Source organism: Blastococcus xanthinilyticus (assembly GCF_008124835.1).
Taxonomy (GTDB): domain Bacteria; phylum Actinomycetota; class Actinomycetes; order Mycobacteriales; family Geodermatophilaceae; genus Blastococcus; species Blastococcus xanthinilyticus.
Genome location: NZ_VNHW01000020.1, coordinates 1 through 51505 on the forward strand (window position 1 = coordinate 1; position 51505 = coordinate 51505).

77 protein-coding genes are annotated in these 51505 nt (G+C 72.4%); 67 read left to right on the forward strand and 10 right to left on the reverse strand.

The annotated features are described in order from the left end of the window. Positions 1-119 precede the first annotated feature (119 nt). Positions 120-584 (reverse strand): hypothetical protein, encoded by a 465-nt coding sequence (locus BD833_RS20705; RefSeq protein WP_166535059.1) that lies wholly within the window; start codon positions 582-584, stop codon positions 120-122. Between the two features lie 46 nt (positions 585-630). After that, on the reverse strand, positions 631-1710 hold the full coding sequence (locus tag BD833_RS20710; RefSeq protein ID WP_166535060.1) for a P63C domain-containing protein: 1080 nt from the start codon (positions 1708-1710) through the stop codon (positions 631-633). 239 nt (positions 1711-1949) lie between these two features. Between BD833_RS20710 and BD833_RS20715 the strand changes: the two genes are divergently transcribed. Both BD833_RS20715 and BD833_RS20720 read left to right on the forward strand, forming a co-directional pair. After that, positions 1950-3506 (forward strand): endo-1,4-beta-xylanase, encoded by a 1557-nt coding sequence (locus BD833_RS20715; RefSeq protein WP_166535061.1) that lies wholly within the window; start codon positions 1950-1952, stop codon positions 3504-3506. A 176-nt stretch (positions 3507-3682) separates the two neighbouring features. Beyond that, the gene (locus BD833_RS20720) at positions 3683-3880 is read left to right on the forward strand and encodes a hypothetical protein (RefSeq protein ID WP_166535062.1); all 198 of its coding nucleotides are present in this window, start codon (positions 3683-3685) and stop codon (positions 3878-3880) included. 102 nt (positions 3881-3982) lie between these two features. On the opposite strand, the gene BD833_RS20725 is transcribed toward BD833_RS20720, so the two are convergent. From BD833_RS20725 to BD833_RS20750, 6 genes are all read right to left on the reverse strand, one after another. Further along, entirely contained in the window at positions 3983-4855 is an 873-nt protein-coding gene (locus BD833_RS20725; protein WP_166535063.1) for a helix-turn-helix domain-containing protein, read from the reverse strand. Positions 4856-4991: 136 nt separating this feature from the next. Further along, on the reverse strand, positions 4992-5147 hold the full coding sequence (locus BD833_RS20730) for a hypothetical protein (RefSeq protein WP_166535064.1): 156 nt from the start codon (positions 5145-5147) through the stop codon (positions 4992-4994). A gap of 195 nt (positions 5148-5342) precedes the next feature. Then, on the reverse strand, positions 5343-5606 hold the full coding sequence (locus BD833_RS20735) for a hypothetical protein (protein WP_166535065.1): 264 nt from the start codon (positions 5604-5606) through the stop codon (positions 5343-5345). A gap of 71 nt (positions 5607-5677) precedes the next feature. Further along, positions 5678-5941 (reverse strand): hypothetical protein, encoded by a 264-nt coding sequence (locus tag BD833_RS20740; protein WP_166535066.1) that lies wholly within the window; start codon positions 5939-5941, stop codon positions 5678-5680. Further along, positions 5938-6837, reverse strand: a complete 900-nt coding sequence (locus BD833_RS20745) for a tyrosine-type recombinase/integrase (RefSeq protein WP_166535067.1) — start codon at positions 6835-6837, stop codon at positions 5938-5940. Before BD833_RS20745 ends, BD833_RS20740 begins: the two co-directional genes overlap by 4 nt. 104 nt (positions 6838-6941) lie before the next feature. Continuing rightward, on the reverse strand, positions 6942-7289 hold the full coding sequence (locus BD833_RS20750; RefSeq protein ID WP_166535068.1) for a helix-turn-helix domain-containing protein: 348 nt from the start codon (positions 7287-7289) through the stop codon (positions 6942-6944). A gap of 104 nt (positions 7290-7393) precedes the next feature. Here BD833_RS20750 and BD833_RS20755 point away from each other — a divergent pair, with 104 nt between their 5' ends. Next, complete coding sequence (locus tag BD833_RS20755; protein WP_166535069.1) at positions 7394-7606, forward strand: helix-turn-helix domain-containing protein; 213 nt, start codon at positions 7394-7396, stop codon at positions 7604-7606. A gap of 126 nt (positions 7607-7732) precedes the next feature. Further along, entirely contained in the window at positions 7733-8056 is a 324-nt protein-coding gene (locus BD833_RS20760) for a hypothetical protein (RefSeq protein ID WP_166535070.1), read from the forward strand. Here the strand turns inward: BD833_RS20760 and BD833_RS22800 are convergent. After that, complete coding sequence (locus tag BD833_RS22800) at positions 8010-8732, reverse strand: hypothetical protein (protein WP_208092799.1); 723 nt, start codon at positions 8730-8732, stop codon at positions 8010-8012. The two genes, BD833_RS20760 and BD833_RS22800, sit on opposite strands and share 47 nt — an antisense overlap. Between BD833_RS22800 and BD833_RS22805 the strand changes: the two genes are divergently transcribed. The 48 genes from BD833_RS22805 (at position 8689) to BD833_RS21000 (ending at position 36232) form a co-directional block, all read left to right on the forward strand. Then, entirely contained in the window at positions 8689-9153 is a 465-nt protein-coding gene (locus BD833_RS22805) for a DUF7666 domain-containing protein (protein ID WP_208092800.1), read from the forward strand. The genes BD833_RS22800 and BD833_RS22805 overlap by 44 nt on opposite strands. Continuing rightward, positions 9150-9299: a hypothetical protein gene (locus tag BD833_RS20770; protein WP_166535071.1), complete on the forward strand. Its 150-nt coding sequence runs from the start codon at positions 9150-9152 to the stop codon at positions 9297-9299. Before BD833_RS22805 ends, BD833_RS20770 begins: the two co-directional genes overlap by 4 nt. Beyond that, positions 9296-9484 (forward strand): hypothetical protein, encoded by a 189-nt coding sequence (locus BD833_RS20775; RefSeq protein WP_166535072.1) that lies wholly within the window; start codon positions 9296-9298, stop codon positions 9482-9484. Before BD833_RS20770 ends, BD833_RS20775 begins: the two co-directional genes overlap by 4 nt. After that, positions 9481-10047, forward strand: coding sequence for a TetR family transcriptional regulator (locus BD833_RS22810; protein ID WP_208092801.1), 567 nt, complete (start codon positions 9481-9483; stop codon positions 10045-10047). Before BD833_RS20775 ends, BD833_RS22810 begins: the two co-directional genes overlap by 4 nt. Next, complete coding sequence (locus BD833_RS20785; protein ID WP_166535073.1) at positions 10044-10322, forward strand: hypothetical protein; 279 nt, start codon at positions 10044-10046, stop codon at positions 10320-10322. The genes BD833_RS22810 and BD833_RS20785 overlap by 4 nt, the downstream gene beginning before the upstream one ends. Before the next feature lie 29 nt (positions 10323-10351). Continuing rightward, on the forward strand, positions 10352-10903 hold the full coding sequence (locus BD833_RS20790; protein ID WP_166535074.1) for a hypothetical protein: 552 nt from the start codon (positions 10352-10354) through the stop codon (positions 10901-10903). After that, the gene (locus BD833_RS20795) at positions 10900-11808 is read left to right on the forward strand and encodes a hypothetical protein (protein ID WP_166535075.1); all 909 of its coding nucleotides are present in this window, start codon (positions 10900-10902) and stop codon (positions 11806-11808) included. Before BD833_RS20790 ends, BD833_RS20795 begins: the two co-directional genes overlap by 4 nt. Beyond that, positions 11805-12308 (forward strand): hypothetical protein, encoded by a 504-nt coding sequence (locus BD833_RS20800; protein WP_166535076.1) that lies wholly within the window; start codon positions 11805-11807, stop codon positions 12306-12308. Before BD833_RS20795 ends, BD833_RS20800 begins: the two co-directional genes overlap by 4 nt. Next, positions 12305-12667, forward strand: a complete 363-nt coding sequence (locus tag BD833_RS20805) for a hypothetical protein (protein WP_166535077.1) — start codon at positions 12305-12307, stop codon at positions 12665-12667. The genes BD833_RS20800 and BD833_RS20805 overlap by 4 nt, the downstream gene beginning before the upstream one ends. Beyond that, complete coding sequence (locus BD833_RS20810) at positions 12664-12825, forward strand: hypothetical protein (RefSeq protein ID WP_166535078.1); 162 nt, start codon at positions 12664-12666, stop codon at positions 12823-12825. The genes BD833_RS20805 and BD833_RS20810 overlap by 4 nt, the downstream gene beginning before the upstream one ends. After that, positions 12822-13445, forward strand: a complete 624-nt coding sequence (locus BD833_RS20815) for a hypothetical protein (RefSeq protein ID WP_166535079.1) — start codon at positions 12822-12824, stop codon at positions 13443-13445. Before BD833_RS20810 ends, BD833_RS20815 begins: the two co-directional genes overlap by 4 nt. Further along, positions 13442-13747 carry a hypothetical protein gene (locus BD833_RS20820; RefSeq protein ID WP_166535080.1) on the forward strand — a complete coding sequence of 102 codons (306 nt, stop codon included), beginning with the start codon at positions 13442-13444 and terminating at the stop codon, positions 13745-13747. The genes BD833_RS20815 and BD833_RS20820 overlap by 4 nt, the downstream gene beginning before the upstream one ends. Continuing rightward, positions 13744-14619, forward strand: a complete 876-nt coding sequence (locus tag BD833_RS20825; protein WP_166535081.1) for a hypothetical protein — start codon at positions 13744-13746, stop codon at positions 14617-14619. The genes BD833_RS20820 and BD833_RS20825 overlap by 4 nt, the downstream gene beginning before the upstream one ends. After that, positions 14616-14975, forward strand: a complete 360-nt coding sequence (locus tag BD833_RS20830) for a hypothetical protein (protein ID WP_166535082.1) — start codon at positions 14616-14618, stop codon at positions 14973-14975. Before BD833_RS20825 ends, BD833_RS20830 begins: the two co-directional genes overlap by 4 nt. Beyond that, the gene (locus BD833_RS22815; protein WP_243737860.1) at positions 14972-15994 is read left to right on the forward strand and encodes a DNA translocase FtsK; all 1023 of its coding nucleotides are present in this window, start codon (positions 14972-14974) and stop codon (positions 15992-15994) included. Before BD833_RS20830 ends, BD833_RS22815 begins: the two co-directional genes overlap by 4 nt. Further along, entirely contained in the window at positions 15991-16515 is a 525-nt protein-coding gene (locus BD833_RS22820) for a DUF3263 domain-containing protein (protein ID WP_208092802.1), read from the forward strand. Before BD833_RS22815 ends, BD833_RS22820 begins: the two co-directional genes overlap by 4 nt. Continuing rightward, the gene (locus BD833_RS23560) at positions 16512-16763 is read left to right on the forward strand and encodes a helix-turn-helix domain-containing protein (RefSeq protein WP_243737861.1); all 252 of its coding nucleotides are present in this window, start codon (positions 16512-16514) and stop codon (positions 16761-16763) included. The genes BD833_RS22820 and BD833_RS23560 overlap by 4 nt, the downstream gene beginning before the upstream one ends. After that, the gene (locus BD833_RS20850) at positions 16760-16957 is read left to right on the forward strand and encodes a hypothetical protein (protein WP_166535083.1); all 198 of its coding nucleotides are present in this window, start codon (positions 16760-16762) and stop codon (positions 16955-16957) included. The genes BD833_RS23560 and BD833_RS20850 overlap by 4 nt, the downstream gene beginning before the upstream one ends. Before the next feature lie 67 nt (positions 16958-17024). Next, on the forward strand, positions 17025-17402 hold the full coding sequence (locus BD833_RS20855) for a DUF7736 domain-containing protein (protein WP_166535084.1): 378 nt from the start codon (positions 17025-17027) through the stop codon (positions 17400-17402). Further along, entirely contained in the window at positions 17399-17734 is a 336-nt protein-coding gene (locus tag BD833_RS20860) for a hypothetical protein (RefSeq protein WP_166535085.1), read from the forward strand. Before BD833_RS20855 ends, BD833_RS20860 begins: the two co-directional genes overlap by 4 nt. 166 nt (positions 17735-17900) lie before the next feature. Continuing rightward, the gene (locus tag BD833_RS20865) at positions 17901-18062 is read left to right on the forward strand and encodes a hypothetical protein (RefSeq protein WP_166535086.1); all 162 of its coding nucleotides are present in this window, start codon (positions 17901-17903) and stop codon (positions 18060-18062) included. Next, entirely contained in the window at positions 18059-18508 is a 450-nt protein-coding gene (locus BD833_RS20870; RefSeq protein ID WP_166535087.1) for a hypothetical protein, read from the forward strand. The genes BD833_RS20865 and BD833_RS20870 overlap by 4 nt, the downstream gene beginning before the upstream one ends. Beyond that, positions 18498-18881, forward strand: coding sequence for a hypothetical protein (locus BD833_RS22825; RefSeq protein WP_208092803.1), 384 nt, complete (start codon positions 18498-18500; stop codon positions 18879-18881). The genes BD833_RS20870 and BD833_RS22825 overlap by 11 nt, the downstream gene beginning before the upstream one ends. After that, on the forward strand, positions 18878-19255 hold the full coding sequence (locus BD833_RS20880; protein ID WP_166535088.1) for a hypothetical protein: 378 nt from the start codon (positions 18878-18880) through the stop codon (positions 19253-19255). The genes BD833_RS22825 and BD833_RS20880 overlap by 4 nt, the downstream gene beginning before the upstream one ends. Next, positions 19248-19781, forward strand: coding sequence for an NUMOD4 motif-containing HNH endonuclease (locus BD833_RS23490; protein WP_166535089.1), 534 nt, complete (start codon positions 19248-19250; stop codon positions 19779-19781). Before BD833_RS20880 ends, BD833_RS23490 begins: the two co-directional genes overlap by 8 nt. Positions 19782-19871: 90 nt before the next feature. Further along, a complete protein-coding gene (locus BD833_RS20890; protein ID WP_166535090.1) occupies positions 19872-21065 on the forward strand; it encodes a hypothetical protein in 1194 nt (397 codons plus the stop codon). Between the two features lie 116 nt (positions 21066-21181). Beyond that, positions 21182-21559, forward strand: coding sequence for an HNH endonuclease (locus BD833_RS20895; protein WP_166535091.1), 378 nt, complete (start codon positions 21182-21184; stop codon positions 21557-21559). Then, a complete protein-coding gene (locus tag BD833_RS20900; RefSeq protein WP_166535092.1) occupies positions 21556-22110 on the forward strand; it encodes an HNH endonuclease in 555 nt (184 codons plus the stop codon). Before BD833_RS20895 ends, BD833_RS20900 begins: the two co-directional genes overlap by 4 nt. Then, positions 22107-23000: a hypothetical protein gene (locus BD833_RS20905; RefSeq protein ID WP_166535093.1), complete on the forward strand. Its 894-nt coding sequence runs from the start codon at positions 22107-22109 to the stop codon at positions 22998-23000. Before BD833_RS20900 ends, BD833_RS20905 begins: the two co-directional genes overlap by 4 nt. Next, a complete protein-coding gene (locus tag BD833_RS20910; RefSeq protein WP_166535094.1) occupies positions 22997-23434 on the forward strand; it encodes a hypothetical protein in 438 nt (145 codons plus the stop codon). Before BD833_RS20905 ends, BD833_RS20910 begins: the two co-directional genes overlap by 4 nt. Then, positions 23404-23676 carry a hypothetical protein gene (locus BD833_RS20915; RefSeq protein ID WP_166535095.1) on the forward strand — a complete coding sequence of 91 codons (273 nt, stop codon included), beginning with the start codon at positions 23404-23406 and terminating at the stop codon, positions 23674-23676. Before BD833_RS20910 ends, BD833_RS20915 begins: the two co-directional genes overlap by 31 nt. Beyond that, positions 23673-24323: a GIY-YIG nuclease family protein gene (locus BD833_RS20920; protein ID WP_166535096.1), complete on the forward strand. Its 651-nt coding sequence runs from the start codon at positions 23673-23675 to the stop codon at positions 24321-24323. Before BD833_RS20915 ends, BD833_RS20920 begins: the two co-directional genes overlap by 4 nt. Before the next feature lie 545 nt (positions 24324-24868). Then, positions 24869-25330: a phage terminase small subunit P27 family gene (locus BD833_RS20925; RefSeq protein ID WP_166535097.1), complete on the forward strand. Its 462-nt coding sequence runs from the start codon at positions 24869-24871 to the stop codon at positions 25328-25330. Further along, the gene (locus BD833_RS20930; protein WP_166535098.1) at positions 25293-27041 is read left to right on the forward strand and encodes a terminase large subunit; all 1749 of its coding nucleotides are present in this window, start codon (positions 25293-25295) and stop codon (positions 27039-27041) included. The genes BD833_RS20925 and BD833_RS20930 overlap by 38 nt, the downstream gene beginning before the upstream one ends. A gap of 10 nt (positions 27042-27051) precedes the next feature. Beyond that, positions 27052-28452: a phage portal protein gene (locus tag BD833_RS20935; protein ID WP_166535099.1), complete on the forward strand. Its 1401-nt coding sequence runs from the start codon at positions 27052-27054 to the stop codon at positions 28450-28452. Then, positions 28439-29515 carry a hypothetical protein gene (locus BD833_RS20940; RefSeq protein WP_166535100.1) on the forward strand — a complete coding sequence of 359 codons (1077 nt, stop codon included), beginning with the start codon at positions 28439-28441 and terminating at the stop codon, positions 29513-29515. The genes BD833_RS20935 and BD833_RS20940 overlap by 14 nt, the downstream gene beginning before the upstream one ends. A gap of 111 nt (positions 29516-29626) precedes the next feature. Further along, a complete protein-coding gene (locus BD833_RS20945; RefSeq protein ID WP_166535101.1) occupies positions 29627-30337 on the forward strand; it encodes a hypothetical protein in 711 nt (236 codons plus the stop codon). Between the two features lie 75 nt (positions 30338-30412). After that, on the forward strand, positions 30413-30817 hold the full coding sequence (locus BD833_RS20950; protein WP_166535102.1) for a potassium transporter: 405 nt from the start codon (positions 30413-30415) through the stop codon (positions 30815-30817). A gap of 16 nt (positions 30818-30833) precedes the next feature. Next, complete coding sequence (locus BD833_RS20955; protein WP_166535103.1) at positions 30834-31892, forward strand: major capsid protein; 1059 nt, start codon at positions 30834-30836, stop codon at positions 31890-31892. A 3-nt stretch (positions 31893-31895) separates the two neighbouring features. After that, positions 31896-32240: a hypothetical protein gene (locus tag BD833_RS20960; protein ID WP_166535104.1), complete on the forward strand. Its 345-nt coding sequence runs from the start codon at positions 31896-31898 to the stop codon at positions 32238-32240. Between the two features lie 94 nt (positions 32241-32334). Beyond that, a complete protein-coding gene (locus BD833_RS20965) occupies positions 32335-32709 on the forward strand; it encodes a hypothetical protein (RefSeq protein ID WP_166535105.1) in 375 nt (124 codons plus the stop codon). Then, positions 32709-33116 carry a DUF6093 family protein gene (locus BD833_RS20970; RefSeq protein ID WP_166535106.1) on the forward strand — a complete coding sequence of 136 codons (408 nt, stop codon included), beginning with the start codon at positions 32709-32711 and terminating at the stop codon, positions 33114-33116. The genes BD833_RS20965 and BD833_RS20970 overlap by 1 nt, the downstream gene beginning before the upstream one ends. A 1-nt stretch (position 33117) precedes the next feature. Next, positions 33118-33516, forward strand: coding sequence for a hypothetical protein (locus BD833_RS20975; protein ID WP_166535107.1), 399 nt, complete (start codon positions 33118-33120; stop codon positions 33514-33516). Continuing rightward, a complete protein-coding gene (locus tag BD833_RS20980; RefSeq protein WP_166535108.1) occupies positions 33513-33911 on the forward strand; it encodes a hypothetical protein in 399 nt (132 codons plus the stop codon). Before BD833_RS20975 ends, BD833_RS20980 begins: the two co-directional genes overlap by 4 nt. 10 nt (positions 33912-33921) lie before the next feature. Then, complete coding sequence (locus tag BD833_RS20985; RefSeq protein WP_166535109.1) at positions 33922-34233, forward strand: hypothetical protein; 312 nt, start codon at positions 33922-33924, stop codon at positions 34231-34233. Between the two features lie 95 nt (positions 34234-34328). Next, positions 34329-34835 (forward strand): phage tail tube protein, encoded by a 507-nt coding sequence (locus BD833_RS20990; RefSeq protein ID WP_166535110.1) that lies wholly within the window; start codon positions 34329-34331, stop codon positions 34833-34835. Positions 34836-34935: 100 nt separating this feature from the next. Continuing rightward, the gene (locus BD833_RS20995) at positions 34936-35577 is read left to right on the forward strand and encodes an HNH endonuclease (protein ID WP_166535111.1); all 642 of its coding nucleotides are present in this window, start codon (positions 34936-34938) and stop codon (positions 35575-35577) included. A gap of 88 nt (positions 35578-35665) precedes the next feature. Then, the gene (locus tag BD833_RS21000; protein WP_166535112.1) at positions 35666-36232 is read left to right on the forward strand and encodes a hypothetical protein; all 567 of its coding nucleotides are present in this window, start codon (positions 35666-35668) and stop codon (positions 36230-36232) included. Between the two features lie 331 nt (positions 36233-36563). Here BD833_RS21000 and BD833_RS21005 read toward each other — a convergent pair whose 3' ends face one another. Next, on the reverse strand, positions 36564-36716 hold the full coding sequence (locus BD833_RS21005) for a hypothetical protein (protein WP_166535113.1): 153 nt from the start codon (positions 36714-36716) through the stop codon (positions 36564-36566). A gap of 185 nt (positions 36717-36901) precedes the next feature. Here BD833_RS21005 and BD833_RS21010 point away from each other — a divergent pair, with 185 nt between their 5' ends. The 15 genes from BD833_RS21010 (at position 36902) to BD833_RS21080 (ending at position 51334) form a co-directional block, all read left to right on the forward strand. After that, positions 36902-40555: a phage tail tape measure protein gene (locus BD833_RS21010; protein ID WP_166535114.1), complete on the forward strand. Its 3654-nt coding sequence runs from the start codon at positions 36902-36904 to the stop codon at positions 40553-40555. A gap of 10 nt (positions 40556-40565) precedes the next feature. After that, positions 40566-41600: a hypothetical protein gene (locus BD833_RS21015; RefSeq protein WP_166535115.1), complete on the forward strand. Its 1035-nt coding sequence runs from the start codon at positions 40566-40568 to the stop codon at positions 41598-41600. After that, entirely contained in the window at positions 41597-42793 is a 1197-nt protein-coding gene (locus tag BD833_RS21020; RefSeq protein WP_166535116.1) for a Gp37-like protein, read from the forward strand. The genes BD833_RS21015 and BD833_RS21020 overlap by 4 nt, the downstream gene beginning before the upstream one ends. 1 nt (position 42794) lies before the next feature. Further along, positions 42795-43823, forward strand: a complete 1029-nt coding sequence (locus BD833_RS21025) for a hypothetical protein (protein WP_166535117.1) — start codon at positions 42795-42797, stop codon at positions 43821-43823. Positions 43824-43893: 70 nt separating this feature from the next. Next, the gene (locus BD833_RS21030; protein WP_166535118.1) at positions 43894-44934 is read left to right on the forward strand and encodes a hypothetical protein; all 1041 of its coding nucleotides are present in this window, start codon (positions 43894-43896) and stop codon (positions 44932-44934) included. Between the two features lie 19 nt (positions 44935-44953). Beyond that, a complete protein-coding gene (locus BD833_RS21035) occupies positions 44954-45388 on the forward strand; it encodes a hypothetical protein (RefSeq protein WP_166535119.1) in 435 nt (144 codons plus the stop codon). After that, positions 45385-45723: a hypothetical protein gene (locus BD833_RS21040; RefSeq protein WP_166535120.1), complete on the forward strand. Its 339-nt coding sequence runs from the start codon at positions 45385-45387 to the stop codon at positions 45721-45723. The genes BD833_RS21035 and BD833_RS21040 overlap by 4 nt, the downstream gene beginning before the upstream one ends. A 14-nt stretch (positions 45724-45737) precedes the next feature. Then, positions 45738-46007 carry a hypothetical protein gene (locus tag BD833_RS21045; RefSeq protein WP_166535121.1) on the forward strand — a complete coding sequence of 90 codons (270 nt, stop codon included), beginning with the start codon at positions 45738-45740 and terminating at the stop codon, positions 46005-46007. Beyond that, the gene (locus BD833_RS21050; RefSeq protein WP_166535122.1) at positions 46007-46510 is read left to right on the forward strand and encodes a DUF1353 domain-containing protein; all 504 of its coding nucleotides are present in this window, start codon (positions 46007-46009) and stop codon (positions 46508-46510) included. Before BD833_RS21045 ends, BD833_RS21050 begins: the two co-directional genes overlap by 1 nt. Next, positions 46503-47567 (forward strand): hypothetical protein, encoded by a 1065-nt coding sequence (locus BD833_RS21055; protein ID WP_166535123.1) that lies wholly within the window; start codon positions 46503-46505, stop codon positions 47565-47567. Before BD833_RS21050 ends, BD833_RS21055 begins: the two co-directional genes overlap by 8 nt. Beyond that, the gene (locus tag BD833_RS21060; RefSeq protein ID WP_166535124.1) at positions 47567-48400 is read left to right on the forward strand and encodes a heparin lyase I family protein; all 834 of its coding nucleotides are present in this window, start codon (positions 47567-47569) and stop codon (positions 48398-48400) included. The genes BD833_RS21055 and BD833_RS21060 overlap by 1 nt, the downstream gene beginning before the upstream one ends. 186 nt (positions 48401-48586) lie before the next feature. Then, positions 48587-48997 (forward strand): hypothetical protein, encoded by a 411-nt coding sequence (locus BD833_RS21065; protein WP_166535125.1) that lies wholly within the window; start codon positions 48587-48589, stop codon positions 48995-48997. A 4-nt stretch (positions 48998-49001) separates the two neighbouring features. Continuing rightward, positions 49002-50699, forward strand: coding sequence for an SGNH/GDSL hydrolase family protein (locus BD833_RS21070; RefSeq protein ID WP_166535126.1), 1698 nt, complete (start codon positions 49002-49004; stop codon positions 50697-50699). A gap of 12 nt (positions 50700-50711) precedes the next feature. Next, on the forward strand, positions 50712-51044 hold the full coding sequence (locus tag BD833_RS21075) for a BppU family phage baseplate upper protein (RefSeq protein WP_166535127.1): 333 nt from the start codon (positions 50712-50714) through the stop codon (positions 51042-51044). Beyond that, positions 51044-51334: a hypothetical protein gene (locus tag BD833_RS21080; RefSeq protein WP_166535128.1), complete on the forward strand. Its 291-nt coding sequence runs from the start codon at positions 51044-51046 to the stop codon at positions 51332-51334. The genes BD833_RS21075 and BD833_RS21080 overlap by 1 nt, the downstream gene beginning before the upstream one ends. The last annotated feature ends 171 nt before the right edge of the window (positions 51335-51505 follow it).

Consider the following 51505-nt stretch of genomic DNA (forward strand, 5'->3'; position numbering starts at 1 on the left):
GACCCCGACAACATGAGGTTCGTCAGCCCAGAGGAGAACGCCCGGCTGCCCCGTGACGAGCCAGAGGCGTGACTACAACCTCATGACACAACACACCTAGCAGCTTTGCGGGCAAGGTGCTAGAGCGGGTGGGTCCACGTCCGCTGCGGGCCTTGCGGCTCCAGCCGGTAGAGCACCGTCAGCTGGTCCTCTTCCCCTCCGCCGGTGAACTGCGTGACCCACACCCTGATGCTGGTGTAGCCCCGCACGGTCTCGCCGTCGGGTAGTGGCCTGCCATGGACCTGTGCGGCTGTCGGCGCCAAGACCCGCACGTCGTATGCGCTCTCGGGACCATCGTTGTTGAGCTTGATCGCTGCCGTTCCGAGGCGATCGACCCTCCAACGGACGGCATTGGCTTCGGCTTCGGCCCGGGCCTGCTGCTCGGCGCGCTCCGCTACGTCGGCCTGCCGCCCGGCCGCGATCGCGGCATCCTCATTTGCAACGGTCGCTCGACGGGCGTAGTAGAGGGCGACCAACGAGATGATCAAGGCAAGGATGGCGACCAGGAAGGTGGCTGCGTCGATCAGGGCGGGTCCGTCGTCCATGTCTCCTCGTGCAACAGCATCGTGGCGCGGTCTTCGGGTGAGTCAGTCAGCTGGGCTCGTCCACTTCGAAGAGGGTCATGACCTCGTCATCGGGCCCGACCTCGACGCGGAGCACCTTCGGCTGCGGCTTCGGGCCGTACTTCCGGCCGAACAGCTCCTTGAACTCCTCGATCGTGTCGCTCACCTGCATCAGGGTCGTCACGGAAGTGATCTGCCGGTCCAGGTGGACGCTGCCGGTGTCGACGGTGAGGTGCTGGTGGTGCTTCCGTGCTCGCCGGCCCGACGGCAGCGTGGGGTTGACGCGCCGGAGCTCGTCGGCGACGCCCTCGGGCAGGTGGTCGTAGACGTACGTGTTGATGAAGACGCCGACGTACTGCGGGTGCTTCGCCTTGCCCTCGACCCACGTCCAACCGTGGAGCCGGTAGATCTCCTCGAAGAACATGTTCGGGAAGGTCTTCACCCAGGGGCGGAACGCCTCAGCCACGTACTGCTCGAGCAGCCGGCGTAGCTCATCGCGGGCGCGCGCCTCCTGGTACCCGGTCGCCTCGTCGACCAGGGCGATGATGCCCACCTTGGCGAGGCTGCGGATGAGGATTTCCGCGGCGTCCGCGGCGCCTGCCTGGCTGGGAAGGAGGGCGCCGGCCCGTCGAGCGGCCAGGTAGACGTCACACACCTCGGGTAGTGCCTCGGCCCGGTATCCAACGCTCATGAAGCGCTGGCCGGCCATCTTGTATTCGATCGGCGCGAGCTTCTCCAGCAGCTCTGCGCCGATGAACGGCTCGAGGTTGTTGGCGCTGAGGAACGGGGCCCGCTTGTCGTCGTCGGGTCCACCGCGACGACCCATGGACTTCGCTCGCCCGAGCGCCTCCAGCATCGTGCCCTGAGAGAGCACGCGGGTGCCGTCCTCCAGGACGGCGCACTCGATCCGCTTGTCGCCGATCTTGAGCGCTCCCGAATGTGGGGCCCGCCGGGCCTTGCCGACCCAGCGCGCCTCCGCCGCCCGGCGCGCGATCTCGGACCGCTGCTCGGGGGTGAGCCGCCGGGCACGGGCTTTGCCTCCTTCGCTGGCGCCTAGGTGGAAGAGGGCCGCGTTCGTCGCGTCCTCGACATCGGTGCTGTCTGACATCCCGCAGGCCTCTCCATCGCGTGCAGTGCTTACCCGCTAAGCATCATGCCTGCCCGGCAAGCATCACGCAAACGGGTGAACGCGTGCGCGTGGCGCCCGGCGAGCAACTCGACCCGCTCAAAGGCAAAACCCCAGGTCGCGTAGGCGATCAAGCCCCACGTCCGCACGCCCTATCGCCTCATCCGCTGCCGCCCACCAACGGCGTGCGTCCTGTCGTCCCGATCTGAGGAGAACTCTCCATGAGCAAGCGCTACCTGGCCGCCCTGGTGGCCACCTGCCTGATCGGCTTCGCCGGCCTGACCGGCGCCGCAGGCGCAGCCACCCCGCTGCCGCCGCCCGGCGACCTCGCCGGCGCGATCGTCGACGGGCGGGCCTCGCTCTCGTGGTCGCCGGTCGAGAACAGCCGCGACACCGTCATCTACGACGTCAGCAATGGTCAGCCCGGCCGCGTCGTCGGCCGCTCCACCACCGACGAGTGGGTCTCGATCAACCTCCCCGGTCGCCCCTCCTTCTCCTTCCAGGTGGTCGCCCGCGACGTCCGGAAGCAGGAGGGCGTCCGCTCCGACACGATCACGCTCTACCGCGGCGGCCGGCCCACCGAGCCGGAGCCGCCCACCCCGCCGTCGGAGCCGGAGACTCCGCCGCCGCCGGTGGAGCCGACCGAGCCGCCGCCGCCCACGGACCCGGAAGAGCCCCCGACCGAGCCGGAGGAGCCGCCCACGGATCCCGAGGAGCCCCCGACCGACCCGACGACGCCCCCGGCGGCGGTCCGCGACGAGCCGGTCGACCTGGGGGCGGCCGTGTCCCTGGCCCGCCTGCAGGACCCGGTCTACCGCGAGACCGTCGTCCGGTACTTCGACAGCATCACCGCCGAGAACGAGATGAAGGCGCGGGCGCTCCAGCCCCAGCGTGGCGTGTTCAGCTTCTCCAGCGCCGACCAGCTGGTGGCCTTCGCCCGGGAGAACGGCAAGGAGGTCCGCGGCCACACCCTGTTCTGGCACGGCGCCAACCCGTCGTGGATCAGCAACGGCAGCTTCTCGCAGGCCGAGTGGGCGCAGCTCATCCGCGACCACGCCAGCAACGTCGTCGGCCACTTCGCCGGTGACATCACCTCGTGGGACGTCCTCAACGAGATCGTCGCGGAGGACGGCTCGGGCCTGCGCACCGACAACCCGTGGGTGAACGGCTTCGGCGGCGACCCGCTGGACGCCATCGCGCTCATGTTCCAGGCGGCCCACGAGGCAGACCCGGCCGCGCGCCTGTGCATCAACGACTTCTCGGTGGAGTTCAACCGGCCGAAGACGGAGGCCTACTACCGCCTGGTGCGCGACCTGCTCGCTCGCGGAGTGCCCATCGACTGCGTGGGCTTCCAGTCGCACCTCATCACCGAGTCCGAGGGCCCCGGCGTCAGCGACCCCGGCGGCTGGTCCCCGACCCTCGGCGAGCTCACCGGCGTCCTGCAGCGCTTCGCCGACCTCGGCGTCACGGTGCAGCTCACCGAGGCCGACCTGAAGACCAGCCCCACGCCGGGCACCACGGAGCAGAAGCTGGCCGCGCACGCCGACATGGCGCGCGTGCTCGCCGGTGCCTGCCAGGCGGTGCAGGCGTGCACCGAGCTGACCTGGTGGGGCGTCAACGACAGCCAGTCATGGCTGGGCTCGGGCGAGATGACGTTGCTGTTCTCGGACACCGTCACCGACGACGCCTTCACGCCCAAGCCCGCCTACTGGGCCACGCGGGACATCCTCGGTGGCGGCCCGGGCGGCTCGCCGCCCGTGGAGGCCCCGGCCAGCTGACACCGCCCCGGCACCCACCTGTGGAGAACCCCTCCAGCGTCAGGGCCGGGGTGGGGCGCTTCCGTGCGTTCGGCCCCAGCGGCGCGCGCCCGCGTCACAGTTCGCGTAGCTCACGCTCGGAGCCCGGCGCCGGAGCTGGCTGGCCGTCGGGGTGGGTCGGGCCTACCGTCGCAGCCATGGGCTACCAGGTGCGGAAGAACGCGGATGATTCGATCACGATGAGCCACGAGACGCAGACGTTCAACGAGGCCAAGGGCCACATGGACATCGACGTTCACGGTGAGATCACGATGTCCGCACCTGAGTGGGCGCAAGCCGCCGAGGCCATCCTCGACATCGCGCGAGGCTCTGGAGTGGCTGCGTCCTCCGCCTGAACCGATACGCCGGCCGCAACGCCAGCGAGAAGAGCCCCACCCCGCGATCAGCGGGGTGGGGCTCTTCTTCGTCGTCGGCGGGTCAGCTTGCCGGCCCGGGGATCACGGGTACGTGAACACCTCGGCCGGGTCGGAGCCGACGAGCTGCCGCAGGTCCAGGTAGCTGCGGCCGGGGAGGACCTCGATCTGCGCCTGCGGGAACGCCGGCTGCCGGGTGGTGAGCACGTTGAAGCCGGTCAGCCGGAGGTCCTCGATGCGGGTCACGTCCCCGTCCTCTCGGCGGGCGAGCTGGTCGACGCGGGCGGCGACGGCGTAGGTCCCCGGCGGGAGGCCGCGCAGCGCGCCGGTGACGGTCCAGCCTTCGTCGTCGCGGCTGACGCTGCGCGCGAGACCGATGACGTTGTCCTGCTCGTCGAACACGGGCAGAGGATGGCGGGCGACGTCGACCGCCTGGTCTTCGATCAGCTGGCCGGTGTCGGAGACGACGCCGATCGGGAGGAGGAGCCCGGTGAACCGGTGTCCCTGCTGGTCATCGCGTGCGGCGACGGCGGACCGGGGGATCACCCAGGTGTCGCCTACCTTGACGGCCTGCAGCTTGCCGCCGGTGACGAGCTGGAGCGCACGCTGCCGGGAGACGCCGAGCGCCTCGCCGGCCTGCGTGACCGACAGCAGCTCCGGGAGCGGCGTCGTGTCGAGGCGGCGGTAGAACTCGTCGGTGGGCAGCACCTCGATGCCGAACGGCTGGTGACCGGTGGCGATCGCGATGGCCAGGGCGGTGGGCGCGGCGGTGCGCAGGTCGGCTGCCTGCAGGGTGACCACGACCCGTACACGCCCGCTGGGCGAGCGGGTGATCATGCCGCCGTGCACCTCGAGGTCGCGGTCGAGGGCGGTCACGAGGGCGTCGGCTTCGTCCTCGCGCGCCGGGTAGTGCGTGTCGAGCTCGATGCTCGCGGTGAAGTTCTGTGTGCTGCTCATCAGGGCCTTCCTCATGCTCGGAGTGGGGAGGTCGGCCGCGGCTCCCCTGTGGAGCCGCGGCCGACCTTGGTGCCGGCGTGAGAGAGTTGGGAGGCGGAGCCGGGGGCAATAAGCCTGCCCCCGGCTCCCTCTCTGGTTACTCCAGGTCGAGTTCGACCGGGAACCGGAGCTGGCCGATCCGGAGTCCGTCCCGGTAGACCGTCAAGGTCCCCGTGCTGACGTCGATCCGAACCCACAGGCCCAGCTTGCTCAGGGCCTCGGCTGCCTCCCACATCTCGCGCATCTCGTTCACCTCCCTCCATCTTCGTCGGCATCTCTTGCCGACAAGATGAAGAGTAGCAGCCTACTTGTCATACGACAAGTAGGCGGGTGGGGATAGCGCCCGAAGCGTGCAGCGAGAGGCGAGCACCTCCCGCAGCACCACCGACACGAAGGCGCCCCACCCCCCCGGAAGCTGGGGGGTGGGGCGCCTTCGGCGTTGCTGGCGTCAGTAGCCGAAGCCGCTGGCCGCTTCGTCGGCGGTCGCTGCCACGATGCCGAAGATCAGTCCGGCGATCAGCCCGACGATCGCGAGCGCGGTCAGGATCAGCACCGCGGAGCGCGTGGACCGGACGTACCACTCGGTGCGCTGGGCGGCGAGGGTCTGCGCGGCGAGGTGCTCGGCGACGAAGCGGCGGAAGCTGACTTCGTCGGCGACGTCGGTGTCGCTGGTGGTCAGGCGGGGCTGGTTGGGGAGGGCAGGCATCGACATGCCCCGGACCGTACCGGCTCGAAACGCTTCGCCCTTCGGGTCGCGGGATGCGGCGCACGGGTCCCGATCGATCAGTGGCCGAGACTGTCGGCCTGAGCGTGCTGGCAGGCCGCCTCAAGGTCGTCCATGCACAGCTTCACGCCGGACGCCATGTGCGCGGCGAGGCTGGCGTTGTCGCCCCAGGCGGAAGCGTCGGACAGGTACAGGTACCGGTCCCGCATCGTGGTCAGCAGCTGGCCAACGTCCCACCCGTTCAGCGGGGTGGCGTGCGCCCGGTAGGGCGCCAAGGGGGCCGGCCCTTCGTAGCCTGTCCATGTGTGGGTGCGGGAGCTCATGACGCGGTCCTCTCGGTGGCGGCGCGGGTTCGGGCGGGAGCAGGGTTGGGGAGGGGTAGGGCGTCCATGGCGGCGACCATCCGGGCCGCGGCGTCCGCGGACGGGCGGGCGTAGCCGGCAGTGGTCTTGGGCGAGGCGTGGCCGAGCTGCTCCTGGACCATGCGGAGGTCGCGGGAGAGCTGGTAGGCGACGGAGCCGTACCGGTGGCGCAGCTGGTGCATGGTGGCGTCGATGCCGAGGCTGTGGAGGTGGCGGTTGCCGCCGCTGGAGATGGACCGGGCGTCGATGCGCTGCCCTTCGCGGCCGAGGAAGATGGGGCCGCGGCGCTTGGGTCCGGTGGCCTGGAGGGCGTCGATGACGACCTGGCCGATCTCGACGGTGCGCTCCTTGCAGCCCTTGCCCTTGCGGACGTGGAGGAAGGCGCCGGTGGCTGTCTCGCGGCGGATGTCGGTCCAGTCGAGGCCGGCGATCTCGACGCAGCGCAGGCCGGCGTAGGCGGCCAGCGTGTAGATGGCGCGCAGCTTGGGGCGGGCCGCTGCCAGGGCTCGGGCAAGGTCGGCTTCGTTGATGGGCCGGGGTAGGTGCCGCGGGATCATGGGGATGGTGAGCATGAGCGACGGGTCGGTCTCGACGATGCCGGTGCTCATGGCCCACCGGTAGAAGCTGCGGATGTGGCAGGCGTAGGCCCGGCGGGTCTCGGGTGCGCGGCCGGCGATGCACGCGCGCTCGAAGCGGAGGACGTGGCCGGGCTCGAGGTGTCGCAGGGGGACGCCGGTGAAGGCGTGCAGCCGGTTGAGGACGTCGGCTCGGATCCGCAGGGTGTTGGCGGCCAGTCCGCGGAGGGTGTGGCCCCAGCGGATGTGTTCGATGACGTCGAGGTCGAGTCCAGCGTTCATGTTCGGAGACTCAGGGGACCCGCTTCCGACGCGCCAGCGGGACCAGCCGAACGTATGACCGTCGTCACTGTCGGTGACGTGAACGGGCCGTGCGAGCACCTCGGTCACGCGGCAGCCAGCTCTGCGTGCGAATACCGACTGGTATCACCCCGGTGCGCCTGCGAGGTATCACCGGCCTCCGCGGCGGCCCGAGCGACGACGTCGCCGGAAGTAGGGCGGAACTCCTCACCGGCCAGCCACTCCAGGCTGACGTCGGCCACGGAGGCGATGAGCATGAGGTCTCCGTACCGCGGGTGGTTCCTCATGCCCTCCCAGTTGCTGACCGTCTTGCGGTCGACGCCGAGCGCCTCTGCGAAGGCCTGCTGCGAGATGCCCATGTCCTCACGCGACTTCCTGATGCGCTCGCCGAGCGAGAACACCGGCACCCGGTTGCTGCTCACGTTCCGTGACATGTGGGCAAGTTTGCCCAACTGAGGAGCACCGCCGCAAGTGGGCGACACGCGCAACTTTGCGCAACCACTTGACCACGTCACCCGTTCGGGGCAAGGTTGCTCACATGAGCAACTTGGCCGCGAACGAGGAAGACATCCTCACCACCGCTCAGGTGGCCGAACTTACCGGCTGGTCCGTGACGTCGATCAACCGCTGGGCCGCGGCCGGGGTTCTTCCCGCGACCAAGCTGCCCGGCCGCACGGGGCCCTACCTCTTCACGCGTGGCGCCGTCGCGGAGCGCCTGCGCGGGCGCGCCACCACGGCTAGCGCCTCCTGACCCCCCGTCCGGGCCGCACTCCCCCGCGGCCCGGGCGCGGTGCACCACCCCCCTGAAACGCGCCAGAGCCCTCCCGCAACGCCGGCAAGCAGACGCGGAAGGGCCCCAACAAGGAGGCATCCTCGCATGACCCACCTGTACTCCGCGCCAGGCGCGGACCACTTCGCCACGGCCCGGATCCCGGTGATCGAGGGCGAGCTGGATGTGACGCGGGAGATCCCGCTGATCCGCCTGAAGCCCCCGGTGCCCGCCCCGTCCCGTCCGGCCGCCGTCGTCCCGGAGCGCGGTGTGGCCCGGCGGCTGCTCGACTCCCCGTTCGCCCAGGACCTGCGCCGCTACGGCTGGCTGGTCGGTCTGCTGCTCGCCGGGCTGCTGTGCCTGGTGCTGACCCGCGGCGAGTTCGTCACCTGGGGCGGCCTGGAGCAGCTCCACACGGGTGGTGCTCGATGATGGCCGGCCCGACCGTGGTGCACGACCAGGCGGAGTTCGACGCCGCCGTAGCTGCTGGTGCGGGCTGGATCCGCATCGCTGCACCCCGCGGGGTGTGGGTGGAGGTCGCATCGCCTCGCGGAGTCGACGTCGAGGCGTCCGGATCGGCCAGCGTGAGCGCGTTCGACTCGGCCAGCGTGAGCGCGTTCGGATCGGCCAGCGTGAGCGCGTTCGACTCGGCCAGCGTGAGCGCGTTCGACTCGGCCAGCGTGAGCGCGTCCGGATCGGCCAGCGTGAGCGCGTTCGACTCGGCCAGCGTGAGCGCGTTCGACTCGGCCAGCGTGAGCGCGTTCGACTCGGCCAGCGTGAGCGCGTTCGACTCGGCCAGCGTGAGCGCGTCCGGATCGGCCAGCGTGAGCGCGTTCGACTCGGCCAGCGTGAGCGCGTCCGGATCGGCCAGCGTGAGCGCGTCCGGATCGGCCAGCGTGAGCGCGTCCGGATCGGCCAGCGTGAGCGCGTCCGGATCGGCCAGCGTGAGCGCGTCCGGATCGGCCAGCGTGAGCGCGTTCGACTCGGCCAGCGTGAGCGCGTCCGGATCGGCCAGCGTGAGCGCGTCCGGATCGGCCAGCGTGCGCGCGTTCGACTCGGCCAGCGTGCGCGCGTCCAGCCGCGTGGCGGTCCATTTGCACTCCGGCAAGGCGCAGATCGCTGGCGGCGTCGTCATCGATCACACCGATGTCGACCGCTCCGACGTCGGCACGTGGCTCGACTACAACGGCATCACCGTCAGCGACGGGATCGCCACCTTCTACAAGGCGGTGGACCAGCAGCTCAGAGCTGGCCACGGCTACATCCTCACCACCTACCCGATCGGCGAGACGGTCACCGCGCCTGACTGGGACCCCGTCCAGCGGTGCGGGTATGGCCTCCACGCCACAGGTGACCCCGGCCTCTCCGAGTCTTACTACTTGGGCGATGACCCCCGCTGCCGGTACCTCGAGCTGGCGGTCCCGGTCGAAGGCCTGGTCGTCCTCGACGACAAGGTGAAGTTCCAGTCCTGCACCGTGGTCCGCGAGGTCAAGCTCACCGGGGCACCTCTCGCCGGCGGCGCACAGTGACCCGCCGCCTGGAGGCCGCGGTGCTGGCCTGCTCGCTGTCGCTGGTCGGGCTATCGGTGGTCGCGCTGCGCGCTCTGCGCCGCCCGGCGTCGCGGCTGTCCCGGTTCGTCGACGAGCGGATGCTGCCGCACGGGGTGTCCCGGTGACGCAGGCCGCGGCCGCGCTGGTCTCCGTGATCGGCGTGCTGGTGTACATCGGCCTGGGGCTCGTGGTGGCGATCGCGATCGGGCGCAGCGTCCGGGAGCGGGACCGCCGGGAGACGCCGGCCACCCCGGACGACATCGGCGGCGACGGCGAGGCCGAGCGCGCCCGACTGGACGAGTGGGCGTGACCGGCCAGCGCGGGCGCCCCCGCGACCCGGACGTCACCGTGCGGGCGGTGCGAGCGGCGATCACGGTGCTCGCCGAACGGGGGATGCGCGGCTTCACCGCCGACGAGGTCGCCGCGGTCGCGGCGGTCGGGAAGGCCAGCATCTACCGCCGCTGGTCGTCGCTGGACGAACTGCTCGTCGACGTCGTCGTCGACCTCGGTGTGCGCGAGGTGCCGTGGGGCCCGCTGCCGGGCTCCGCCCGCGGGGACATGGTGGCGCTGCTGACCGCGGCGTGCACGGGTCCGCGGGCGATGGCTGAGGTGGAGCTGCTGCCGGTGATCGGCCGGGACGAGCGGCTGCACCGCGCCTACATGGACGGCCCCGTGCTGCGGCTGGTCGCTGCGGTCGCGGAGCTGACGTCGCGGGCGCACCGGCGCGGTGAGTCGGTCGGATTCCGTGGCCCGGCGGTCGCCGCAGCGGTGGCGGTGCTGCACCGGCGGATGGCCACCCGCGGGCAGCAGGCGCACCCGGAGTGGGTGTCCGACGTCGTGGACACGGTCGCGCTGCCGGCGGTGCCGCGGTGACCGCGCCGGCGCGCGGCAAGCTGGTGGTGGTGCGGGTGCAGGTCGCCCGGAACTGCTTCGTGGCCACGGTGCCGATGCTCCGGGCCGCGGCGGAACTCCTGGCGGAGAACCTGCTGGGCGAGATCGCGCAGGCCGGCGACAGCCCGCGCCTGGTGCCGCTGGACACCGGCGACGTCGGGCCGTGCTGGCTGCGGGCCCGATCGATCCTCACCGTCGAGGTGATCGCCCCCGATGACTTCCTGGGCGACTTCATCGGCCGCGGGGACCCGTCGTGATGGGCACCGCGGTCGAGGTGGCCTTGTGCGTGAAGGGTCCTGCGGGCGTGCCGTGTCCGGGGACGCCGGTCGTCCGGTACGCCGTCGGCACGGTGTGCTCGGCGCACCTGCTCCCGGGCGCCGAGGTGTACGAGTGGCTGGTCGACCCGGCCGCCCTCGCCGCCCGCGGCGGCCAGGTGGATGACGCGCTGCGGCTGCTCGCGGTCGACGCCGCAGCCGACCGGCTCCCGGCACCATCCCGGCCGGGCGCTGCGGCGCACGCCGGCGCAGCTGCCGGTGAGGCGGGCGCGGCCCGGCTGGTCGCCTACCGCGCGGGCACCATCCGCGGCCACGTCCTCGCCCACCTGATCGAGGTCGGCCCCCGCGGCACGACCGCGATCGAGGCCTGGGACTGGTACCGGGCCACCCACTCCCCCACCACCGAGCGGTATTCCGTCGCGCCCCGGCTCTCCGAGCTGGTCGCCGACGGCTGGGCCGTGAAGACCGGCGGCACCCGCAACGTGCGGGGCGCCGGCTATCCCCCGGAAGAGGTCTACGTGCTGTCCGCACGCGGCCGCCGGGAGAAGGGACTCACCTGGTGAGCCGAGACATCCGCCGCGTGCCCGTCGACTTCGACTGGCCGCTGAACAAGGTGTGGGACGGCTTCCTCCTGCCCGACGAGCTCAGGCTGCCGCCCTGCCCGGCCTGTGAGGGCATGGGCTGGTCGCCAGAGGCGAAGCTGCTGCAGAACCGCTGGTACGGCAAGGCACCCTTCCGCCCCGAGGACCGGGGCTCGGAGCCGCTGACCGTCGAGACCCCCGGCGTGCGTGCCTTCGCCGAGCGCAACGTCGCCCATGCGACGTGGTTCTACGGCGAGGGCGAGGCCGCGATCGTCCGTGAGGCACACCGCCTGTCGAGCATGTGGAACCAGCAGTGGTGCCACCACCTCAACCAGGCCGACGTGGACGCCCTCGTGGCCGCCGGACGGCTCATGGACTTCACGCACACGTGGAGCCGGGAAGACGGCTGGCAGCCGAAGGACCCGCCTCACGTGCCGACGGCCGCCGAGGTCAACGCATGGTCCCTGTCGGGCCTGGGCCACGACTCGATCAACCAGTCCGTCGTCGTCCACGCCGAGCTGGAACGGCAGGGTCTCTCCGACCTCTGCCCCAACTGCAACGGCGCCGGCGAGGTCGGCACCGACGAGCAGCGCGCCACCTACGAGGCGTGGGAGCCCACTGCCCCGCCGACCGGCGAGGGCTGGCAGCTGTGGGAGTCGGTCTCCGAGGGGTCGCCCATCAGCCCCGTCTTCGGTGACCGTGAGGCGCTCATCGGCTGGCTGACCACCGACTACAGCTGGGGTGCCCAGCGCACGCCGCTCACCCGCGAGCAGGCCGAGGCCTTCGTCGGTCTCGGGCACAGCATCGGCTCCGGCGTCATCGCCTCGGACGGGCGGCACTTCTCCGGCGAGGCCGCCGTCGCCGAGCTGCGCGGCGGCACCCCATGACCCCGGTGGTGACCCGCGACCAGGCGGACCTGCTGCTGCGCTACGGCGTCGGGCCGGTCGCCTGGATGCTCGTCGACCCGGAAGAGGGGATCCCGCACGCGCGCAGCAGCATGGCCTGCGGCGGCGGGGCGTCGGCGGCGTGGCAGTACGAGACGACGGCACGGGGCATCGTCGGCTCTCGCGCGTTCTCGGTGCCGGTGCGGGAGGACGTCGTCGTCTCGTGGCGGCTGATCCGCCAGGCCGCCGACCATCTGCCCGCGCTGCTGCGCGAGGACCTCCGCGCTGCCCGTGCCCGGACGCAGCGGGAGTGGCTGCGGTACTTCCCCGAGTTCGTGCCGTGGATGCCGGGCGGTCGGGCGCCGTGGGTGGAGCCGCCGCCGTCATGGCACCGGGAGGCGCAGGCCGCCGAGCTGGCCGCCCTGGTCGCCTGCCTGGACTCTCTGACCGGCGAGCGTTCCGACGTCCCTGGCCAGCTCGAGCTGTTCGGCGTGGCAGCGTGAGCGCCGCGCAGCTGGACCTGTTCGCCGACGCTGGCGTCGAGCGTCCGGTGTTCGCCGAGGCGGTGTGCCGTGGCTGCGGCACCACCTGCCGCGTGCCGGTGGAGGGCGGCCCGTCCGCTCCCTGGGGTGAGGCGGTGCAGTTCGGCTACATCGCGGTGAAGGCTCACGAGCGGGAGGGCTGCCCCGGGGACACCCCGATGGCGCGGGCGGCCCGCCGACGGCTGCTCTCCCTCTGGCCGACGCACGAGCACGTCGCGCCCGGAACGGTCCGGTACGCCGACCTCGTCACCTCGACGTGGGACGCCCGGGCGGCGCTGATGCTGGCGCTGGGCCGCGAACTGGTCGAGGGGCACGCGTGACCGCCGACCGGCGCCCGGTGGGGCGCTTCGTGCTGGCCCCGGTGGTGGGCGGCGAGGTCGCCTGGGCCGCTGGTGTGCCGCTGCTGGTGGCGCCGATCCGGCTGGCGGCCCCGGTGCGTGTGGTGCTCGGCCAGCGCGCGGCTGGTGGTCGGTCGTGAGCGTGGACGTGTTCCGGCTGCTGCCGGCGGCGACGCTGCTGCGCGCGGTCCCGGACACCGCGCTGGCGGCGACGCCGGCGGGGTCGACGGTGCATGTGCTGAACCGGCCGGGCGGGAAGCCGTTGTGCGGCCGCACCCCCCGGAAGCTCGCGCCGGTGCTCGCCGACAGCGCGGTGCCGCCGCCGATGCGGGTGTGCACGCTGTGCTGCCGCCGCCTGCCCGCGACGGTGCGGGTGGACCTCGCGGGCGCGGGCCGCCCGGCCCGTGAGGAGCTGGCGGCAGTGCACGAGCACGCGGCCCGCCAGGTCGCGCAGGACTGCGTGGACCGTCTCGCGGAGATACGGTCGGCCGCGATCCTGGACGGCACGGCCGGGCACCCGGTGGAGCTGATGGTCGCCGTGCCGGCGGAGCCCGGGCCGCGGCCGGTGCGCCGGTCGGACCGGGCGCAGCGCCGCACCGGGCACATCGCTGGTGGGCAGCGGATGACGCTGGCGCAGCTGATCAACCGGTTCACCCCGTGCGGCTGGGGCCCCGGCGGCCGGGCGTTCATCACCGACTCCCCGGCGCTGGGCGCCCGAGTCGACGTCGACGGCCCGCGCACCGCCGGGGGTGCGCGGTGAGCGCGGTGGAGCACGCGCAGCCGTGCCGCGGCTGCGGCGCCCCGGTGCTGCACGTCGTGGACGTGGACACCGACGAGCCGATCGTGGTGGACGCCGCGACGGTGGACGGCGGCCGGATCGTGCTGTGGTCGATCAAGGGGAACGCGTTCGCCCGCCGGTACGGGCAGCCCGCCCGCTTGCAGCCGGCGTGGGCCGAGCACCGCTGCCCCGCCCCGAACCTGTCGGTGCCGCCGGCGGCGGCCGTGGACCCGTACGAGGACGCGTCGGCGGCCGCGCAGCAGCACGGCGGGTGGCGGTCATGACCGCGGCCGTGGAGCGCCCGGCGGGGCGGATGGCTGGCCCGGCCCGCCCCGCCGGTGCTCGGCGCGCTGGCCGGGGCACGGGCACGCCGACGGTCGACCCGCGCATCATCCGCGCCGCCCTGGCCTACAGCCGCTCGCACACGCTGCTGGCCACCGGTGCTCGCTTCAAGGTGTCCGGCCGCCAGGTGCAGCGGTGGCGCGCCCGCGCCGCCGCCGCAGCTGCTGCGGGCGGGACGTGGCCCAGCGACGCCGACGTGGCCGCGTGGGTGGAGCGGGCGCCGCAGCGCGAGGCGGACCGGGCGCGGCTGCACCGGTGGACGGTCCGCCGCGCGCAGGCCGGTGGGCCGCTCTTCGTGTCCTCTCTGGGCACGACGCGGCGGATGCGCGCGCTGGCCGCCCTCGGCTGGCGGTACTCCGACCTGGCCGTCGAGCTGAGGGTGGTGGAGAGCCGGGTCGGTCACCTGACGGTGCGGCCGAACCGGGTGGTGCACCGCGACACCGCGGCGGCGGTCGCCACCGTGTACGAGCGCCTGTCGATGACGTTCGGCCCGTCGGAGGTGACGCGGACCCGAGCCGCGGCACGCGGCTGGGCGCCGCCCATGTTCTGGGACGACGACACGATCGACGACCCGGCCGGCCGTCCCCGCCGCAGCGGCCCGACCGACAGCGCCGCGCTGGACGACATCGCGATCGCCAGGGCGATGCGCGGCGAACGCGTGCCGCTGCGCCGCGCCGAGCGCGCCGAGGCGTCCCGGCGCCTGACCGCCGCGGGCCGTTCCGCAGCCGAGATCGCCGAGCTGCTCGACACCAGCGAGCGCGCTGTTCAGCGCCACCGCAGCAGCACACCCGACACCTCGAGGAGAACCGCATGACCACCCCTTCTGGCGGGATTCACTCGCCTGGCGACCCGGACGGGCAGGCGCCCGGCCCCGGCTACTCGACCGGCGTCCCGGAGGCGCTTCCCGAGGGCGAGCTCTTCGTCGTCGGTGGGCCGTTGCTGCTCGCCGAGGACGCCGTGGAGGCGGTCCCGGTCGCCACCTACCAGCTGGAGTCGGCCGGTGAGCAGCTGCTGGTGAAGTGCCGCTTCGCCGGCCGCTGGAACCGCAGCGACGAGCGCGCCACGACGGAGGTCGCGCTGCATCCGGAGCAGGCGATGGAGCTGGTCGACCAGCTGCTCAGCGCGATGTCGGTGTGCGCGCTCCGCGCGAAGCGGGGGCGGCGGCAGTGACCTCGCTGACCCTGTCCACGGAGGACTTCCGGGACGCGCTGCGCTCGGTGGTGGTGCACGCCGCCCCGGACAAGGACACGACTCTGCACCGGATCCGCTGCGACGTCGGCCCGGAGAACCTCACGATCACCGCGACGAACCGGTACACGGCCGCGATGGCGATCGCCTCAATCGAGGACAACCACGACGGCCAGCTGTCCTCGTTCGACCTGTCGCCGACGGACGTGAAGGAGATCCTCACCCTCTTCAAGGGCCGCCGGCCCGGTGAGGAGGACGTCGGAGACACAGTGCGCCTCGAGGTCGACGGCGAGCACTTCACGATCACCGACACCGGCGGCCTGTTCGAGGGCAAGCAGCTGGTGCTCCCGCGGCAGCCGCAGACGGTGGTGTTCCCCGACATCTCCCTCGTGGTGTCCCAGACCCTCACCAAGCGCCGGCAGCGGACGACCAGGCTGGCCGCCAACGGCGTGCTGGTGGCGCTGTTCGCCACGGCGGCCCGGGTGTACGCCCGCTCGCTGACCCTGGAGCCCACGGGCGAGTCGAGCGCGCTGATCGTCGGGTGCGGGGACAGCTTCCTCGGACTGCTGATGCCGATGCGGATCGAGCCGGACTACGCCGCGGAGCTCGACGCCTGGCGGGAGGCGTGGCAGCACCGGCTTCCCGTGCCGGACGACGCTCCGGGCACCACCGTGTGGTCCCTCACCGCGGCGTCGCTCGGTGCCCCGCTCCAGCGGGACGACGACGAGCAGAAGCCCGCTCAGGCGGTCGCCGAGCGCGGCCGCCTGGACCCGGTGCTGCTGCGGCAGGCCGCCGACCTGGTGGTGGAGTCGCAGTTCGGGTCGTCGTCGATGCTGCAGCGGAAGCTGAGGGTCGGGTTCGCGAAGGCCGGCCAGCTGATGGACCAGCTGGAGGCCCTCGGCGTGGTCGGCCCGTCGGAGGGGTCGAAGGCCCGGGACGTGCTGCTGCAGCCCGGCGCGGACATGGACGCGGTGCTGGCCGGTGCGGTGAGCGCCCCGTGATCGCCGCCAGGCAGCTGACCGCGGACGACGTGGCCCGGGACCCGGAGGGCGTGCGCACCTGGCTGGAGGCTCACGCGCTGCGCGCGGAGTGCGTGGCCGCCGACCCTGGCCCGATCGTCCGCGGCGGCCGGGTGCTGGCGACCCTGTACGTCCTGGACGAGCACGGCCGCAAGCAGCTGGACGAGGACGGCAACGTCGCGGTGCTCGACGTGAGCGCGCCCCTCAGGGTCGCGCTGCCCGCCCACCTCGGGACACCGCTGCCCGAGGAGACGCCGCCGCTGACCGACGTCGACCTGGCGATGCTGCGGCTGGCCGGGGAGTTCTGGCCGACAGCGGCAGGGCTGAAGGAGCGGCACATCCGGGAGCGGTTCGGGATGGACCCGACCCGCTTCTACCAGCGGGTGAACGCGATGCTGGACGACGAGGCGGCGCTGGCCGCGGAGCCGCTGCTGGTGGGCCGGCTGCGCCGGATCCGTGAGACCCGCCGCCGCCCGCGCACGTCGTCGGCGGTGCTCTCGTGACCGGCCCGAGGCGGCCGCTGCCGGTGTCCTACGACCGGCGGGCGGCCCGGCCGACTGCGCTCGGTGCCGCCCCCGCGCGGCGGGAGCCGGCCAGCTTCCTGACGGCCGCGGAGGTGGCCGCTGAGATGCGCGTGTCGAAGATGACCGTGTACCGGCTCGCCGAGGAGCTGGGCGCGGTCCGGATCGGCAGGTCGCTGCGGTACCCGGCCGCCGGGGTCGACCAGTACCTCGCCGGCGGCGGCTCATGATGGCCGACCGGGAGCAGCTGATCACCGCGATCGACGAGCTCCACGAGCGCGCCTGGCGCAGCGGCGAGGACGGCGACCAGGCGGACCGGCGGGCCGCTGAGGGCCTCGCGTCGGCTCTGGGCTGGCAGGGCTGGCCGGGCAGCACCCCGGACGGCGGCTGGGTGCGCGCCCGTCTGTCGGAGGCGCTCCGGTGACGCCCTGCCCCCTCACGGCCTGCTGCCGCACCGTCCAGCACCAGCCCCGACCCGAAAGGCACCAGCGATGAGCGAGACGAAGACCTACCCGATCGGCGTGGCGCTGTCGGTGGCCAGCGGCAAGCTGCTGTGCGAGTTCTCCCAGCTGCACGAGGCCATCACGGACCTCGCGGGCTGGCCGGTGATGACGCACCACATGGCCAGCCGCGAGCTGATGGACGGTGTCGCCCGCAAGGTGATCTCCCAGGTGCCGTGGATGCCGGGTGCGGTCGAGAACATGCCCGACTGGTCGGGCCTGGCCCGCGATGACGTCCGGTCGGCCATCGAGCTGTGGCTGGACCGCATCGAGGACGCGCACGGGCACGTCGTGGAGATCGTCCTCGGTGAGCCCCTGCCTGCCATGGGCGTGCTCGACGGCCTGGAGCGACTCGGCGGTGCCCGGTGACCGCCTCCGAGCCGCTGGCGATGCTCGACGAGCTGGAGCAGGCGCTGGCCGCCGCGACGCCCGGGCCGTGGCTGACGGATACCAACGGCTGCTGCGTCATGGGCGGCAAGGAGAACGTCGAGTTCGTCACCAACCGGAGCACGACGCCGGCCGACGCCGCCGCGATCGTGGCCGCCGTCAACACGGCCCCGAAGCTGCTCGCCGCCGTGCGCGGCATGTACGCCCTGGCCGATCTGCTCGAAGACAGCGTGCTGCTCGACAAGGAGACCCGGTTCCGCGCCGCAGCCGAGATCCGCGCCGTGCTCGATCAGGCCATCGGGGGCGACCAGTGACCGCGGACGCCCAGAGGGGCCACTTTGAGCGGGGCGCGATGACACCGCTCTGCGACATGAGGAAGCCGGGCGGCACGACGACCTGCACTGAGCCAGCCGGGCACGCAGGCCCTGACGGCAAGGGCGAATCGCACGGCGACGGCTCGGTCATCCGCTGGATTTACCGGTGACCGCCGCTCACGTCGTCCCGCGCGGCGACCTCATCGAGCACGAGACGACCGAGTTCTGCGCGTGCGGCCCTCGGTCGGAACCGGTCAAGCGCGAGGACGGCTCAATGGGCTGGGTCGTGGTGCACCACAGCCTGGATGGACGCGAGGTCAGCGAATGAGCAACGACGCCCAGAGGGGCGACTTCGAGCGGCCGGCTGCCGCCCAGCCCACCGAGCACTCAGAAGCGTGCACACCGGAGCTGAGGGGCGCTGGGCAGTACGCAGGCGAATGCCCGCGATGCGAGAAGGCACAGGACTGGATTAGCCGCTTCGTCCGGAGGGAGATCACCCACCTCGCCCCGTCGGTGACGCCGGACAGCGACCAGGTGCGGGACGGGCGGCCGGTGCTCGTGGCGCGTTGCGAGAACAGCACCTGGACCGACGACGGGGCCGAGGTCTTCTGCCGTGGCCAACTGCGCTTCACCTGGGGCCAGAGCCAGGCCCCGTGCTCGACGTGCGGCGCCTGGTGCGGAGTCGCCGTCGCGGACTGGACCGCCGTCGAATGCGCTCCTGCCGCCGCGCTGGCTGCCCCCGCCGCCGGGCTGGAGGACGACCGTGCTGGGTGACCTGCTCGGGGTGCTCGACGACCACGTGACGTTCGTCGGCGGGGTGCTGTTCGCGACGCCGGCGTGGGCGACGTCGTTCTACGTGCTCTACAAGCTGGAGCTGCTGCGGGATGCGCTGGGCGAGGAGCGGCCGCCGTCGCTGTGGAAGGCGCTGGTGGGGCTGCTCCGCCGCCTCCTTCGGCTGTTCCGCCGGCGCCGGCCGGAGCCCGAGGCGGGGCCGGAGCCGGAACCCGCTGCTGAGGACGAGCCCGCGCCCGACCCGGACGCGGTCACCGCACCCCAGGTTGCCGTCCGCGCCCAGACGTTCCGGCTAGGCGACGAAGAGCTGACCTTCACGTTCCGCCACCACGAGTCTCCGAGGAGCCCGTCATGACCGTCACCGCCCCGGCCGACGTCGATGCCGCGATCGCGGAGCGTCTCCGCCGCGGGCAGTCGGTGGAGCAGCTGTGCGCCGTCGGGGCCCGTACGGGCTGGTGGTCCGAGGACGACGTGGACCGGGTGGCCGGGGCTGCCGACGGCGAGCCGGAGGAGCTGGCCGAGGAGGCCGCGGAGGACGAGCGGCTGGAGGTGCTGACCGGCCAGCTGCGCGCGGATGGGGCGATCGCCCCGGCCCGCCCGCCGGCGGAGGACGTCCTCGCCATGGGCCTGGCGCACCCCACCCGCCGGGTGCGCCAGCTGGCGGCCGCTGCCCGTGACGCGGTGGACGAACTGGTCACCGCGCTGATGGGCGGTGGACCCCGTGGGTGACCCGGCCGCTTCAGCCGAGACGTGGCGCCCAATCCCAGGCTACGAGGGCATCTACGACGTGAGCGATCTCGGGCGAGTCCGTTCCCTGCCACGTCGCGGAACCCGAGGCGGGATATGCGCCGCGAAGATCGACAAGGACGGTTATCGGGCCGTCACATTGCACCGTGACGGGGCGCCAGCTCATCACCGCGTGCACCGCCTGGTCCTCCTCGCTTTCACGGGCCCGGCTTCTCCGGGAGAAGTCGGTCGGCACATGGACGGCGACCCCAGCAACAACCGAGCGTGCAACCTCGCCTGGGGCAGCCCGGCCGAGAACACGGCGGACATGCTCCGGATGGGCCGCCAGCTCAACGCCCGCAAGACGCACTGCAAGCACAACCACGAGTTCACCGAGGCGAACACCTACACCGGGCGTGGGCAGCGCGAGTGCCGCGCGTGCGGCCGAGAGCGATGGGCCCGCCGCCGCCGTCGGATGACCGGTGCAGGCCACGGCGCGCACCAGCCGAATGCCGCGCCCGCCGCGTGACCCCAGCCCCACCCCGGCCGCTACGCGGCCGGCCCCTGCACCACGCCCACGACCAGCCCCGACCCGCGACCTGGAGGAGGTGACCGCCCGATGGCATGGCTGCGCGTCGGCGACACCTTCGCCACCGACCCCCGGATCCTCGCCCTCAACGACCCGGCCGCCCCGCTGATGGGCCCGGCGTGCAGGGGCTTCTTCCTCGAGCTCGCTGCCCTGTCGGCGAACGCCTCCACCGACTACGTGATCACCCGCGGCCAGATCAACCTCGCCGGCGGCCCGAGCGCCTCGCAGCTGCTGCGCCGCTGCGAGCGCGCCGGCCTGATCCGCCCGCTCGACGGCCGCGGCACCACCCGCCGCTGGAAGCTCATCGACGACGCCCCCGAGCTGATCCACATCCGCCTCGCCGCCGAGGTCGCGTGGGAGAAGCAGCAGAAGGCCGACACCCGGAACCCGGAGCTCCAGACCGCCGTCTTCCTCCGCGACGGCGACGCCTGCCGCTGGTGCGGCCGCGTCGTCCAGCCCAACGACAACAGGTCCGCCCGCGGCAAGGCCCTGGACCACCTCCAGGCCGGGCAGGGCGCCACCGGCCCAGAGGACCTGGTCGTCGCCTGCGCCGGCTGCAACGGCCGCCGCGGGAAGGAGTGGCTCGACGCCCGCGACGACGAAGCCGCCCGCGCCGACTACGCCGCCCGCTGGCAGCTCCGCCCGCCGCCGTCCCCGCTGATCTTCATCCGCTCCACCGTCGACCTGCTCGCCGAGCGCGGACACGCTGTCCCCGCCGACGCGGTCATCGGCGAGCGCGCCAGGATGTTCGACACCCCCACGACGTCCGGGCCGGAGGTGTCGCACCCCGCTGCAGCGGGAGTCGCGGCGCCGGCCCGGAGCACCACCGCACCCGGCGACCAGCACCCCACCAGCCAGGTGGGCGTCGCGGCACCGGACGCGGGCACGACCGGCGCAACGCACCCCGCCACGGCGGGAGTAGCGGCGCCGCCCTCGGCCGACCAGCACCCCGAACCGTCGGGAGTCGCGGCCACCGAGGACAGCGCACCGGAATGCCAGCACCCCGCACCCGCGGGAGTCGCGGCACCCGAGTCGCGCACCGACCGATCCGCGACCGATCGGTCTAGGCCGGGACGGGCCGGGGACGGGTCGGCTCTGGTCGGGTCGGGTGGGTCACCACCCACCCGCGCCTCACCTGACCACCCGAAGCAACCTCCTCCCTCCCCTGGTCCTCGGCGCACCCGCCGGGGCCGCAGACGATCCCGCTCTGGAGGATCCGCGTGAAGCGCACCCCTCTGGCCAGGACCATGCCGCTGACCGCGGTCGCTGGCCTCCGCCGCACTCCGATGCACCGACGAGCCCCGGCGGCCCGACCTCCGCGGCGGACGAAGCCGAACCCGATGCCGGCCGACGTGCGCCAGCTGGTGATCGACCGCGACGGGCACGCCTGCCGCCGCTGCGGTGCACCGCTCCCGGGCGGCCGCGGCGGCTCGGTGCACCACCGCATCCCCCGCGGCATGGGCGGCACCAGCTGGGCCGGCATCCACTCCCCCGCCCTCCTGGTGCTGCTGTGCGGGGACGGGACGACCGGCTGTCACGGACATCTGGAAGCCAATCGGTCGGCCGCTCTACGGCTCGGATGGCTGCTCAGCCGCCATCTGTTCGGCATCGACCCATCCGACATCCCCCTGCGGTGGGACGACCGACCCGCCCGGGTCTACCTACACCACGACGGCACGGTCACCCATGACCGCCCGGCCTCTGGATCAGGACAGTGACGCCCGAGGAGCTCCGCGAGCGGCGGGTCGTGCGCTCCGTGGACGGGCGGGTCCGGACATGGCCGAGCGTGGCGGATCGCCTCGCTCGGCGGCTCCCTCGACTCTCGGATGACGAGTGCTGGGAGTTCAGCGGTAGCAGGAACCGCAAGGGCTACGGGCAGATCCAGGGGGTCGATGGGCTGGAGCTGGCTCACCGTGTTGCGTTCGTACTCGCGCATGGCGCCATCCCCGAAGGCCACTTGGTGCTCCACCGCTGCGACAACCCCCCGTGCTGCAACCCGCAGCACCTCTACGCAGGTACACCGGCGCAGAACACCGACGACATGGTGTCGCGCGGTCGCCAAGTAGCTCCCCGCTCGCTGGCCAACGGCCGAGCGAAGCTGTCCGACGCCGACGTCGCAGCCATCCGCGAAGCCCACGCGGCTGGCGAGAGCTGCAAGGCCATCGGCCGACGTCTAGACCTCCACCCCTCCTACGTCGGCCGGCTCGTCCGCCGAGTCCGCCGCACCGACCTGCCGATCATCGCGACCGAGGAGCCCCCGACCCCGTGAGCAACATTCCCTCCGCAGCGTGCGAGCGAGGAGATCACCGACCCAACGCGGCCGACACCAGCTGCGCTGTCCGGCTCCGGTGCAACCGTGGCCGGGCCTGCACCGCGGCGGAGACCGTCGTCGTCGGCGATCAGCGCGTCAAGGTCGGGGCCGCGGCAGCGCGTCCGCTGTGCGACTCCTGCGAGCGGGCCGTCGCAGCCGTGCTCGCCGACGTCCCGCAGCTGTACGCCGACCTCGAGCAGGCCATGCCGCACCGGCCGTCTAGCACCAACCGCAGCGGTGGTGGTGGTCGCTCTGGCCCGCTCGGGTCTCCGCTGCTGCTGAACGGCCCGGCGCTGCACCTGCAGGAGGTCGTGCACCAGCTGCTGACGGTGTGGGAGGACGTCGTCCGGGACACCGCTGGCCTGTCGGCCGTCGTGCGCACCGACGAGGACCCGTGGGAGCGGACGAAGCGCCGCGGCCGGGCCGGCCGCGAGACGCAGATGGCCGCTCGCCTGCTCTCCGCGCACCTGACCGCCTGGGTGGTGCACCCGGCGACCGAGTACGCGGTGACCCGGTCGAATGCTGACCCGAACGACCCCCGTGCAGTTCCTCAGCTCGACGCCCCGATGTACGTCACCGAGGCCGGGTGGAAGGCCGCCGACCGGCTGCTGCACTGGCGCAGCCGCGTCCGGGTGACGCTGGGCCTCACGAAAGCCACGACGCTGCGGGACGAGCCGTGCATGTACTGCAAGGTCCGCGCCGTCGTGGAGACCGCCGGCGACGACCACATCCGCTGTCAGGCGTGCAGCCGGGCATGGACCCGCGAGGAGTACCACGCGAAGGTGCGCGGCTTCGAGCCCTACCTCCGCAAGCTCGCGAAGGCCGAGCGGAGAGGCGCGACCTCGTGAGCAAGCTGAAGTGCACGACCGAGCAGGCCGACGCGGTGCAGGGCTACCTCTGGCAGCTGCGCGACGCCTTGAACCTCAGCCACTGGGACGTGTACCTCAGCAGCAAGGCAGCCGAGCCGGGGTGCCATGCCTCCGTACTCCCGTGCGAGGGGCGGTACGTCGCCGAGGTGCGGATCCAGAAGGACTTCTGGACCGCGCTCGACGACGACCAGAAGCGCTCGGTGCTCACCCACGAGCTGCTCCACCTGGTGCACCGCGCGCTGACCGAGGTCCCGCGCAAGGCACTGCACGAGAGCGGCTACCTGCCGCAGCGCGCGTACCGGATGCTATGGGAGCAGATCCGCCTGGAGTCCGAGTTGATGGTCGACCACCTGCCCACGGTGCTCGCGCCGACGATGCCAGCGTGGGCCGACGCCACCGCTGGGAGTCGGTGACGATGGACCTGCCCTACGACCTGCAGACCGACCTGATCAGCGTGTCCGAGGCGGCGACCCTGGCTGGGGTCAGCGAGTCGGCCATCCGGAAGTGGAAGCAGCGCGGTCACCTCGAGGTCGCCGGCCTGGACAACTTCGGCCGGCCGCTGTTCACGGGGCTCGCGGTCATGCGCGCCGAGGCGGCGACGCGTCAACGTGCTCGCCGGGAACTGTCGCCCCGGCCGAGTAGGGATGCGTCGTGACCCGTCGGACGATCCGCCGCTCGGTCGACCGCAAGAGCGACCGCTTGAACCGGCAGACCCCGAACGTCACCGAGTGCGCGTGGCCGGGTTGCCACGACGACCTGAAGCCCTTCGTCCATCGGGCGACCGGCGCGGTCTTCCGTATCCGGATCGGTCCTCTCTGCCTGTCGCACGCTGATGCCGTGGCGGACGCGGTCCTGGAGGACCGGCTGCTCGAGGCCGACTTCCGCCACCACGAGCTGAATCACCCCGCCCTCGACGCTGCGCAGCGCGAGAGGGAGCAGCGCAGTCGAGTCGCGAGCCGACACGCTGCCGACGAGCGTTTCCGCGGCGACCAGCCGGGCTTCGTCTACTTCATCGAGGTGGGCGAGCGCGTCAAGATCGGGTACAGCGTGGACGTCCGGCGCCGGCTGCGCTCCTACCCGCCGGGCTCCGTCCTCCTCGCGGTAGAGCCGGGATCGCCGGAGCTCGAGCGCCAGCGACACCAGCAGTTCGCGGGCTCTCTCCTCGACGGCCGAGAGTGGTTCCGCCCTGACCGCGTGATCCTCGAGCAGGCCGCCGCGATCCGGGAGCGGCGCGGCGACCCTGCTCGGTTCGCTCACCGCTACCGCTCGAAGCGCGGCACCATGCAGAAGCTCAGGCGTTGACGCGCCGTGCCGCCGCCGCGACTTGACGGAGCGCGCGTGACGCGTCACGATCCTGCCAACGGGACAACTGTCTCCAAGGCGCGACGCTGATGCCGACACGTCCAGCGTCCAGGTGTCCGAGCTGCAAGCAGCTGCACCCCGGCACCGGCCGGTGCGCCAGCTGCCGTCGGGACAGCGACCGTGAGCGTGGCACCGCAGCGCAGCGCGGCTACTCCGGCGAGCACGTGTCTCGGTTTCGTGTCGAGGTGCTCGACCGTGACCGGGTGTGCGTGCTGTGTCGAAGCAGTCATGCGACGGTCGCTGACCACTGGCCGCGCAGTCGCCGGGAGCTCGTCGCGGCGGGTCTGGATCCGAACGATCCGGTGCACGGGCGTGGTCTGTGCGCCTCGTGCCACGGCACGCACACCGCGAGCGCGCAGCCGGGCGGGTGGAACCGGCGTTGACCCGCGGCGGGGTGGGGGGACCCCCTCCGGCCGACCAAGATCCCTGGACCGCCGGGGTGACACGCGCACACCGTCTCAGAACGATGTAGGGGGGTCTCGGCCATGCCCGCTCAGCAGCAGCCGGCCACCCTCCAGCTCTTGAAGGGCCGCGGGAACGGCACCGACTCGGGCGGCCGGAAGGTGAAGACGCCGCCGTCGTTCCGTCGGATCGCGCCGAGGCCGCCGACGTGGCTGGACCGCGAGGCTGCGGCCGAGTGGCGCCGCGTCGTCCCGGGCCTGCAGCGGCTGGACCTCCTGAAGGAGGAGGACCGGGCGATCCTCACGGCCTACTGCACGACCTGGTCGATCTTCGTCGAGGCGACGCGGACGGTGAAGCGGGAGGGCCTGACGATCGAGGCCAAGCAGGGCACGCTGCCGCACCCGGCGGTCGGGATCGCGCGCAACGCCGGCCGCGAGCTGCGGGCCTTCGCCAACCTGTTCGGCTTGTCCCCGGCGGCGGAGATGGCGCTGGGAAAGGTGACGGGCGATGGCGAGGAGGACGAGAACCCCTTCGCCGGCAGCTGACGACGTCGAGCTCCCGGACGCCGAGGAGCTCGAGCGGCTGAAGCTGTCCCCCGAGGTCGCCTGGTATCTGGTCTCGCGGGGCATCCCGCTGCCTGACTGCCCACCCGCGATCAAGACCCCGGAGCCTGGTGAGCTCGGGACGCCGGGCGTCCGGTTCGACCCGGAGCGGGTCGACCGGGTGCTGAAGGCGTTCGGGCTGCTGCGGCACACGAAGGGCAAGTGGGCCGGGCAGCCGCTCAAGCCGGACCCGTGGCAGGTGGCCTACGTCCTGGCCCCGGTGTTCGGCTGGGTCCGGTTCGACGAGGACGCCGGCCGGTGGGTGCGGGTGATCCGGGAGCTGTACGTCGACATCCCGCGGAAGAACGGGAAGTCGACGACGCTCGGCGGGATCGCCGTATACATGACCGCGGCCGACGGCGAGTCGGGCGCGGAGGTCATCGCCGCGGCGACGACGACCGAACAGGCAGGGTTCGTGTTCGCCCCGGTAAAGGCGCTGGTGGAGAACGCGCCGGCGCTGAGCAAGCACCTGCGGGCCTACGCAAAGCGGATCGTGCACCCGGCCACGGCCTCGTACTTCCAGGCCATCTCGTCGGTGGCCGACGCCCAGCACGGCGCGAACATCCACTGCGCGGTCATCGACGAGCTGCACGTCCACAAGTCCGCCGACATGGTGGAGACCCTGGAGACCGGTACTGGTTCCCGGGATCAGCCCCTGGTCGCGACGATCACCACCGCCGACGACGGCCGGCCGAACACGATCTACGCGCGGAAGCGGAAGCGTATCGAGCAGCTGGCCGCGCGGGTCATCACCGACGCGACGGTGTTCGGCGTGGTGTGGGCGGCCTCGAAGGACGACGACCCGTTCGTCGAGGCGACGTGGCGGAAGGCCAACCCGGGGTTCGGGATCTCCCCCACCCGATCCTTCCTGGCGAAGGAGGCCGCGAAGGCGAAGGACTCCCCCGCTGACCTGGCGAAGTTCCTGCGCCTGCACCTCGGGATCCGCACCAAGCAGGAGACGAAGTACCTCGAGCTGGGCGCCTGGGACGACACCGCGGGCATGGTCGACGAGTCGAAGCTGGTCGGCCGGCCGTGTCACGGAGGCCTGGACCTGGCGTCGGTGAACGACATCACCGCGCTGTGCTGGGACTTCGGTGACGGTGACCGGCACGAGGTGCTGTGGCGGTTCTGGATCCCCGAAGCCCGGATGGACGACCTGGACAAGCGCACGGCCGGTGAGGCCACGGTGTGGAAGCGCAACGGCATCCTGATGACAACGCCCGGCAACGTGATCGACAACGACTTCATCGTCGACACGGTGCTGAAGGACGCGGAGCGGTTCGAGGTGCGCACCATCGGGTTCGACCGGTGGGGCGCCACTGACGTCGTCCGCCGCCTCGGCGAGGAAGGCCTCACGTGCGTGCCGGTGGGCCAGGGGTTCGCGTCCACGTCGGCGCCGATGAAGGAGATTCTCCGCCTGGTCCTCTCGCGCCGGTACGTGCACGGCGGGAACCCGGTGATGCGGTGGATGGTCGACAACCTCGCCGTCCGGATGGACCCGGCGGGGAACGTGAAGCCCGACAAGGACCGCTCCGCCGACAAGATCGACGGCGTGTCCGCGGCCGTGGTCGCGATGAAGGAACACATGGACGCCGGCGAGGCCGAAGACCCCGTGGACAGCTCGGTGTTCGTCTTCGGACGAGGAAGCAGGTGAGGAGGAGTCCGTGGCACTGACTGACGACGAGTCGCGGACTCTGCGGCGACTGAACGCCCGCCTGGCGGCCGACCGGAAGGGAACCCAGAAGCGACCCGGCTTCGACGTGCTCGACCGGTACTACGACGGCGAGCAGCAGCTTAAGCAGCTGGGGCTGGCCGTGCCGGCCGAGCTGCAGGAGTTCATCACCATCGTGGCGTGGCCGGGCACCTACGTGGACGCCATCGCCGAACGGTGCGTCGGGCAGGGTTTCCGGCTGCCCGAGGAGCAGAGCGCAGACCCCGAGCTCGAACGGGTGTGGCAGGCCAACGACCTCGACGACGAGGCACCGCTGGCCCACACCGACGCGCTCGTCTTCGGACGCTCCTACATCTGCGTCGGCACGAACCCCGCTGACGAGCAGACGCCGCTCATCACGGTCGAGTCTCCGCTCGAGATGGCACACGAGCAGTCGCCGGCCACCCGAGCGACTACGGCCGCGGCCCGGTTCTACTCCGACGACTCGTTCGGGCGCCGCGAGTCGCGGGCCACCCTGTACCTGGCCAACTCCACGGTGCACGTGGTCCGTTCCCGCCGGGGCTGGGAAGAGGCGACCGACGAAGAGTTCGAGCGGGACGACCATGGCGCGGGCATGGTGATGGTCGAGCCGATGGTCAACCGTGCTCGCCCGCACAAGCGGTACGGGCTGTCGCAGATGTCCCGGGTGATCTCCCTGACGGACGCGGCCGCGCGAGGGCTCACGCTGGCGCAGGTCGCCACGGAGGTCATGGGCATCCCGCAGCGCACCGCCGCGGGGCTGACGCAGGCGGACTTCAAGGATCCGAAGACCGGCGAGATGCTGACCGAGTGGGAGGCGTACTTCGGGGCCGTGTGGGCCACGGCCAACAAGGACGCCAAGTTCCACCAGTTCACCGCGGCCGACCTGCAGAACTTCAAGACCATCGTCACCACGTACGCCGAGCTCGTCGCCGGGGTGACCGGCCTCCCGCTTCGGTACCTGGGGCAGCTCGCCACCAACCCGCCGTCGGCGGACGGGATCCGCGCCGACGAGGCGCGCCTCGTCGGGCAGTGCGAGTCGAAGACCGAGGGCCCGTTCGGTGCGGCCTGGGAGCGGACGATGCGCAAGGTGCGTCGGCTGCAGACCGGCGAGGACGCCCCGGAGCTGGCGCAGCTGGAGATGCTGTGGCGTGATCCGGCGACGCCGACCCGGGCGCAGGCCGCCGACGCGGCGGTGAAGCTGTACCAGGCGGGGATCATCTCCAAGCGGCAGGCCCGACGGGACCTGGGCTACTCGTCGGTCCAGATCAGCAACATGGAGCAGGACGACGCGGACGCGGCGATGGATCCGCAGATGGATCGGATGCTCCGCGAGGTGCTCACCGTGCCGGCGCCGGCCGATGCCGCCGCCTGAAGCGGCCCAGGACTTCTACCGGACCCTGCAGCGCCTCCAGCTGGTCCTGGTGGCCGCGGGCCGGCGGGCGTGGGCACGGATGGGCCCCGAGTTCGACACGTCGTGGGAGCAGATCGCCCCTGCGCTGGTCACGGTGGCGGTCGCGACGCAGCAGCGGGCGGCAGCCGAGGCCGCCAGCTACGTGCCGGCGCTCCTGGCCGAGACCGACCAGCCCGACGAGCCCGCCGGCGCCATCGTGCCGCGGGCTTTTGCCGGGACAGCAGCCGACGGGCGGCCGCTGGGCAGCCTGCTGTACGGCGCCGTGGTGCAGGCCAAACTGGCCCGCCAGGGGGCGATCACCCGCGACGGGGACGTCACCAGCTACACACCGGGCCGCGGCGTCCAGGATGCGCTCGCCATCGGAGGGCGCTGGCTGGACGGCACGCTGGCCACCGTGGCCACGGACGCTGGCCGGCAGGCGGTCGGCACCGAGATCGCGCAGCGCCGCGGCATGGGCTGGGTGCGGATGGTCAACCCGCCGTGCTGCTCCCGCTGCGCGATCCTCGCCGGCCGCTGGTACCGGTGGAGCGACGGCTTCAAGCGGCACAAGCGCTGCGACTGCACCCACATCCCTGCCGCGGAGGACCGGGCTGGCGACTTCCGCACGGACCCGCAGGCGCTGCTGGACAACGGCCTCGTCAACGGGCTGAGCGAGGGCCAGCGCCGGGCGCTGGCCGACGGAGCCGACTTCGCCCGGGTGGTGAACGCCGACCGCGGCATGTACACGACCACGGTCGCCGGCCGGCTGGTGCGGGCGACCACGGAGGCGACGACCACGCGCGGCATCGGGCGCGACCTGGGTGAGCTCACGAAGGCTCCGGGCGAGCGGTACCGGCGGTCGACCGCCATCCGGTTGACCCCGGAGGGGATCTACCAGGTGGCCGCTAGCCAGGACGACGCCATCCGGCTGCTGAGGGCCAACGCCTACATCACCGACCGGGCAGCCGTCGACGCGGCCAACGTCGCGGCCCGGCGGGCGCGGGACGCCTACGGCGCGGCCCGTGCGGATCAGCCCGCCCTCTGAGCTGCGCGCCCTCCAGCGCGCTCACCGAGACCCGCCGCCACGGCGAGGCCTCGATGCACAGCACGGCCATCCGACATGGACGGCCGCCCACCCCGACACGGGAGTCAGCACATGGCACGAAGCACCCTGCCGCGCCACCTCAAGGTGGCGACCGCCGAGCGGATGGCCGCACAGTTCCTCGCGGCCCGCCGCGTGAAGCACGGCAACCTCCGGATGGAGGCGGACCCGCCCGCAGACCCGCCGGCCGACCCGCCCGCGGATCCGCCCGCCGACCCGCCGGCGGACAAGGGCTTCCCCGACGGCACGGCGCTCGAGCAGATGAGCGTCGAGCAGCAGCGGAACTACTGGCGCCACTACGCCCGCCAGCACGAGTCCCGCGCGAACGCCCGCGCCGACTACGACCAGGTGAAGGCGAAGGCCGAACAGTTCGACGAGCTGCAGCGGCAGCAGCAGACCCCGTCCGAGCAGGCCGTCAACGCGGCCAAGGACGAAGGGAAGCGCGAGGGTGCCCGCGACGCCTACTCGAAGGCCGCAGCCACCCTCCTCAAGTCGAGCCTGACCGCCCGCGGGAAGACCGCGGAGCAGGCGCAGGCGCTGGTGGAGACGGCCAACCTGTCGGCCTTCCTCACCGACGACGGGATCGACACCGCCAGGGTGGAGATCTACGTCAACTCGATCGCAGCCCCCGTCAAGGGCGGCGGGCCCCGGCCGGACCCGAGCCAGGGCACCAGGGGCGACAGCAAGGTCACCAGCGTCGGTGCTGGGCGTGACCTGTTCGCCGAGCGCCACAAGCCCCGGCCGACCGCCGGGACCACCGCCTGACACAGGCATCGCAGTACACCGCGCGGGGCCGACACGGGACCGCCTCAACCAACCCCCTGATCCGAGGAGATCCTCATGCCCAAGCTCCGCACGGAGAGCTTCGCCCCCGGCGGTGACTTCCGGTGGCTGCGCTCCGACCACGCCATCTGGAACGGACGCACCGAGTCGCTCGACATCGGTGCCTTCACCGCCGGCACGCACTACCCGAACGGCTACATCCCGTCCGGGACGCCGGTCGCGCTCGTCGGCGGCCAGCTGGTCCCCTACGACTCGACCGAGGCGACCGTCACCGGCGCCGGCGTGCTGGCGGGCCACATCTTCACCGACCAGCCGGTCGTCCCGGGGTCCACCGAGGACCTCAACGTGCCCGTGCTCGACCACGGCCGGGTCAACCCGGCCCGCGTCCCGCAGGGCGTCCAGGCCTTCGTCGCCCCCGTGGCGTACGCGAAGCGCTCCAACGTCACCGTCGTCTACCGCTGAGAGGGGTTGATCCGAGATGGCTCTCTGGACCGACCTGATCGACCCCGCCACCCTCACCGGGTACGCGCGGGAGTCCCTGGCCGCCTACGAGGAGCGGCGGGGCACCCTGGCCCGCTGGCTGCCGAACCGGTTCATCCCGGACATCGTGGCCCGCTTCGTCAAGGGCCGCACCGGCCTGGTCGACGTCGCGAAGTTCCGCGCCTACGACGCGGAGCTCGAGCCGGGCCGCCGCCAGTCGGCGAACCGGGTCACCATCGAGCTGCCCGCGCTCGGCCAGTGGATGCCGAACACCGAGTACGAGCAGCTCCGCGCCCGCGGCGGCTCGGTGTCCGACCAGCAGACCCTGAACACCATCCTGGCGACCACGGACCTGCTGGTGCGGTCGGTGGCGGACTCGATGGAGCGGCTGCGCGGCATCACCATCAACACCGGCATCGCGGCGCTGACGCAGGACAACTACCGGCTCAACGACGACTTCGGTCGTCCGGCCGGCCTGACGTTCACCGCGCCGGCGCTGTGGTCGGTGGCCGGCACGGACCGCATCCAGCAGATGCTGACCTGGCAGGACCTGTACCGGGACGGCGACGGGGCGAACGTGCCCGGCTCCGGGCAGGACGTCGGCTCGTGGGTGATGTCCACGCGGGGGCTGCGGGCGCTGGTGCAGGGCACGCAGTTCGCCACGGTGCTCGCCGGCGGCGGCTCGCGTCCGGCGACGGTCGACGAGGTGCGGGCGATGCTGACCTCGTACGGCATCGCGCCGATCGAGATCTACGACCGGCGTGTGTCGGTCGACGGCACGGTCGCGCGGGTCCTGCCCGACGACCGCATCCAGGCGCTGCCGGCGCCGGTCGACCCCGACGACTTCGCCGGCACCGAGCTCGGCGGCACGTTCTGGGGCCGCACCCTGTCCTCGCTGGAGGCCGGCTGGGGCATCGAGGACGCCGAGCAGCCCGGCATCGTCACCGGCGTCTACCGGAACGAGAAGCCCCCGATGGGCGTGGAGGTGTTCGCCGACGCCATCGGTGAGCCGGTCCTGGCCAACGCGGAGCTGTCCATGTCCGTGAAGGTGCTCTGATCGGTGATGGTGAAGCTCAAGGAGAACACCGTCGTCGTCGACGAGTCCGGTGCGGCCAAGCCGCTGATGGCCGGCGAGGACGTCCCGCGGTGGGCGGCCAAGCAGGTCGGCGAGCACCTGCTCGAGGACGGGAAGGCCGCCCGGTCCTCGCGTGCCTCGCGCTCGTCGAGCGGCAGCTCGGGGACGGCCGGCAGCCCGGACGGCGCCGGCGGGTCCGAGGAGCCGCCGCGCGGCGGGGAGGGTGCGACCGAGGAGGCGTGGCGGGCGTACGCCGAGGGCCTCGACATCGAGGTGCCCGACGGCGCCAGCCGCGACGAGATCATCGCGCTGGTCGACGCCCGCCCGTAGTAGCTGATCCATCCGCGTCCTGCCCCCGCCCGCCCAGGGCTGGCGGGGGCAGGACGCGCTCCACCGCGGCGACTGACAACGGAGGCGTCTGATCGTGCCGAATCCGACTGTCGTCACCGACGTCGAGGACCGGTTCCGAACGCTGAACGACGCGGAGCGTCGTCTGGCCGGGAGCCTGCTCGCCGACGCCTGGGAGGAGCTGCTGGCTCCGCGCAATGTCCCTGACCTGGAGGACCGCCTCGGCAGGGACGTGGTCTCCGTCGGCTTGGTCCGCCGAGTGGTGGCCGCGATGGTGATCCGGGTGCTCCGGAACCCTGAGGCGATTCGGCAGTGGCAGGTCGACGACGCGTCGTTCACGCGTGACTCGATGGTCTCCTCCGGGCTGCTCTACGCGTCCGCCGATGAGATCGCTCTGCTGAGCGGGCCGACCACGGCCGCGTTCACGATTCGGCCGGGCTGGCGGCGCTGATGCTCACCGCTCAGATGCTCGGGATCGCCCGTGCGGCTGCAGAGGCCGAGATGACCTCGACGTGCACCATCACCCGCGCGGGGACCGGCCAGGGCACATGGAACGAGGCGACCGGCACCTACGACGACCCGCCGCGGGTCACGATCTACTCCGGCATCTGCAAGGTGCAGGACAGCGGCCGCAGCACCACCGACGCCGAGGCCGGCGAGGTGCTTGTCGCGGTGTCCTCGCTTGAGCTGCACCTGCCGGTGACCGGCGCCAGCGGGGCCGTGCGCCGCGACGACGTCGCGCACATGGACAGCAACCCCAACGACCCGGCGCTGGTGGGCTGGGAGTTCATCGTCCGGGCGCCGCACGCGGGTACCGCGAAGACGGCGCGCCGGCTGCCGATCGAGGCGGTGCGCTGACGTGGACATCGACACCTCCCAGCTGCGAAGCCTGCAGCGGGACCTGGCGTACGCCCCGGAGCGGGCGTACGGGCAGTTGTGGAAGGTGATGCAGCGGGCCGCGCTGAACATCAAGCGGGACCTGCAGGAAGAGGCCGCCGGCAGCGGCTACTTCTCCCGCATCCCCGTGTCGATCTCCTACGAGACGTGGGAGACCGCCAACGGGATCGAGGCCGAGATCGGCCCGGAGATCGGCCACGAGCGCGGCCATCCCCGAGCGCAGGGCTCGCTGGCATGGATCGCCTACGAGGGCACCGCCACCACGCCCCCGACGTTCCCCGACCCCGCTGGCGCGCTGGACCGGGAGGCCGACGCCTTCCAGACGTACCTGGCGCGCGCCGTGGTCGGTGACCTGCTGTGAGCGTCCACGAGGCGCTCCTGGCCCGGCTGCGGGGCGCGGTGGACCCCGTCTACGACGGCGAGGTGCCCGTCGACGCGAAGGGCCGGCCGCTGGTGCAGCGGTACGCCGTCTTCTACGCCTCCCCCGGCGCCCGTTCCGCCGAGGACCTGGCGCGGCAGGCAGACCACTTCCTGTTCCGCTGGCAGATCACCTCGGTGGGGCAGGACCGGACGCAGGCCGACTGGGTGGCCACCCGCTGCCGGGACGCCGTCCTCGACCAGCGGGTGCTGGTGGAGGGCTGGGAGACCGGTGTCGTCGTGCACCGCTCCTCGGCCGACATCCGTCCCGACCGGGACATCCCCGGCGGCCCGCTGTTCGTCGCCGTCGACACCTACGAACTTCCCGCCACCCGCTGAGGAGATCACCGTGGCCATCCCCCTCGTCCAGGTCCGCCACAAGGCCACCGGCAAGAAGGCGTTCCTGCCGGAGAGCGCGCTGCCGAACTTCCCCGACTACGTGAAGACGCCGTCGCAGAAGGCCCGCGAGCAGGTGCCCGACGGGACCGCGTTTCCCACCGAGCCGTCCGACATGGGCGAGGTCGAGCCGCCGCGCTCCGGCGCGGGATCGGGCACCGAGGTGTGGCGGGCCCACGCCGAGCGGCTCGGCATCGAGGTGGCCGCCGACGCCGGGCGCGACGACATCGTGGCCGCCGTCGACGCGGCCAAGCCGCAGGGCTGACGCCCCGCTGGCCTGGCTCCTGCACACGACCGCGGCGCTGGCCGCGGCGAACCAGACCGCTCGACCCGGGGATCCGGGTGAGCCCTCCGAAGGAGATGATTCCGATCCCCAAGATGCTCTCGGACGCCAAGCGCAAGCTGGCGTTCGTTCCCGCCCTGCTCGTCCCGAGCGCCCCGACCGTCGCCGAGGTGACGGCCACCGGTGCGCTCGACATCTCGTGCCTGGTGAAGGCTAACAACTTCGCCCTGGGCGCGGCCGGTGAGGACACCGTCAACGACCCGGCGCTGTGCGCCCGTGGCAACGACTCCGCCCCGGGCCGGGTGAACTACACGGCCAGCATGGAGTTCTTCCGGTGGACCACCACCGTGGAGGACAAGGCGTGGACGACGTTCACCGAGTCCGGTATCGGTGGCTTCCTGGTGCAGCGCATCGGTCAGGACTTCGAGGAGCCCTTCGCCGTCGGCGACGAGGTGCAGGTGTACGAGGTGCTCACCGGCACGCCGCGGCTCCTCACCCCCGACGGCGGCCGCTACGAGGGCTTCGCCCTGAACTTCTACGTGCAGTCCGGCGGCACCGACGAGCGCGCCGTCATCGCGGCCTGACCTGTCGCAGGCCTCCGGTACCAACCGAGGCGAGAGAACGACCCCGGGGTCGCGGTAACGGCCCCGGGGTCTGTGCAGACACCTTGGCGGAGGTGCCCACGTGGGCGACGGTACGTGCTCGATCGATGGCTGCACAGGTGCGCGGGACCGCCGCGGCTGGTGCAACAAGCACTACTTGCGGTGGCGACGCAACGGCGACCCGCGGGTCTCTCGCCGCCCGAGCCGGCCCATCATCGACGGCCGGAAGCAGTGCTCGGTGTGCTCCGAATGGAAGCCGCTGGCCGAGTTCCGGCGACGCAAGAACGCTCCGGCAGGTGTGGCGTACGAATGTCGCGGCTGTGTCCGTGATGCCAGTCGACAGCTCCGTGAGTCGTCCCCGCACTACTACCGGGACTGGCACGCGGCCCATCCACAGGCGGCTGGCCAGTACGACGACGCGTGGCGCGTCGCCCACCCGGACCGTGTGAGGGCGACCAGGCAGCGCAATGGGGCGATGCGCCGGGCCAGCATCCAGGCCGACGAAGCCGAGCGGATCGATCCCGACGAGATCTATGCCCGCGATCGCTACCTGTGTCAGCTGTGCGGGGCCCCGCTCGACATGGACGCGTCTCATCCCGCACCACGAAGCCCATCGATCGACCACATCATCCCGCTGAGCAGGGGTGGTGCTCACACGCACGCGAACGTTCAGGCCGCACACCTGCGGTGCAACCTCCAGAAGGGCGCGCGCGTAGCAGCCTGAGTTCTCGACCAGAGGGGCGGCATATCCCTGGCCGGATGCCGCCCCTCTGCCATACCTACGGCCAGGCCGCCCGGCCAGGAGGAACACCATGGACGCCCACCCCGCCGAGATCTCCGACGCAACGCCAGAGCTCGATCCCGACACCTTCGACCTGAACGCCTGGATTGGTGGGGTCACGGGCACCGTCCGGGCCGTCACCCTGTACCAGCGCTCGGATCTGCTCGCGGTCATCGACGGGCTCCAGCGGGAGCTGCGGCTGGCCGAACTCGTGGCCGACGAGGACCGCGGCATGAACGACGCGAGCCCGGACGGGATCCGGCAGCGGATCGAGGAGACTGCCCGCGAGTTCGAGGCATCGGGCCTGGTGTTCAAGGTGGAGGGGCGCTCCGACGAGTCGCGGGAGCGGATCGCGAAGCGGCTGAAGAAGCAGAACGTCACCGACGCCGAGACCGTGGTGCTGCACCAGCTGGCCGACGCCGTCGTCGAGCCGAAGGGCATCACCGTCGACTTCCTGCGGCGGCTGCAGGAGACGTCGGAACCCCAGCTGAAGATGCTGCTGACCGCGGCGTCGCTGGCGAACTTCCAGCCCCCCAAGGTCGACGTAAATTTCTCGTCGGGGTCCTCAGCCGGCCGCAGGCAGCGGGAGCGCTCCTAGCGCTACGCACGGCCCGCTCGTGGGGGAAGCCGCCGTCTCTGTGGTGGGGGCGGGACGGGAAGCGGTGGACCGACGAGGACCGGCTACTGACCCTGGCGCTCGCCGCCTACGAGGAGTCGCTGTGCTCGGGCTGCTCGCAGCCCAAGCACGTCACGTACAACCCGGACGCCGACGGGTGGTTCGAAGCGCGCGAGGTGGTGTGCGCCGGTTGCGCGGCCCAGCAGAGTGGGGCCGCCCGCCCGCAGGGGCAGAAACCCGACCCGGGCACCAAGGTCTATGTGGTCGACACCCGGCCGACCGGTCTCGAGCTCCAGCCGTGGCGGCTGGGCGACTAGGAACCGTCCCCGATTCCGCTGGCCTCGCAGGCCGCGGCCAGCGCATCGCTGTCGACGATCCATTGGGTTCCGACCTGCTGGGCTGACTGACGGATCGCGTCGGTGCTGGCGCGGCTGGCTTGCTCGCCTGCTTCGAGCAGCGCGCCCATAGCGGCCAGCGGGTCGTTGCCACCGCGTAGTTCGGCGTAAATCAGGCACGCCTCGTAGCCAGCTGGGTCGTCATCTGCGAGTGAGCTGCCACCGCAGCCAGCCAGTACAGCTAGCAGGCCAACGAGCGGCCCCGCCACTCCTCTTGTCCGCATGAGACTGACCGTAGACCAGGGGGTGACTGTGCGTGGCTGATCGCAGCGTGCTGGTCCGTCTCCAGGCGAACATCGCAGATTTCCGCCAGCAAATGCAGCAGGCCGAGCGGTCTGTGAAGGGCGTCGGGGACGAGTCGGAGCGGACGTCTCGGCAGGCGACGACCTCGCTGGGCCGGATGGCCGAGTCGGCGCAGAAGAACCGTGGCGCCTGGGACGACGCCGGAACGGCGCTGGCCGGGTTCGGCGTGGTCACGGTGGCCGCCCTGGGCGCGACGGTCAAGGCCGCGGTCGACTGGGAGTCGGCGTGGGCCGGCGTCACGAAGACCGTCTCCGGCACCCCGCGGCAGCTCGGCGAGATCGAGCAGGGCCTGCGGGGGCTGGCCCGCACGCTGCCGGCCACCCACGGGGAGATCGCCGCGGTCGCTGAGGCCGCCGGCCAGCTCGGCGTGAAGACCGACAGCATCGTCGCCTTCACCCGCACGATGGTCGACCTCGGCGAGACGACGAACCTGTCGGCCGACGAGGCGGCGACGTCGCTGGCGCAGCTGATGAACGTCATGCAGACCGCGCCCGACGACGTCGGCCGGCTCGGTGCGGCGCTGGTCGCGCTGGGCAACGCCGGCGCGTCGACCGAGGCCGACATCGTCAACATGGCCTCGTACCTGACCGGCTCCGCGAAGCTGATCGGCGCCAGCGAGTCCGACGTCCTGGCGCTCGCGAACGCGATGACCAGCATGGGCATCAACGCCGAGCGCGGCGGCGGCGTGATGACCCGGGTGATGCAGGACGTCTACGCCGCGGTGCAGACCGGCGGGGACAAGCTGGAGGGCTTCGCCGACGTCGCCGGGATGTCGGCCGGGGAGTTCGCCGCGGCGTTCGAGGCGGACCCGATCCGCGCGATCGACGCCTTCGTGCAGGGCCTCAACGGGGTGGAGAAGTCCGGCGGCAACGTCGTCGCCACCCTCAACGACCTCGGCTACAAGGGCACCCAGGACACCGCGGTGCTGCTGCAGATGAAGGGCGCCGGCGACCTGCTGACCGAGTCCCTGGACCTGGGCAGCCGGGCGTGGGAGCAGAACAGCGCGCTGGTCGAGGAAGCCGCCAAGCGGTACGACACCACCGCGGGCCAGCTCGCGATCGCCAAGAACAACGTGCACGACGCCGCGATCGAGATCGGCGAGGTGTTCCTCCCGGTGCTCGCCGACTTGGCGGGCGGGCTGGCCGACATCGCCGGCTGGTTCGCCGACCTCCCCGAGCCGGTCCAGGCCACCCTCGGTGGGTTGGCGGGTATCGCTGGGGTGGCTGCGCTCGCTGGCGGCGCGTTCCTGCTGCTGTTCCCCCGGGCCATCGAGACCTACAAGGCGTTCCAGACGCTGCGCGACGTCAGCCCCGGCACCGCTTCCGCCCTGGGCAAGGTCGGGAAGGCCGCCGGGATCGCGGGTGGGTTCATCGCCGCGGCCTCGGCGGTCGACGCGTTGATGCAGTCGATGGGCCCGGCGCCGGCCACGATGGAAGAGACCACCGCCGCGTTGCTCGGCATGGGCACCTCGCTCGGCTCGATCGACGAACAGTTCCGGGGCCTGTCCGCAGCCGGCTACGAGATCGAGAGCTTCGCCGACGCGGCAGACCGGCTCATCAACCCCGGCTTCATGGACCAGCTGAACAACGTGGCCAGCTCGCCACTGTTCTGGACCGAGACCTGGGACGAGGGCTCGGCCGGTCGAACCCGGCTCATCAAGCAGCTGGGGCAGATCGGCGACTCGCTCGCCCTCATGGTGGAGAACGGGAACGTCGAGCTGGCCGCCGAGACGTTCGGGGCACTCGGCGACGTCTGGGAAGAGCAGGGCGGCGACCTCGAGGACCTGCGCAACCTGATGCCGGCGTACACCGAAGCGCTGACCGGGGTGAAGAACGAGCAGACCGTCGCCGCCCAGTCCGCTCAGCAGCAGGCCGAGTCGACCGCCCTGCTCGCGCAGAACCTCGAGGCGTCCTACGGCAGCTTGGAGGGCTACGCCGCGGCGTTGGGGCTCAGCGAGGACGCGACCGAAGAGCTACGGGCGAAGACCGAGGAGCTCGGAGCGTCGCTGGCCGCGTTCATCAACCCGCTCGGCGTCTACACCGGCCTGCTGGACGAGAAGAAGGCGGCCGAGGAGGCCGCGGCGATCAAGGCCGCGGAGGAGGCCGGGAAGGGCGCCGACGCGTGGCGAGACTTCGTCGTCGACACCGGGTTCTCCTTCGAGGAGTACATGCAGCGCCTGCGGGATCAGGTCACGGCGCAGGAGAACTGGCAGCTCAACATGCTGGTCCTCGCCGGCCGGGTGTCCCAGGGGACGCTGGATGAGCTGGCGCGGATGGGCCCCGAGGGGGCGCCGCTGGTCGCCGATCTGGTGAACCGGTCAGATGCTGAGCTGGACGAGTTCGACGTCATCATGGCGGCGCGGGCGAAGGAAGCGACCGACGCCTGGGGCGCCCAGTTCACGATGGCCGCCCCGGTGCTCGCCGAACTGTCCCGGAAGATGGGGGCCGACGTCGCGGCCGGCGTAGCCGCCGAGCTGCAGGCAGGGACCACCACCATCGCCCAGGTCGTCGACCGCTACGGCCTGACGATCGTCGGCGGCATCAACCCGATCCTCGGCGCGCTCGGCAAGCCGCAGATCAGCCACATGGCCACCGGCCGCGGCTACCAGGCATACGCCGACGGTGGGGTGGAAGACCACACGGCGCAGATCGCTCCCGCCGGCGCCATGCGCCTGTGGGCGGAGCCTGAGACCGGCGGGGAGGCGTACATCCCGCTGTCGCCGGCCAAGCGGACCAGGTCGGTGGACATCTGGCGGCAGGTCGGTGACCGCCTGGGGGTGCAGTTCCAGGAGTTCGCCGACGGCGGGTTCCGGGACGAGACCGACGTGCCCCGGCCGCGGTCGACGGCGCCGTTCCGGATGCCGCTCTCCACCGCGGCGGATGCGGCGATGCAGACCGAGTACGACGCCGCGGTGGCGTGGCTGCGCGAGAACGGCAGCGGGCGCCTGGGCACCGGGGCTGTCGGGGGCTCGTGGCGTGACCTGTGGGCGATGACGCAGGCCGCGTTCCCGCAGGCGAAGCTCAACTCGTCGGTGCGGAACACCAACGACGCGCACGGCCGCGGGAAGGCCATCGACGTCGGTCTGCAGGGCGTGCCTGGCGGCGCCGGGAACGCCTACATGGCCCGGATGAACCGCTGGTGGTACGACAACCACGGCGCGAACCTGTACGAGCTGATCTACGACGGGCTCGGGGACGACCGGCCGGACATCAAGCGGGGCCAGGACCACAAGTACTCGCCGGCGACCGAGGCCGACCACGAAGACCACGTGCACATCGCCTCGTACCTCAGGGGCGCGATCGTCGACTTCCTGAAGCCGGGCAGCCTGTTCAACCCGCACGTGCGGGACTCCGGCGGGCCACTGCTGCCCGGGTTCACGTTCAACGGCACCGGTGGCACGGAGACGGTCGTGCCGAACAGCCGGCTGGTCGACGCCGGCCTGTCGGCGACCGCGACGGCGCCGATCGACTACGACCGGCTGGGCGCGGTCGTCGCTCGCCACGCGCAGTCCCTGACCGTGGTGACCCGGGACAACCCGACGTCGGTCATCCGCGCGGTCCAGGCGCACAACCAGCAGCAGGCGGCCTTGGCCCCGGCATGGACCTGAGGGGGCGGCGGTGAGCGCGTACTTCCTGGCGTCGCCGCGGTCGGTTCCCTCGGTGGTGCGGCCGACCAAGGAGCCGGTGCCGAAGCTGGTCCTGGAGTCCCTCGACGGTCGCCGGCGCATCCCGCTGGACGACTCGACGGGGTGGAAGGCGCTGGCCGGTGCGACGGGGCTGGACATGCCCCCGGTGGACGTGGCGACCAGGCGGGTGCCGGGGGTGGCCGGGTCGGTCCTGGACGATGTGCGCGCGGAGGAGCGGCCGCTGTTCATCCCGATCAAGGTGACCGCCCGGGACCGCCAGAACGCGACGCATCGGGCGCTGATGGACTCCCTCCGCGCTCTGGTGGATCCGCTGCTCGGCGAGTTCCGCGTCATCGGGATCACCGCAACCAGCGAGCGTGAGCTGACCGCCGTCTACACCGATGGGCTGCAGGGCGACTACGGCGTCGACCAGGCCGGCCTGCACTGGCGGAAGTTCGGCCTGCGGGCGACGGCCTGCCAGCCGTTCGCCGCGGCCCGAACCAGTCGCACCGTCGAGTTCCAGATGGCTGGTGCGGGCGGCGCGTTCCTCGGGGTGGCCGGCGGCACCGACGCGCCGTGGCCCCGCGCGCTGTCCTCCTCGGCGGTGATCGGCGAGGGGATGCAGGTACAGGTCAACTCCGAGGTGGAGGTGCACCCCACCCTCGAGCTGGTCGGCCCGATGACCTCGTTCGCCGGGGAGCTGTCGCCCTTGGTGACCGGCGACGACGGCGCGGTGCGTGTCCTCACCGACCAGGCGTGGTCGGTGAGCGTCCCGGACGGGGTGCCGGCCGGGATGGCGCTGAGGCTGGTGGCCGACCCGCGCGCCCGCTCGATCCGGCTGGGCGCCGGGGACCCGCGGACGACGCCCGGCTGGACCGGTGAGCTGGCGGCCGGCCGGGTGGCGCGGGGATCCACGCTCCGGCCCTTCTACCCCGGGCTGAACGTCCTCAACGTGTCCGCCCCGGGCGGGACCACGGCGACCCGGGTACGCCTCTCCTGGCGCGAGCTGCACAGGTCGCTGTGGTGAGCGACTGGCTGATCCACCCCCGGAACGCCGACCTCGGCCGCACCTACGACCCGATCTCGGGCTGGCGTCAGCTGGTGCTGGTGGAGCGATACGGGCCTCCGGACTCCTGGACGGTGACCGGACCGCCGTCGGCGCTGGGCGTCTTCTCCCCCGGCATGGGCTGCATCCTCGACTCCGGCGGGCAGCAGATCACCTCCGGTCAGATCACGAAGATCCGCCGCGGGGTGATCTGGAACGGCGAACGCACGGAGGAGACCGTCGAGGTGGCGTTCGCCTCCGACCTGGCCCCGCTGGGCGGCCGAGTCGTGCGCCCCTCCCCCGCCCACGCCGTGGGCGCATCGATCACCACGTTCCCCGCCGCCTACGACCTGCGCTCCGGCGCGGTCGAGGACCTGATCATCGGCTACATCGCCTCGCACATCGGCGGGTCGGCCCTGGCGGACCGGCAGCTGGCCCGGCTGCGGCTCCCGGTCTCCCTCGGCCGTGGCGGGGGCACGCAGGTGTCCGGGCGGCTGGACAACCTCGGGGTGCTCGTCCAGTCCCTCGCCGAGGCGGGGAACCTGCGGGTCACCGTGCGGCACGCCGAGGACGTCGCCGGCGCGTGGCTGGACCTGGTGGTGGAGCCGGTGCGGGACCTGTCCACCGACGTGCGGTTCGGCACCGCGGGCTCGACCGCCGCCGGGCTGATCTCCGACTGGTCCTACGAGGTGTCGGCGCCGACCACGACCCGGCCCCTGCTGGGGCTGGGCGGCGAGCTCGCGGCCCGGGAGTTCCTCGAGCTGCGCGACACCGCGGCGGAGGCACTGTGGGGCCGGGTGGTGGAGACCTTCGTCGACCAGCGGCACATCGCCCCGGACAGCACCGACAAGCTGGCCGAGGCCACCCGCGCCGGCCAGGAAGCGCTCGCCGACGGCCGCGGCCCGGTGGCGATCTCGTTCACCCCGATGCTCGGCCCCGACCTGGTGTACCGGCGCGACGTGCGGGTCGGCGACATCGTCGGCTACGACCTGCCGGGCCTGGACCCGGCCGAGGACAAGATCCGCGAGGCCACCACGGTGGTCAGCGTGGAGGCCGGGCAGCCGACCGAGCGGGTGTCGGTGGTCGTCGGCACCCCGGACGCGCCGAAGACCCGGGACCAGCAGCAGACCGCCCGCGCGCTGCGGGACATCGCCGTTCTCAAGAGGAGTCCCTGATATGCCGCAGTCGTCGGCGCCGCTCGTCGGCGTGAACCTGTCCGACCTGGACTGGCGGGACAGCTTCGGCGACGAAGCCGGGGTGCTCCGCGACCTGGACGGCACCGCCTACCGGGTGACGCTGCCCACCGACTCCGACGTGCTGCGGGTCGGCTCCACGACGCAGCGGTCGATCGCCCGGGTCGCCGGGTTCGTGCACCGCATCCCGGCCGGGGAGACCGAGCCGCTGACGATCCCGGTGGCGTCGGGGACGGCGCGGACGGACATCATCGCCCTGCGCTACGACCCCGAGTTCAAGGGCGAGCCGGGCCCGGTCCGGCTGGCCCGCATCGCCGGCACCGCCACCGGGCTGCCCAACTACGACGACGCCGCCCCCGGTGTGGAAGACCTGCCGCTGTGGGCGATCACCCGCCAGCCCGGCCAGTCGCTGTCCCAGGCCATGCTGCGCCGCCTGTTCCCCCGCCTGGCGCCCGGCCTGGAGCTGCCCGAGGGCGCGCCGCTGCCCATCTCCTCACCCCTCGGGACGGTGCTGCAGCAGGGCGCGGTGACCTACCGGCGGCAGCTGGACTCCTCCGGGGTCCCTACGTGGGCGCGGACCTCCGGCGGCGCCGTCGCCCATCACGACGGGGCCTGGTACGACCTGCCCAACGCCAACGACGGCACCGCGCGGGACGTGTGGGGGGCGAACCCGCAGATCCTCGGGGAGATCGCGATCCCGGACCCGGGGATCCCGTACCGGGTGGCCGCGCTGGCGGCCTGCGAGGCCGGGTCCACGCAGGCCAGCACCCGCTGGGACCTGCAGCTGCGCCTGGACTCGGCCACCAACGGTGAGGTGCTCGCCCTGCAGAACGGCGGCCGCTGGCTGGAGGGATCCAACGCGCAGCACTTCAACCTGACGTCGCTGCCCTCGCGCGCGGTGCTGACCGGCACCCACCGGATCTACGTGGTCGCCGCGGCCGGCTTCGGTTCGGCGCTCGGCTACATCACCCCCTACCAGCGGAAGCTCTCCGCGGTCGTCTACGCCACCTGATCCCCGTCCCAGTTACTCCACCCCGCGCCCGCCCCGGGCGGCGGGGCCCTACCCCTGCCCGGAGGTGCCCGTGGCTGCCTACCTGACCGAACGACCTCCTGCTGTCCGCCAGTGGTACGCCAAGCGGAACCGCTCGCTGACCGGCTGCACCGTCCTCCACACCGCCGAATCGATCATGGACTCGGTCGGTCCGGACACCGGCGCCGAGAACGTCGCCAACTTCATCCGCACCCGCACCACCGCCGGCTCGTACCACGACCTGGTCGACTCCGACTCCGCGATCCATCTGGTCGAGTACCACCACGGCGCGTACCACGACGGCACCGGATCCAACAACTGGGCGCTGTCCATCTCCTTCGCCTGCGCCACCACCGACTGGGCGCGCATGTCCCCCGCCAAGCGGCGGGCGTTCCTCCGCCAGGGCGCGATCGCGTTCAAGCGGCAGCAGGACTACCGGCGCTCGGTCGGAGCCCCGCTGACCGAGCTGCGGCGCATCACCAAGGCCCAGTCCGACGCGGGCATGTCCGGCTTCATCTACCACGGCGACCGCGACCCCGGCCGCCGCACCGACCCCGGCGTGCGACCGCCCGCCGAGTTCCCGTTCGACGAGTTCATCACCGAGTGCCTGGCCGTCATGGCCGGCGAGGAGGACGACATGGACCTGAACACCGACCGGTTCACCAACACCTACGGCGCCGAGATCACGCTCCCGACGTACCTCAACGCCCTGGAGGCGAAGGTCGACGCGCTCCTCGGGCAGACCAGCGGCGACACGATCCGCACCCAGGTGTGGGACGCGTCGATCTTCGCTTCGCCGATCCCCCGCGACGTCGAGGCGGCGAAGGAGGCCGGGCAGCCGTTCGCCCCGATCAGCGCCCGCAACGCGCTGCTGCACGCCATGTACGTCGGGGACGAGGCCGCGCAGGCCGCGGGCCGCCCGGTCGAGGTGATCGTGGACGAGGAAGAGGTGGGCCGGCAGATCAGCGCCGCGCTGCCCTCGTTCCTGGGCCGGCTCACCGCGGAGGACGTCCAGGCCATCGCCGACGCCGTCGCCGACGAGCAGGACCGGCGGGCCCGCGACGGCGACCCCGCCACCGGCTCCGTCTCCTGACGCGGAGAGGACCGTCGTCGTGCCGACCACCGCACGCAAGCAGCACCGGATCGGCACGGGGGGCCCCTGGGGCACCGGGCTGCTCCTCCTCGGTGTCGCCGCCATCGCCCAAGGCATCGGCTACCTGGTGCCCCGCACCGCAGGACTGCCCGGCGCCCTCGACGCCCTCGGCACCTACGTGCCCATCCAGGTCGGCGGCATCTTCTGGATCGCCGCTGGCGCCTACGCGGTCGCGCAGGCCCTCACCCCACCACAGTCCCACCACGACGTGTGGCCGCTCGTCGTCATGACGTCGCTGTGGTCGCTCGCCTACCTGGTGCACTGGTCGATCCTCGCCGTGGCCGACGGGAACCTCACCCGCCAGTGGACGTCCGGGGTGGCGTGGGGCTCCCTAGCGGCCCTGATCATCTGCTGGGGCAGGTGCGTGAACCCACCGACGAAGCAGCGCCGATGAGCTTCGACACGGCGCAGATCCTCGGCACCACCCTGCCCGCGGCCGGGGCTGGGCTGATCGGCTGGCTGACCTACCGGCTGAACTCGCGGAAGCACCGGACCGACGGCGCGCAGCAGATGATCGACCAGGCGCAGGAGGAGCGGGACAAGGCGTGGGAGCGGGCCGACGCCGACCGGGAGCGCATGGACGCCTTGCTGGCGAACGCCCTGTCCCGCATTGGTGGCCTTGAGGTGCGGGAGCGGGTCCTCCTGGACTACGTAGCCGCGCTCCGCCACCACATCGACCAGCGCAACGAGCCGCCGCCCCCGCCGTGGCCGGACGCGCTCACCCACTGACGGCAGGAGCTGCCATGCCCTACGAAGTGACCCCGCAGCAGCCCGGCGAGGCGGACCACGCCCCGGTCAGGCACCCGATCGAGCCGAAAGTGAAGGCAGCGACCGTCGGTGGCGGAGCAGCGGGCGTCGTCACCGCGTTCGTCGTGTGGATCACCGACCAGCTGTGGTTCAACGGCGACGTCCCACCCGAGGTCCCGTTCCCGATCGTGTCCATGGTCGGGCTGGCCGCCGGCGCGGCACTGCCGTTCGCCGCGGGCTACTACGCCCGGCACGTGAACCGCTGATGCCGTTCCTCTCCGGCCCGGAGCTGCGGTACGCCGGCTGCGGCCAGTACGAGACCGTGGGCGCCACCGACTACCGCGGGGCACACGACCACATCGCGGTGCCGGCCGGGTTCGCCACCGACCTCGCCACCGTGCCCCGCGCGTTCTGGGCGGTCTTACCGCCGCACGGCGCCTACGAGAAGGCCGCCGTCCTGCACGACTGGCTGTGCGTCCAGCTGGCCGCGCACCGCCGCTGCTGGTGCCGGCCGCCGGTGAACGCCCGGGAGACCGACGGCCTGTTCCGGCGGGTCATGCGCGAGGCCGGCGTCGGCCCGGTCACCCGCTGGGTCATGTGGACCGGGGTCCGCTGGGGTGCGTTGGCCAACCCCGCCCGCCGCGCCGGCTGGTGGCGAGACGCCCCCGCCGTAGCCGGCATCACCGCAGCCGGACTGGCCGCCGCCGTCACGGCCGTCCGCGTCGCCGACCGCGCCGCCCGCCTGATCGCGAGGAGCAGCCGTGCCTGACTTCACCTACGGCCCGGCGCCCGTCCTGGTGGAGGCCAGCGGCGACTTCGCCATCGGCGCCACGGGCACCTTCCGGGCCAGCGACGGCACCCCCGCGCCGATCTACGACCTGAACGGCTCGCCGCTGGCCAGCATCACCGTCGGCCCGAAGGGCGCCCACCAGGCGTTCAAGGCCGACATCCCCGACGGCGTGCTGGACTTCGGGTCGGTCGAGCTGCCCGCCGTGTCCATCGAGGCCATCTCGGCGGCCCTGGACGCCCAGCAGGCGGCCCGGGAGGCCTCGGCTTCGGCGGCGGCCGCGGCGCAGTCCCTGGCCAGTCTCCCGGCCGCAACGACCGAGGCTCAGGGCGTGGTGGCGCTCGCCACCACGGCGTCGACCAAGACCGGTACCGAGACCACCACGGCGGTCACCCCGGCCGCCCTCGCCGCGACCCTGGCCGACCTCCCGGACGGCGGCACCGGCGGGACCGGCGGCGGCACACAGGTCACCGTGGACGGCACTTCCGTCGCCACCCTCGACATCGACTCGACCGCGGTCACCCCGGAGGACGTCGGGATCCCCGGGCCGATGGTCATCGTCCCGCCGGCCGCGGTGTTCGCCACCCCGGGGTTCGCCACCTGGCCCGGCGCGGGCTACACCAGCTTCATGCGCTTCTCCTTCGTGGGGAGGCGCGCCTACCGCTGGATCAACCTGGGGATCGGCACGGCCTCGGGGAGCATCCAGGTCGGGGTCGTGCGCCTGTCTGGCCCCGGGGGCACCGACTTCGAGATCGTGAAGAGTTCGGGTGCGATCCCGGCGGTCGCCGGGTCGATGCACATCGATCTGGGCGCGTTCGAGTTGACGACCGGCGACTACGCCCTGTTCGTGTGGGCGAACAACAACATCGTGCAGCTGCGGGTGGCCGGCACGGGCGTCATCACCGACTCACGGCTCACGGCCGACTGGTCCACCGCTTCCCTCGGCGGCGGCCCGGTGCCGACCACGGGGTCGCTGACCAACGGCTCCGGGTGGGGTGGCTACCGGTACGTCGGCGGCCTGACGCTCGAGGCGGCCTGATGGCCTCCCGCCTGGCGCGCATCACCGTCGGCGGCGTCCCCCGGGTCGTCGACCTGCTGTCCGGCGCGCCTGCGGCCGGCCCGGCCCCCGCGCCGGCCCGCGTGTGGCACTACGAGGCCCTCGCCGTCGGCGCGGACCCGGTGCCGAACCCGTGGTCGGAGTTCCACGGCCTGCGCACCGACCAGCGGGAGATCCTCGACGTCAGCAGCCAGGGCCTCGGGTTCGCCCGTGCGCTGCGGTTCAACGTCCAGCCCGGCGACACGGGCTGGGGCGGCACGTCGGGCACGCTGCGATCGGAGGTGCGCGCCTCGATCGCCCAGTCCGGCAGCGTCACCGTCGGATCCGAGCAGTGGTGGGCGTGGCCGACCTTCTTCCCGGCCGACTTCAACTGGGACGAGAACAACCAGTTCCTCATCTTCACGCAGTGGCGGCACGGCGGGGCGGGTAGCGGCAACCCGAACGTCGGCCTGTGGTCCGACGTCAACGAGAACCTGATGCTGTGGGTCCGCGGCGGTAGCGGGGGCGCCGTCTCCGGCGACGCCCAGTACGAGAAGACCTACAACCTCGGCCCCATCGTGAAGGGCGCCTGGTCGCGGTTCATGGTGCACCAGGTCTGGTCGGACGACCCGGCGACCGGGCTGGTGGAGGTGTACCGCAACGGCGTGCTGCTGCACAGCGCCGCGGACGCCAACCTCTACACCGGCGACACGATCTACATCAAGCAGGGCATCTACTCCGCCGCGGGCACCCAGCGGCAGCACTTCATCACCCACGGCCCGCTGCGGTGGGGATCCACCCGCGACGCCGTGGAGAACCTTCCGCCGTTCGTCTGATCCCCCGCGGCCGGCCCGCCCGGCCAGCAGCGCCAGGTCGTCGCCGAGGCGGCCATCTGCGCCGACGAGCTCGGCCGGCTCAACAGGCGGCGCGTTCGACGCCGCGCAGAGGGCGGCCTTCGGGTCACCCACTCCCCCGCCACGCACTACCCCCTTCGCCCTTCGAGACCGTGGAGGTCTGCCCCCATGCCCGTCCTGCGCCACTCCACCGCCGTCCGCAACGCGATCGCCGACACCGTCGTCGGGATGCTGGATGCCGGCACCGGCCCCGGCAAGATCGAGATCCGTTCCGGCGGGATGCCCGCCGGACCCAACTCGGCCGCCACGGGCACGCTGCTGGCCACGGTGGCGCTCCCGGACCCTGCGTCCACCAGCGCGTCCAACGGGGTGGACACCATCATCGACCCGGTCGCGGTCACCGGTGTCGCCGACGGCACCGCAACGTGGGCGCGGTTCCTCGATTCGGCGAACGTCGCGGTCATGGACTGCGATGTTTCGGCCACCGGCGGCACCGGCGCGATCACACTGGTCACCACCACCATCTCAGCGGGCGTCGAGGTGGACCTGAACGCCATCACCTACAGCGTCCCCGCCTGATCCCGTGTCGCTGACCCGCTTCGACGCGGGCCGGGACGCCGCGCGAGCGGGCACCGGGCCGCTGGACATCATCGGGGGTCCGGGCGACTCGGTCGCCGAAGCCCGCGACGTCGGCACGGAGAACGGGTGGCTGGCCAAGCTGACCGCGCGTCTTCGGGCCCGCTGGCAGCCCGCCGGGGTGCCCGGCGGCGAGGGCTACGTGCCCTCCTACTACGTGTCCAGCGGTGTCGTGGACCGGTGGACGTTCACCGGCGGCACCCCGAACTTGGCCCCCCAGTACGGGCTCGGGCACCGGCACCACCATTTCGTGTCCGGCGGCATCGTCCAGTCGCTGACCTTCACCGGCACCCGCATCCAGGTGATGTGGGCCGGCAGCGTCAACACGGGCGTCGTCGGCATCTCCATCGACGGCGGTCCCGCGGTCTCGGTCAACACCGCCACCGGGTTCACCAGCTCCACCCCGGCCGGCGGCGGCTCCTGGCTGTCCCCGGCGCTCGCGCGCGGCAGCCACACCATCACGCTGACCAACACGAGCGGCAAGATCGTGCTGCTGTCCGGCGCGTACGTGTACGACGGCGACGAGTCCACCGGCGTGCGCATGTGGGAGGCCGGGCACTCCGGCTGGGAGGCCGAGGACTACGCCAACCGCAGCCCGAACAACACCTCCCACGCGGCGACGATCGCCGCGATCGCGCCGCACCTGGTGATCCTCCCGCTGGGCTACAACGACTGGGCCAACGGACGCACAAGCGCCCAGTTCCAGACCGACCTGACGAAGATCATCACCGACACGAAGGCTGCGGCGGCGGTCGACCCCGACTTCCTCATCGTCGCCTACCCGGCGCGCACCGACAGCCCCGCCGCGGTCGTCGAGCCGTGGGCGAACTTCGTGACGGCCATGCAGTCGGTGGCCACCGCCCAGGGCGCCGAATTCCTCCAGATCAGTGCGGTGCCCACCCTCGACGGCGTGCACCCCACCGCCGACGGGCACACCACCATCGCGGCGGAGGTCGAGGCGTTCCTCGCCCCCGCCTCGGCGGTCACCGGCAGTGGTGCGCTGACCGCCGGCGCGCCTACTCTCGCCGGGGCCGGCACCCTGCGCGCGACCGGCAGTGGTGCGCTGACCGCGCCGCAGCGAACCCTCGCCGGCTCCGGGCAGCTGCGCGCCACCGGCGGCGGCGCCCTCACCCCCGCGGCGGCGTCCCTGTCCGGGACCGGCGCCCTGGCGGTGGCCGGGTCCGGCGCGCTCACCGCGCCGGCCCGATCGGTGCAGGCCTCCGGGCAGCTGACCATCACCGGCACGGCCACCCTCACCGCGGCCGGCTGGTCGCTGGCCGCCGCCGCGTCGGTCACTCTGACCGGCGCGGGCGCGCTCGCCCCGGCGCCCGCCGTGCTCGCCAGCTCGGGCAGCGTCACCACCCCGCAGCCGGACACCGTCACCGGGGGCGGCGCGCTCACCGCCCCCGCCCCGACGCTGGCCGGCGCGGCCACCGTCCGGCTGGCCGGGTCCGGCGCGCTCACCGCGCCCACCTCCACCCTGCAGGCCGCTGGCACGGTCACCGGCCCGCAGGCACAGATCACGCACACCGCGGTGACCGCCGCCGTGGCCGCGCACCTGAGCGCCGCAACCCTCGCCCCGCACCTCGGCACGGCCGTGCTCGCCGGCGACGGGCGCTCGACTGCGACCCTGCACACCACCTGAGAGGACGAGCCGTTGGCCGACTTCACGATCAAGAGCAGCGACCGGCTGCCGTCCATCCAGGCGTCACTGGCCACCGCCGGGAAGCCCGTCAACCTGACGGGCGCCACCGCCGACTTCATCATGCGGGCCGTGTCCGGCGGCCCGATCAAGGTCAACGCGGCCGCCGTCATCGTCGACGCCACCGCCGGGGTCGTGCGCTACGACTGGGCCGCCGGCGACACCGACGTCCCCGGCAAGTACGAGGCCGAGTGGGAGGTCACCTGGCCCGACAGCAAGCGGCAGACCTTCCCCACGCTGACCTACCACACGGTGGACGTGCTGGCCGACCTGGACGACGACCTCTGATGCCCGCCGACGCCCTCCCCCAGCCGCACACCACCGTCCCCGGCCTGGCCCACCTCGAGCGCACCTACCTGGATGCCCTGCGCCGGCCGCTACGCGGATCCGTGCGGATCACCGGCGCTCAGCGCGCCGAGCACGGCGGCACCGTCGTCACCGCCGCCGCCGTGACCGCGCAGGTCGTCGATGGCACGCTCGCCGTCGAGCTCCCGGCCGGCACCTACGAGCTGGCCCTGTCCCTCAACACCGTCGACGGCGAGCGGGTCCGGGAGACCGAGACGGTGACGCTGGAGTAGCCCAGAAGGGGCGCTTCGGGCCGATCCGAGAACACATCGACAAACGCACCATCACCTTCGCCCTTCGGGACCTAGCTGTAGTAGTTCATGACGTTGCTCACACGCCGCCGAGGTCGTCGAAGATCGACATCTGATCCGTGGTGACCTCCGGCAGGTCTGGCGTCTGAGCCT

What these genes read in the sequence shown, in the direction of transcription:
- BD833_RS20705 (WP_166535059.1), bottom strand. Translation starts at nt 584, where the DNA reads ATGGACGACGGACCCGCCCTGATCGACGCAGCCACCTTCCTGGTCGCC.
- BD833_RS20710 (WP_166535060.1), bottom strand. Translation starts at nt 1,710, where the DNA reads ATGTCAGACAGCACCGATGTCGAGGACGCGACGAACGCGGCCCTCTTC.
- BD833_RS20715 (WP_166535061.1), top strand. Translation starts at nt 1,950, where the DNA reads ATGAGCAAGCGCTACCTGGCCGCCCTGGTGGCCACCTGCCTGATCGGC.
- BD833_RS20720 (WP_166535062.1), top strand. Translation starts at nt 3,683, where the DNA reads ATGGGCTACCAGGTGCGGAAGAACGCGGATGATTCGATCACGATGAGC.
- BD833_RS20725 (WP_166535063.1), bottom strand. Translation starts at nt 4,855, where the DNA reads ATGAGCAGCACACAGAACTTCACCGCGAGCATCGAGCTCGACACGCAC.
- BD833_RS20735 (WP_166535065.1), bottom strand. Translation starts at nt 5,606, where the DNA reads ATGTCGATGCCTGCCCTCCCCAACCAGCCCCGCCTGACCACCAGCGAC.
- BD833_RS20740 (WP_166535066.1), bottom strand. Translation starts at nt 5,941, where the DNA reads ATGAGCTCCCGCACCCACACATGGACAGGCTACGAAGGGCCGGCCCCC.
- BD833_RS20745 (WP_166535067.1), bottom strand. Translation starts at nt 6,837, where the DNA reads ATGAACGCTGGACTCGACCTCGACGTCATCGAACACATCCGCTGGGGC.
- BD833_RS20750 (WP_166535068.1), bottom strand. Translation starts at nt 7,289, where the DNA reads ATGTCACGGAACGTGAGCAGCAACCGGGTGCCGGTGTTCTCGCTCGGC.
- BD833_RS20755 (WP_166535069.1), top strand. Translation starts at nt 7,394, where the DNA reads ATGAGCAACTTGGCCGCGAACGAGGAAGACATCCTCACCACCGCTCAG.
- BD833_RS20760 (WP_166535070.1), top strand. Translation starts at nt 7,733, where the DNA reads ATGACCCACCTGTACTCCGCGCCAGGCGCGGACCACTTCGCCACGGCC.
- BD833_RS20800 (WP_166535076.1), top strand. Translation starts at nt 11,805, where the DNA reads ATGACCCCGGTGGTGACCCGCGACCAGGCGGACCTGCTGCTGCGCTAC.
- BD833_RS20825 (WP_166535081.1), top strand. Translation starts at nt 13,744, where the DNA reads ATGACCGCGGCCGTGGAGCGCCCGGCGGGGCGGATGGCTGGCCCGGCC.
- BD833_RS20830 (WP_166535082.1), top strand. Translation starts at nt 14,616, where the DNA reads ATGACCACCCCTTCTGGCGGGATTCACTCGCCTGGCGACCCGGACGGG.
- BD833_RS20850 (WP_166535083.1), top strand. Translation starts at nt 16,760, where the DNA reads ATGATGGCCGACCGGGAGCAGCTGATCACCGCGATCGACGAGCTCCAC.
- BD833_RS20855 (WP_166535084.1), top strand. Translation starts at nt 17,025, where the DNA reads ATGAGCGAGACGAAGACCTACCCGATCGGCGTGGCGCTGTCGGTGGCC.
- BD833_RS20870 (WP_166535087.1), top strand. Translation starts at nt 18,059, where the DNA reads ATGAGCAACGACGCCCAGAGGGGCGACTTCGAGCGGCCGGCTGCCGCC.
- BD833_RS20880 (WP_166535088.1), top strand. Translation starts at nt 18,878, where the DNA reads ATGACCGTCACCGCCCCGGCCGACGTCGATGCCGCGATCGCGGAGCGT.
- BD833_RS20890 (WP_166535090.1), top strand. Translation starts at nt 19,872, where the DNA reads ATGGCATGGCTGCGCGTCGGCGACACCTTCGCCACCGACCCCCGGATC.
- BD833_RS20895 (WP_166535091.1), top strand. Translation starts at nt 21,182, where the DNA reads ATGCCGGCCGACGTGCGCCAGCTGGTGATCGACCGCGACGGGCACGCC.
- BD833_RS20925 (WP_166535097.1), top strand. Translation starts at nt 24,869, where the DNA reads ATGCCCGCTCAGCAGCAGCCGGCCACCCTCCAGCTCTTGAAGGGCCGC.
- BD833_RS20930 (WP_166535098.1), top strand. Translation starts at nt 25,293, where the DNA reads ATGGCGAGGAGGACGAGAACCCCTTCGCCGGCAGCTGACGACGTCGAG.
- BD833_RS20940 (WP_166535100.1), top strand. Translation starts at nt 28,439, where the DNA reads ATGCCGCCGCCTGAAGCGGCCCAGGACTTCTACCGGACCCTGCAGCGC.
- BD833_RS20945 (WP_166535101.1), top strand. Translation starts at nt 29,627, where the DNA reads ATGGCACGAAGCACCCTGCCGCGCCACCTCAAGGTGGCGACCGCCGAG.
- BD833_RS20950 (WP_166535102.1), top strand. Translation starts at nt 30,413, where the DNA reads ATGCCCAAGCTCCGCACGGAGAGCTTCGCCCCCGGCGGTGACTTCCGG.
- BD833_RS20955 (WP_166535103.1), top strand. Translation starts at nt 30,834, where the DNA reads ATGGCTCTCTGGACCGACCTGATCGACCCCGCCACCCTCACCGGGTAC.
- BD833_RS20970 (WP_166535106.1), top strand. Translation starts at nt 32,709, where the DNA reads ATGCTCACCGCTCAGATGCTCGGGATCGCCCGTGCGGCTGCAGAGGCC.
- BD833_RS20990 (WP_166535110.1), top strand. Translation starts at nt 34,329, where the DNA reads ATGATTCCGATCCCCAAGATGCTCTCGGACGCCAAGCGCAAGCTGGCG.
- BD833_RS21000 (WP_166535112.1), top strand. Translation starts at nt 35,666, where the DNA reads ATGGACGCCCACCCCGCCGAGATCTCCGACGCAACGCCAGAGCTCGAT.
- BD833_RS21005 (WP_166535113.1), bottom strand. Translation starts at nt 36,716, where the DNA reads ATGGGCGCGCTGCTCGAAGCAGGCGAGCAAGCCAGCCGCGCCAGCACC.
- BD833_RS21025 (WP_166535117.1), top strand. Translation starts at nt 42,795, where the DNA reads ATGCCGCAGTCGTCGGCGCCGCTCGTCGGCGTGAACCTGTCCGACCTG.
- BD833_RS21040 (WP_166535120.1), top strand. Translation starts at nt 45,385, where the DNA reads ATGAGCTTCGACACGGCGCAGATCCTCGGCACCACCCTGCCCGCGGCC.
- BD833_RS21045 (WP_166535121.1), top strand. Translation starts at nt 45,738, where the DNA reads ATGCCCTACGAAGTGACCCCGCAGCAGCCCGGCGAGGCGGACCACGCC.
- BD833_RS21050 (WP_166535122.1), top strand. Translation starts at nt 46,007, where the DNA reads ATGCCGTTCCTCTCCGGCCCGGAGCTGCGGTACGCCGGCTGCGGCCAG.
- BD833_RS21060 (WP_166535124.1), top strand. Translation starts at nt 47,567, where the DNA reads ATGGCCTCCCGCCTGGCGCGCATCACCGTCGGCGGCGTCCCCCGGGTC.
- BD833_RS21065 (WP_166535125.1), top strand. Translation starts at nt 48,587, where the DNA reads ATGCCCGTCCTGCGCCACTCCACCGCCGTCCGCAACGCGATCGCCGAC.
- BD833_RS21080 (WP_166535128.1), top strand. Translation starts at nt 51,044, where the DNA reads ATGCCCGCCGACGCCCTCCCCCAGCCGCACACCACCGTCCCCGGCCTG.